Genomic DNA, 53,958 nt, shown 5'->3' on the forward strand with positions numbered 1-53,958 from the left:
ATTGTCCTCGGTCTCGGCTGACCCGCGCCCGAACTGCCGATAGGCGCTCGACAACTGCCCGCACTTCGGACACCATGCGATGCATGAACAACAGGCCAGCGCCGACCGTGCTTGATCGCCTGGCTGCAGCTCGGGCACTCGGGCGCGACGCATTGGGGGTGCTGACTGCGGAGACCAACGAGTGGTCCTCCGCCCTTGAGCGTGTGCGTGTCAGTGGCCAGCGGGTCCCCGTCGAGATGGATGAGGCGACCATTGCAGCCGTAGCGAAATGGGCTAGCACCTCAAAGGTGAATGCAGATCGAGCGGAGCGGTGGGCGTGGCAGGTTGGGGAGGTCATTGGCGAGTGGAGCGGCGATGACGAGGACGACGACCGCTTGGACCTCCTCCGAAGCGTTGAAGGCATCTCGGACTACTGGGACGTTGAACATTGACGGCGCGCAACTGCCGCTCTGAGCGTCCAGCGCCGTCAGCTTCATGACCCTCACTTCGCTCGGGTGGGTAGTGGCTCGCCGGTTGGACACATCGTGGATGGCCGCGTGTGAGTTCGGGCACTCGGGTGATCGATGTGCTCGCGGCGACGGGTCAGCACCCCAGTTGATGATGTTGGTGTGGCCTGCGGCAGGAGCTTTCCTCACCACCGCCTGCGCCGTCATCGGAGCGCTCTGCCATCGAGCTGCCAGCGCATAGGGTGCCGCTCTCTGCACTCTGGACAACGCCGCCCGGTTCGAGCATTCTGCTCGGGTGTGCCGGCGGACAGTACTTCTGAGCGTGGTTCTCCTGCTCGCACTGCCGGTGGGTTGCAGCGACTCAGCAGAAGACGAGTCAGTTCGTTGCGACCTACCTCAACCGGTTGCATCCATGACGCCACCCGAGTACCTCGCGCTCAGTCCGACGATGGACTTGGCGATGGTTCTCCGGTTCCCGGGACGCGACGTGATGCTTGCGTTCCAGGAGGAGTACCAACGGCGACTGTTCGAGGACGGCGACTTCCGTGCGGCTGCGATGAATGTGCTGATGGCGCCGCAATACAACGGGTCAACGCTCGTTCTGGACTTTGATACCAACCACGCGGCAGCCGAGCAGGTGTGCTCGCTGTACGAGGTGATCAGCGCCGACCTCACTGGTGTCGAGGTCACGTTCGTCCGTTCGTGATTACGCATCGCTGCCGATACGCATGGCTGAACACGGCCGTCGGTAGCCGGGTGACTGCGCCGATCACGGCGGGCGTCGCGCGACGCGGCAGTAGCCTGCGACGCGTGATCGCCCGAGTTCGCCTCGTCGTCTTCGCGGCCATCGGGGGCGCGCTCACCGGGCTCATCTCCTATGCGTTCCTCGAGTCACTCGACTGGGCCACGCGCACACGGATCGCCCACGGGTGGCTCGTCTGGCTGCTGCCCGCGGTCGGCCTCGCGGTCGGTGCCGTGTACCACTACCTGGGCGGACGTGCGAAGGGCGGCACGCCGGCCGTGATCGAACAGGGTCACCTGTTCACGCACGGAGTGCCGGCGCGGATGGCGCCACTCATCTTCGGCGGCTCGATCGCCGGCCACCTCGCAGGTGCCTCGGTGGGCCGCGAAGGCGCGGCCCTGCAGATGGCCGGCTCGGTCACCGACACCGCAGCACGCTTCGCTCGACTGCCCGCAGCGGACCGTCGCACGCTCATCGCCTCATCGCTCGCCGGCGGTTGGGGCGCGGTCTTCGGCGTGCCCATCACCGGGGTCGTGTTCATGCTGCACGTCACTCGCCGCCACTCGTTGCAGGCACTGCTGCCGGCTGTCGTGGCAGCGTTCACCGGCCAGTTCGTGGTCGACTCGTTCGGCTACCACTTCGGCGACCGACCGCAACTGCCCGCACCCGACTGGACCATCGGCCTGCCGTTCAAGCTGATCCTCGCCGGCGCGGTGTTCGGGCTCGTCGGCCGCACGTTCGTGTGGGCCCTCCACGTCACGCGGTCCCGCGTCGCGCACGTCGTCAAGTGGCCACCGGCGCGGCCGATCGTCGGCGCCGTGGCGACCCTCGCACTGATGCTGCTCGTCGGTCGCGACTACCTCGGTCTGTCGCTCGGGCTGCTCGACCCCGTCTACGCCGGCGGACACGTCGACTGGTGGGTGCCGCTGCTCAAGATGCTGTTCACCGTCATCGCGCTCGGCACCGGGTTCGTCGGCGGCGAAGTGCTGCCCCTGTTCGTGATGGGCGGCACGATGGGCGGCGCGCTCGCGCCCGGCCTGCACGTGCCCACCCCGATGCTCGCGGCCACCGGCGCCTCGGCCGCGTTCTCGTCGGCCGCGGGCGTCATGTTCACCGGCGTCGTCCTCACCGTCGAGCAGTTCGGGTGGCACACACTGCTCCCTGCACTCATCGTGTGCATCGCCGCCCGGGTCGCTGCCGGCAAGCCCGGCCTCTACGTCACTCACCACTGACGAAGCGCCGGTGACGCGAGGGCGTCGGTGGGTAGGGTCGACCCCGATGGTGACCGCATGAACGTGATGTCCGCGAGCGACAAAGAGCGACGCGCGGCGATGCAACGGATGAAGCGGCTCGCGCTGGGCCTGCTCGTGTTCGTGGCGATCGTGTTCGTCATCGCGCGTTCGTTCGAGGACGACCACTCGTGGGTCGGCTACGTGCGCGCGTTCTCGGAAGCGGCGATGGTCGGCGCGCTCGCCGACTGGTTCGCGGTCACCGCGCTGTTCCGCCACCCGCTCGGCATCCCCATCCCCCACACTGCGATCATCCCGCACCGCAAGGACCAGATCGGCGAGTCGCTCGGCCAGTTCGTGCAGGAGAACTTCCTCACTCGCGACGTGCTGCAGGAACGCCTCGCCCACGCCGATGTGGGTCAACGCCTCGGCGTCTGGCTGAGCGAACCCGTGAACGCGCAGAAGGCCGGCGCCGCAGTCGCCGATGCACTCAAGGGCAGTCTCGAGGTCATCGACGACCGCGACGTGGGCAGCGCGCTCGAAGGGATGATCGAGCGCAAGGTGCGCAGCACGCCGGTGGCCCCACTGCTCGGTCGCGCGATCGACCTCGCCATGGAAGGCGGCCACCACCAACGGTTGCTCGACGCCATCCTCACCGGCATGGCCGGGTTCCTCGACGACAACCGCGACGGCTTCCGTGCGCGGCTCGAGGAGGAGTCGCCGTGGTGGATCCCGCAGCCCGTCGACAATCGCATCTTCGAGAAGATCTACTCCGCGGTCCACCGCTTCCTCGACGACGTCGGCGGCAACAGCGAGCACGAGATGCGCCGGTCGATCGACGCACGCGTGCAGTCGTTCGCGGCCCGCCTCCGCGAGGATCCCGTCCTGATGGCCAAGGGCGAGGAGCTGAAGAACGAACTGCTCGAGCATCGCGACGTGCGTGCCTGGCTCGAGTCGCTGTGGGGCGAGGTGAAGCGCACCACGCTCACCGCCACCGACGACCCGAACAGTGAGCTGCGCCAGCGGCTCGACCTCGCGCTCGTCCGCCTCGGCGCGCGTCTACGCGACGAGCCTGAACTGCAGCAGAAGATCGACGACTGGGTGCAGCGTGCGCTCGGCTACGTGGTCGACCACTACCGCGGCGAGGTCGCCGAGATCATCAGCTCCACCGTCGAGAAGTGGGACGGCAAGGCCACCGCTGAACGCCTCGAACTGCAAGTCGGACGCGACCTGCAGTTCATCCGCATCAACGGCACCCTGGTCGGCGGTCTGGTGGGCATCGTCATCCACACCGTCAGCCAGATGCTCGGCTAGCGGCCGCCGGCCGCCACCAGTGCGTCGACCGCGTCGTCGGCCACCACGTCGACCACCACCGCCACCGGCTTCGTCGGTCCGGTGACCGCCTTCAGCGCACCGCCCCCGGAGGCCGTGGCCGGCAGCGGCCCCGTCACGAGCACACCGAACCGCGCATCGGGATCGGCAGCCGCCACCACGGCACCCTTCGCGATCGCCCGCCACAACAGCTCGATGCGCTGCGCGCCCGGACGGTTCGACGTGCGTCCGCCGACCACCTCGAACCACCACCGTCGGCCTGTCGCGTCGACCGCGGCGAGTGTCGGCTGCACGCCGGCCATCAGCTTGCGATCGTCGGCAACGTCGGTGAAACCGGCGGCGGCGAGCAGCGACTTGGCAAGATCCTTCGCCGCCCATCCGCCCACGAGCGGGTCGGTGACACGACCGTCGGTGGCCGCCAGACGCACCTGCGGGACCGCCTGCTCGCGCTGCACGCGCTCGGTGGCCGCCGCCGCATAGCCGGCGTCGGTGTCGTACCCGATGAAGTGACGACCGGTGCGCACCGCCGCGACCGCAGTGGTGCCCGAACCCATGAACGGGTCGAGCACCAACTCACCTTCGTAGGTGTTCATGTGGATGAGCCGCTCCGGCAGCGCCACCGGGAACGGCGCCGGATGCCCGACACGAGCGGCGCTCTCCGGCGGGATCTCCCACACGTCGACCGTGGCCTCCATGAACTCGTCGCGACTCATCGTGCTGGTGGACGGCAGACCCCGCTTGGCGCGCTCCTTCACGTCGACCGACCGGTCGAAGCGACCCTTCGACGCGATGATCACGCGTTCACTCAAGTCGCGCAGCACCGGGTTGGCAGGCCGCTGGAAGCTTCCCCACGCACAGTTGCCCGCGGCGCCACGCTGCTTCACCCACACGATCTCGCCACGCAGCAGCAACCGCAGTTCGTCCTGCAGGATGGTGGTGACGTCGGCCGCCAGCGAGCGGTATGGGCGGCGGCCGAGGTTGGCCACGTTCACCGCGATGCGACCACCGGGTTGCAGCACCCGCGCGCACTCCGCGAACACGTCGCGCAGCATCACCAGGTACTCCACGTAGGTGGCCGGGATGTGGCCTTCACCGAGCGCTTCCTCGTAGGCCTTGCCGGCGAAGTACGGCGGCGATGTGACCACCAGCGCCACCGAGTTGGACGCCACGTCGCGCATGTCGCGCGCATCGCCGACGATGATGCGATCGACCGTCGTCGGTTCGGCGATGGTGTCGTCGGTGGACACCTCGGGCGCATGGAACCGCTCGTAGAACGGCGACGAGTCGTGGCCCTCCCGCTTCCCCACGCCGAACGCCGACGTTCGCGTGCCGCCCTTTCGCCGCGCGGGCGGCTCAGCCTTCGTCACGCAGGGTTCTCCTGCGCGGCAGCGCGCTGCATCCGCTCGACGGGCGCCTGGCGCGCCTCGGGGTGGGTGAGGATCCAGAACCGGTCGCCCTTCACCGCGTCGACCACCTGCGCGGCGATGCCATCGGGGTCGACACCGTTCTCGACCCCCTCGGCCAGCATGGTCTCGATCATCTGACCGATGGGGCTGCTGGTGGCCGGCGGCGGCGGACCGAGGCGGTCCTGCCACTGCTGACCGGCCATCAGGTTGGTCTTCACGAACGCTGGGCAGAGCACGCTGACGCTCACGGGTGAACCGCTGCCCTTCAGCTCCAGGAACAGCCCCTCGCTGATGGCCACGACCGCGGATTTGGTGGCGTTGTACGCCGCTGCACCGGGCAACGCGATGAGGCCCGCCATCGAGGCGGTGTTGACGATGTGGCCCTCACCCTGGTCCTGCATGATCGGCAGGAACGCGCGAATGCCGTGCACCACGCCGTACAGGTTGATGCCGACCACCCAGTCCCACGCCGACATCGGCCCGGTCCATGGGTCGCCGTTGCCGGCCACCCCGGCGTTGTTGCACAGCACGTGCGCGGCGCCGAAGCGTTCCAGCGTCGCCTGCGCGAGCTCCTGCACGCTGGGTTCCAGCGACGTGTCGCACACGACCGGCAGCACCTCGGTACCGCCTTCGGCCAGCTCCGCTTCCACCGCGCGCATGCGAACTTCGTCGCGGTCGGCGAGCACCACCCTCATGCCCTGCGCGGCGAACGCGTGCGCGAGCGAACGCCCGATGCCGCTCGCTCCGCCGGTGATGACCGCAACCTTGCCGCTCAGATTCTCCACGCGGACACGTTACGCGAGGGCCGCGCGTCGCCGCGCGATACGCGTCACTCGGGGCGAGCGTCCACCTCGGCCAGCACCTGTCCGATGATCTTCGTCGCCTGGTGCGGCGCCAACTCGTCGCCACCCTCGGCTTCGGCCACTTCGTGGGCGAACGCCTTCACCGACGGTGTGCCACCGACGAGCACGTGGCGCAACGCCTCGGCGCCGGCCGCGGGGTCGTCGAGCGAGTCGACGGCCTCCGCGACGTGTGTCGGGTCTTCCGCCACCGCGTGCACGACCGCCATCGCCTCGTCGCGACCGGACGCGGTCGACACGGCCTCACCCCGGTCGGGGTTCTGCTGCGCGTCCCACTCGGCCAACGCGTCGATGTAGCCGCCCTCGCCGGGCCGGATGGTCATCGACGTCTCGCCCACCGCAGGCGTGACCACACCGTCGTCATCGGTCACCTCGGGCAGTGCTGCCACTGGAATGGTGAGCGAACCGTCGTCGTGCCGAATGATCTCCATGACCCGGCTGTACCCGGCCACGGCCGATCTCAGCCATCAGGTCGCCGCGGCGCTACATGCCCTTGCCGAAGTCGCAGGTGCGCCACTTCTCGGGAGTGAGGCGCACCAGCACCGTGTTCTCGGTGCTCGGGTTGTTGTCGGCGTACCACTGGCCGAGCTCGGGGCCGAGGTAGCGCGTGGCCATCGCAAGGTTGTCGCGCGACTCGGCGGCCACCGACACCGGGCCTTCCACGCTCACGTACTTGTAGGGCGCAGCTTCGGTCTGCACGGTCATCGTGGCCCGGCCGGCAGCACGCAGCAGGCGAGCCTTGAGCGACGTGCCGTCCATACCGATGACCACCTGGCCGTCTTCCCACTGGTACCAGATGGGCAGCGCGAGCGGCCCGTGACCGGGGTGGTCGATCGCCAGCACACCCACTCGCACATCGGCGAGGAACTGGTCGCGTTCCGCTTCGGTCATGTTCATGTCAGCCATCCGCACAGTGTGTCACCACCCGCGACGGCATCCGTGCGGACTGAGCCGGGCGCGCTACCGGCACCTAGATTGATGCCATGTCGTACCGGTACCTGTGGACTCCCCTGCAGCTGGGGCCGGTCAGCACGCGCAATCGCATCGTGTTCAGCGCGCACCTCACCAACTACGCGCGCGACGGCAAGCCCACCGAGCAGCACGCGGCCTATTACGGCGCACGGGCGGCCGGCGGTGCGGGGCTCATCATCACCGAAGAGCACAGCACGCACCCCACCGACTGGCCCTACGAGAAGCTCATCCACGGCTTCCACCGCGACGTCATCCCCGGCTACAAGGCCATCACCGACGCGGTCCACCGCCATCGCGTGCCGGTGTTCGCGCAGATCAACCACAACGGCGGGCAGGCGTCGTCGATGTACTCGCGCCTGCCGGTGTGGGCTCCTTCGGCCGTCGCCGATCCGCTGTTCCGCGAGGTGCCCAAGGCCGTCTCCCACGCCGAGATCGGCGAGATCGTCGCCGGCTACGCGCTCGTGGCCGAACACTGCGCAGAAGGCGGCTTCGACGGCATCGAGCTCCAGTGCTCGCACAGCTCCATCGTGCGCGGCTTCCTCAGCCAGGCCACCAACACGCGCACCGACGAGTACGGCGGCAGCGTCGAGAACCGCGCCCGACTGCTCACCGAGATCGTGGCCGCGGTGCGCAAGGTCATCGGCAACCGCCTCGCGCTCGGCGTCCGGCTGTGCGGCGACGAGCTCATCGAAGGTGGCACCACCATCGACGACGCGGTGCAGTTCGCGCAGATCGCGGAGGCCACCGGCCAGGTCGACTACATCAACACCTCCATCGGTGTGGCCACCGCCAGTCTGTTCATGATCGAAGCGAGCATGCACGTGCCGCCCGGCTACGCACTGTTCATCCCGTCGGCGTTCCGCAAGGCGGTCGACCTGCCCGTGGTCGGCGTCGGCCGCTTCAAGGACCCGCTGCAGGCCGAGCGCGCCATCGCCGAGGGCCACTGCGACCTGGTGGGCATCGTGCGCGGACAGATCGCCGACGCCGACTTCGCCGCCAAGGCCCGCGCCGGCGCCACCGACGACATCCGACTCTGCCTCAGCTGCAACCAGGAATGCGTCGGACGGATGGGCCTCAACCGCTGGCTCGGCTGCATCGAGAACCCGCGCACCGGACGCGAATCGGAAGGCGTCGGCGGTGTGCGCATCACCGGCAAGCCGCAGTCGGTGCTGGTGGTCGGTGCCGGCCCGGCCGGGCTGCAGGCGGCCATCGCCGCGGCACGCAACGGGCACCGGGTCACCGTCTGCGAGAAGGACACCCAGGCCGGCGGGCAGGTGCGCCTCGCGGCCAGCGTGCCCAACCGCGCCGAGTTCGGCGACCTCATCCGCAACCAGCTCACCGAGTGCCATCGGCTCGGCGTCACCATCGAGTACGGCGTCGGCGTGTGGCCGGGCCTCATCGAGGAACGAAAGCCCGACCACGTGATCGTGGCCACCGGTGCCGAACCCAACCGCCCGTGGTGGGTCGCCGGCGACGCGGTGCAGGTGGCCGACGTGCGAGAAGTGCTCGACGGCTCCGCGGAGCCGTTCGGCGACGTCGTCGTGGTCGACGAGATCGGGTTCCACCACGCCACCTCGGTTGCCGAGCTGCTCGCCGATCGCGGCTGTCAGGTCGAGATCGTCACGCCCGGCATGGTGGTCGGCCAGGACCTCGGCATCACGCTCGACATGGAGAACTGGTGGATGCGCGCCCACGCGAAGGGCATCGTGCAGACCACCGACCTGGTGCCGATGGGCTTCGCCGGCGGCGAGCTCACCCTGCTGCACCACCCCACCGGGGTGAACGAGACCCGCCGCCCCGACTGGGTGGTGCTGGCAGTGCCGCCCAACCCGGTCGAGTGGCTCTACAACGACCTCAAGGCCGCGGGTGTCAGCGTGCAGCGCGTCGGCGATTGCGTCGCCCCGCGTCGCGCGCACGCGGCCGTCGTCGACGGCGAACGCGCCGGCGCCTCGATCTGAGCGGGATCGGGCAGACTGGAGTGGTGAGCAGCCCCCTCGTCGCCGTCGTGATGGGCTCGGCCAGTGACTGGTCGACCATGAGCAAGTCCGTCGAGGTGCTCACCGAGTTCGGTGTCGCGCACGAGATGCAGGTGCTGTCCGCGCACCGCATGCCCGACGAGATGTTCGCGTACGCCGAGGCGGCGCGCAGTCGCGGGCTGCGCGCCATCATCGCCGGCGCCGGCGGCGCCGCCCATCTGCCCGGCATGGCCGCCTCCATGACCGAGCTGCCAGTGCTGGGCGTGCCGGTGGAATCAAAGGCGCTCAAGGGTCTCGACAGCCTGCTGTCCATTGTCCAGATGCCCGGCGGCGTCCCGGTCGCGACGCTCGCTGTCGGTGAAGCGGGGGCCAAGAACGCCGGCATCCTCGCCGCCCAGATCCTGGCCCTTTCAGACCCGGTTCTGGCCGGGCGGGTGACCGCCTTCCGCGAGGCCCAGACCGAGGCTGTCCACGAAACGGTCGAGGACTGAGTGGCCGACCCCGCGCCCGCGCAGCCCCTGCCCCCCGGTTCGACGCTCGGCATCCTCGGCGGCGGCCAGCTGGGGCGGATGCTGAGCCAGGCCGCCTCGCGCCTCGGGTTCAACGTCGTCATCCTTGATCCGGAAGAGAACAGCCCGGCCGGCAGAGTCTCCCAGGGCCAGATCGTCGCCGCCTATGACAATCCGACGGCTCTCACGGTGCTGGGGCAGACCTGTCAGGCCGTCACATTCGAATTCGAGAACGTGCCCGCCGGCTCGGTCGAACGGCTGGTCGGAGGCGGCGCCGTCGTCGCGCCCGGCCCCAAGGCGCTGGCCGTGGCCCAGGACCGCGTGGACGAAAAAACCTTCCTCAACAGCGTCGGCGCCACGACCGTGGCCTTCGCCGCCATCGACACCCTTGAGGCGCTCCGTCACGCCGTCGACCGGCTGGGGACACCGGTTCTGCTGAAGACGCGGCGCGACGGCTACGACGGCAAGGGACAGGTCTGGATCAAGTCGCCCGCGGACACCCTCAGGGCCTGGACCGTGATCGGCGAACGCCCGGCGATCCTCGAGGCCCGGGCTTCGTTCCAGCGTGAACTGTCGGTGATCTGCGCCCGCGGCCGCGACGGCGCCGTCGCGGTCTATCCGCTGGGCGAGAACATCCACAAGGGCGGCGTCCTCAAGACCACCCTTGCCCCCGCAAAAGTCGATGCCAAGACGGAAGCGCGCGCCCACGCCGTCGCCGGCGCCATTCTCGAGGGGCTCGACTATGTCGGCGTCATGGGGATCGAACTGTTCGACCTCGGCGGCGGCCTGCTGCTGGTCAACGAGATCGCGCCACGCGTCCACAACACCGGCCACTGGACGCAGGACGGCTGCGTCTGCGACCAGTTCGAACAGCACATCCGCGCCCTCGCCGGTTGGCCGCTCGGCCCGACCACCGCCCACGCCCGGGTCGAGATGACCAATCTGCTGGGCGAGGACATCAAGAAGTGGGCGGCCCTGTCCGCCAAACCCGATGCCCGCCTGCACCTCTACGGCAAGGCCGAGGCCCGCAAGGGCCGCAAGATGGGCCATGTGAACCGGGTGAAACCGCTTTAGCGTCCCCGCCCATTGCTATCGTCATTCCAGGCGGAGCGAAGCGAAGACCCGGAACCCAGCGGCGCGCGTGAGCGCGAAGCTGTCGGGAGCGCCGGCGTTCCATAGAGGCAGTCGATGGTGTTTCGCCGCCGTCGCGGCACCGCTGGGTTCCGGGTCTCCGAGGCTGCGCCTCTCCGCCCGGAATGACGAAAGCTATTGGGGAATCTTAGCCCCGTACCGGATCCGGCTCAGCACATCCGCCACCTTCTTCAGCGGCGCGTCGAAATCCTTGCCCGCCTTCCATTTCTCGAAGGCCATGACGTTTTCGATCCGCGCGGCGACAAAGGCCTCGGCAGCCTCGCGTCCGTCGAACCAACGCAGGGTCAGGGCCGGGATCAGTATCCCCGACAGGATCGCCCGCTTGGAATAGTGGTTCCAGTCCGTGGCCGTGTCCCCGGCCCAGGTCCACAGCTGGTCGGCGCTCTCCCAGGCCAGCTTCAGCCCCAGATCGGCGTTCGGCGGCAGGGCGAGGAAGGCGGCGCAGCGGCGCGTGGCTTCGAGATCGGCGGCCCCGGCCTCCATGCGGGCCGAGACGGCCTTCGCGATTCGCTCGCGCATCTTCAGCGACTTCGCGTCGATCCCGCCCAACTCGGCCAGCGCCCGGTTGTCGTGTCGGCGCGACAGCAGGGTGGCAAGGTCCCGCGCGCCATTGGGCAGCAACAGTTCCTCATCACCCAGCGACAGGCCGCAGGCCTCGCAGGCCGCCCGGACCATCCGGCTGTTCCAGCCCAGCCGAGGCGCGAGGCCCAGGGCGGCGTCCAGCACGGTCTGCTCCATGCGGTCGCCCCAGTCTCCTTGAGACGGGTCGTTCGACAGGTGTGGCGTATCGGTCATGGCGACAGCATATCCCCGTCCGGCGGGCGTTTCGAGGCTTGAGATAGCCGCGCGACGATCTGGACACGGCGGGGCCGCTCGTGTATCAGCCCGCCTTCATCCGCAGACCCTGTCTGTCGGACCGAGATTTTATTTGTCTGCCCGTCTCCCTTTCGAGGTGCGCGGCGGGCGGCCAAAGGAGAGTTCAACCTGGTACAGATTTTCGTTCGCGATAATAACGTCGATCAAGCGCTCAAGGCCCTCAAGAAGAAAATGCAGCGCGAAGGCAGCTTCCGCGAGATGAAGCGCCACGTGCACTACGAGAAGCCCTCGGAGAAGCGCGCCCGCCAGAAGGCCGAGGCCGTGCGCCGCGCCCGCAAACTGGCCCGCAAGCGCATGCAGCGCGAAGGCCTGCTGCCGCCGCCGAAGCCCCGGGTTCCGGGCGTGGGCGGTCCGGGTGGCGGCAACCGCTCGTAAGCGAACGACAGACCAAACAGATCAAGGGCCGCCCCGGGAAACCGGAGCGGCCCTTTTTCTTGTCTCCTCCCCACAACGTGGGGAGGGGGACCACGCGAAGCGTGGTGGAGGGGCGCCGCGCCGCCGTCCTACCCCTCCGTCACGGCGCGAAGACGCGCCGTGCCACCTCCCCATCGCAAGCGACGGGGAGGAGACTCTGACGACTACTTCCCCCCACCCCGGATCGCGCCGGCGAAGCTCTTCCAGCTCAGCTTGACGTCGGACAGCGCCCCTGCCCGGAAGGCCCGGCCGGCGATCCAGACCATCAGCAGGGCGAAGCCGAACATGCCCGCCATGGTGCCGACGACCTCGAACATCGGCGGCTCTGACGGCGCCCGGGCGGTCATCAGGAACGGGGTGAAGAACGGCACCCAGGACAGGATTTGCACCGCGGGGGCGTCGGGCGTCCGCAGCGCCATCTGCATGACGATCAAGGGAACGACCAGGATCATCATGATCGGCCCCATCAGGGTCTGGGCGTCGCGCGGGGTCTCGCAGAAGGCCCCGATGGCCGCGAACAGCACGGCGTACATCAGATAGCCGCCGATGGCGTAAGCCGCGAAATAGCCGAGCATCCCACCTTCCAGCAGCACCTCGCCGATCATGCCGGCGTACTGCGGCAGGCCCGAGATGAGGCCGATCGCCCCGATCCCGCCCCACACCAGCAGGACGGTTGTGGTCAGCATGGCCACGCCCAGAACCTTGCCGGTCAGGATCTCGGTCGCCGAGGCCGAGGAGAGCAGCACCTCGAGGATCTTGTTGGCCTTCTCCTCCATCACGCTGTTCAGCAGGATGGAGGCGCCGGTGATGATCAGCGACCAAAGCAGGAAGCCCGAGGCCAGGCCGACGATGCCGGGCAGCCGGTCGCGGAACGACACCTCGCCTCCCGTGGCCGATTTCGGCGACAGGGCGGTCACCGCCGGGCGGAACCGCTCGGCTTCCTCGACCACGACCGGGTTGATCCCGACCTGTTCAAAGACTTCCCGTCGGTTGGCGCCCTTCAGGGCGTCGCGGACGAAGTCCTCGACCGTGTCGTCAGTGGCCCGACGGGTCCAGACCCGCGCCGTGGGCTTGCCGTCGACGCGGTTCAGCAGCACCACGGAATCCAGTTGCTCAGCCTCCGAGACCTCATCTCCGAGATAGCGGCGTGCCAGCGCCTCTCGCGGCTCGCCCGGCGCGGCGGCGGCGAGGTCCGCCGGCGCCGCCACGATCCTCAGGCGCAATCCGCCCAGCCGGTTCAGGGCTTCTCCGGCCGCCGAGGCGCCCGCCTTGCCGCCCTGCTTCTCGGCCATCGCGGCGGCTTCCTGCTGCCGCACCTCGCGTCGTTCGCGGTCCCGCCGCACGGCGTCCTGGACGGCCGCGGCCAGCCCTTGGGCTTGCGGGCCCTCTTCCAGCACCACAACCTCGCGGACGGGTTCCGAAGACATCATCAGGGCCGGCAGGACGCCGCCAAGCACGCCGAAGATGGGCAGGGCCAGCAGCGACAGCCAGAAGCCCACGGTCTTGGCGTAGGCGGCGTACTCACGCCGCGCGATCAGCAGGATGCGTTTCATCGGGCGGCCTCCGCGCCGGCCTTCACCGACTGGTCGATATCGGGATTGTCGCCGGTCAGACTGATGAAGGCGTCGTGCAGGGTCGGCTCGCGCAGTTCAAACCGCCGCACGTCAAGTCCGCCGAGGAAGGCGGCCTTCAGCGCCTCCTGACCCCGGCCGCCCTGTCCCAGGGCCGCCTTCAGCACCCGTACCCCGTCGCGCTCAGACACCACCTCGACGCCGCTGACGCCCGGCAGGGCCGCGGCCTGGGCCGCCTCAATGGCGCCCTCCAGCTCGAGGAAACGGCGCGTGGTCGCCTGCGCCTCAGCCACCGTACCCTCAAACGCCTTTTGGCCCCGGGCCAGCAGCACGACCTTGTCGCACAGCCGTTCGGCGTGCTGCATCACATGGGTCGAGAAGAGCACCGTCGCCCCGTCCGCCGCCAGCTGCCGGATCACCGCCTCCAGCCCCTGCTGGTTGACCGGATCGAGGCCCGAGAACGGCTCGTCCAGGATCACGAACTCCGGCCGGTGCACCACCGAGGCGATCAGCTGGACCTTCTGGGCCATCCCCTTGGACAGCTCCTTCATTTTCTTCCGCTTCGAGGCGCCGAGGCCCTGGGCGTCCAGCATCTCGCGCGCGCGCCTGCGGCCTTCGCCGGTCGGCAGGCCCTTGAGGGCGCCGAAGAAGGCGATGGCGTCCACCGGCGTCATCTTCTTGTAGAGACCGCGCTCCTCCGGAAGAAAGCCGATCCGGTCACGCACCTTGCGGCCGTCATCGGCCCCGAGAATCCCGATCCGACCCGAGGTCACGCCCTGCAGGCCCAGGATCATGCGGATGGTCGAGGTCTTGCCCGCTCCGTTCGGACCGAGGAAGCCGCATATGGTCCCCTTCTCGACCTGGAAGCTCAGATCGCGCACGGCTTGGAAGTCGCCGTACCGTTTGCTCACCCCTTCGAGCGTCAGCGCCGCCGCCATGATCTTCCCCTGCCCGTGTCTGTATCTTTTCAGGGATAGGTGTGTAAAGGACGTTTGACAAGCCGGACTCGCGCCGCCGACGCCCCTCTGTCATGAATTCCGTGTCATGTTCGCCAACACGAGTCGCGCGTCCGATGAAAGCGTGAATGCCCTACGAAGTCTCTTCCTCTCCCGTGGCGCCCCAGGCCGGATCACGCCTGTGGTCCGGCGCCAGCACCGGGATCGCCATTGCGGTGCTCGTGGGCCTGGCCGTCTATCAACCGGCCCTGGCCCCGTATCTGCTCGGCGGAGCCGCCCTGGTCGGCCTCGCGGCCTGGGCCCTGAACCGTCGCCCCGCCGCACCGGTCCAGCCGACCGATGAGCAGGATAGCTCCCCGTCCGAGCCGTCGCTGGAAACCGAAGCAACCTTGCTGGAGATCGTTTTTGAAGCCTTGGCCGACCCTGTCCTGGTGGTGTCGGGCGGGGAGGCCGACGACATCGCCGGCCGGCGCATCTTGCTGGCCAACGCCGCCGCGCGCGACCTGTTGCGCATCCAGCGCGAGGGCGGGCTGCTGGTCCCGGTGCTGCGTGATCCGGCGGTGCTGGAAGCGGTGGACGAGGCCCTGTTCGGCGGCCTGACCCGCACCACCGACTACGCCGGCGTGGGCGCCCAGACCCGGCATTGGCGGGCGGTGACCCAGCCCCTGGCGCAGGCGCAGTCGGGGCCGCTGGCCCTCGTCGTCCTGCGTGACGAGACCGACGTGCGCCGCATGGAGCTGATGCGTGTCGACTTCCTGGCCAACGCCAGCCACGAGCTGAAGACGCCGCTCGCCTCCCTGTCAGGCTTTATCGAGACGCTGAAGGGCCACGCCCGCGACGACCCCAAGGCGCGGGACCGCTTCCTCGACATCATGGCCACCCAGGCCGACCGGATGAGCCGACTGGTCTCGGACCTGCTATCGCTCAGCCGTATCGAGCTGAACGAACACATTCCGCCCGCCGGTCGGGTCGATCTCGCCCGCGCGGCCGCCGATGTGGTCGACGCGGTCAGCGTGCTGTCCGCCGAACGCAACGTCGCCGTGCGGCTGGAGGAGCGCGAGGTCAGCGCCCCGGTCCACGGCGACCGCGACGAAATCCTGCAGGTGGTCCAGAACCTGGTCGACAACGCCATCAAATATTCCCCCGTCGGCGGGACAGTTGAGATCGTCATCCGCCCCGACATGGCCCGGGACGAGGCCGCCGCCCCCTGGTCGGGGGGGAATCGCGGCGACGGGGCGACCCGGTTGCCGCTGGTCACCCCGGACCGCGAGACCGGCCAGCGCTACGCCGCCGTCACTGTGCGCGACCGTGGGCCGGGCATGGCGCGCGAGCACCTGCCGCGCCTCACCGAACGCTTCTATCGCGTCGAGGGCCAGAAGAGCGGCGAACGGCAAGGCACAGGCCTGGGCCTCGCCATCGTCAAACACATCGTCAACCGGCATCGCGGCGGGTTGACCGTCGAGAGCGCGCCGGGACAGGGCGCGGCCTTCACGGCCTACTTCCCCGTCGCCCCGCGCCGGGACGCCGTGACAGCTTCGTGACACGGGGCTCGCACGGGCCCCCACAGCGTAACAGAACTGTCATGCCGCCGTCGTAATCCGCTGACCATTCCGGGGCAGTTATCGGCGCGGGGCGGACCGGGCGACCGGGTGGCCCGATTCTGCTTTTCCCGGACGTCCATGACCTGGCTTTTCCTGCCGATCCTGATCGCCGCAGCCGTCGCCGCCTATGTCGGCGGCCGGGCCTTGGCGCGTCGGCGCGGCCGGTCCCTGCCGGCCGGAGAACGCCCCCACTCCCGCCCAGGCCAGCACGGCGCCTACGCCCTGATCTGGACCGCGGTTCCGGCCTTGGTCGTGCTGATGGCGGCTTCAGTTTTCTCGCCCAGTATTGAGCAGCAACTGACCGCTTCCGGCGCGCCCGAAGCGGTGCAACAGCTCGAACCCTTCCGCCGCGAGGCCTTTTTCGCCGATGCCCGCGCGGTCGGCGACGGTCGCCCCGCCGTTCAGATCTGGCCGGCTCCCTATGCCGAGCTCCTGCCCACCGAGGGCCGGCGGGCCGCGCGGATTGGCCAGATGCTTGATCTCGGCGGCATCGCCGGCGCGGCCTTGGCGGCGCTGGCGGGCGCCCTGTTCGTCTTCAGCCAGATCCGCCCCGGCATGAGGGCGCGCAACCGGGTCGAGGGCTGGATCGTCGGCCTGCTGTTTGCCTGTTCGGCCGTCGCCATCCTGACCACCGTCGGCATCATCGCTTCCCTGATCTACGATTCGATACGCTTCTTCTCCTCGGTGCCGATCACCGAATTCCTGTTCGGAACGCAGTGGAGCCCCCAGACCGCGATCCGTGCCGACCAGGTCGGTTCGACCGGAGCCTTCGGCGCCCTGCCCCTGTTCGTGGGCACCTTCCTGATCATGCTGATCGCCATGGCCGTGGCCGCGCCAGTCGGTCTGTTCTCGGCCATCTACCTTTCTGAGTACGCCGGACCGATCTTCCGCGCGACGGTCAAGCCGGTCCTGGAAATCCTCGCCGGTGTGCCCACCGTGGTCTACGGCTTCTTCGCGGCCCTCACCGTCGGGCCGGCGTTCCGCGAATTCTTCAACGGCCTGGGCGCCCTGATGGTCGGCGGCCCGCTGGACGGCCTCGGCCAGTATCTGATGCTGGTGCAGAACCAGATGGCCCTGGTCGCCGGAGCTGTCATGGGCATCATGCTGATCCCCTTCGTCAGCTCCCTGTCGGACGACATCATCAACGCCGTGCCGCAGAGCCTGCGCGACGGCTCCTACGCCATGGGGGCCACCCGGTCCGAGACGGTCAAGCGCGTGTTGCTGCCCGCCGCCCTGCCCGGCGTCGCGGGCGCCATGCTGCTGGCCATGTCGCGAGCCATCGGCGAGACCATGATCGTCACCATGGCCGCCGGCCTGGCCGCCCGCCTGACGCTGAACCCGCTGGACACCGTCACCACCGTGACCGTGCAGATCGTCACCCTGCTGACCGGCGACCAGGAATTCAACAGCCCCAAGACCCTGTCCGCCTTCGGCCTCGGCCTGACCCTGTTCCTCGTCACCCTGATGCTGAACATCGTCGCCCAGCGCATCGTCCAGACCTACCGGCAGCAGTATGACTGAGACGCCCGTCACGTCCGAAATGCGCGCCGACCGCCTGCGCGCAGGGCTCAAGCGCCGCTACGCCCGCGAGGGCCGGTTCAGGCTTTACGGTCTGCTGGCCATCGGCGTGGCCGTCGGCTTCCTGCTGCTGCTGCTCGGCCGGATCATCGAACAGGGCCACACGGCCTTCTACACCCACACCGTCACCGTGCCGGTTTATATGGATCCCGCCCGGGTCAACCGAGCCTATCCGCAAGGCACGAATTTCGAACTGTTGGTCGCCGAGCAGCAACTGGCGCGCATGGGCATCGCCGACGATGCCGAGGGAACAAAGGCCGCCGCCATGCGCAGCCTGTTCTCATCCGAACTCAAGTTCGCCGCCGCCGCCCGCATCCAGAACAGTCCTGGCCTGATCGGCCAGACCGTGCCGATCGCAGCGCCGCTGTCCGACGACGCCGACCTGTATTTCAAGCACGAGATTTCGCGCGACACCCCCGCCGACCAGCGCCGCCTCAGCGACGAACAGATCGGCTGGCTGGACCGGATGAAGGCCTCGGGCCAGGTCGCCGCCCATTTCAACAGCGGCCTGTTCACCAAGGGCGACTCCACGGAACCGGAACTGGCCGGGGTGCTCGGCGCCGTGGTCGGCTCGGCCCTGATGCTGCTGGTCACCGCCTTCATCGCCATTCCGCTGGGCGTCGGCGCGGCCCTCTATCTGGAAGAATTTGCGCCTCGCGGCCGGATCACCGACCTGATTGAGGTCAATATCAACAACCTCGCCGCCGTGCCCTCGATCATCTACGGCCTGCTGGGGCTCGCCCTGTTCATCAACTGGATGCACCTGCCGCGCGCCAGCCCGCTGGTTGGCGGTCTGGTCCTGGCCCTGATGGCCCTGCCGACCATCATCATCGCCACCCGCTCTTCGCTGAAGGCGGTGCCGCCCTCGATCCGCGAGGCCGCTCTGGCCATGGGCGCGTCCAAGACCCAGACGGTGTTTCAGCACACCCTGCCGCTGGCCATGCCCGGCGTCATGACCGGCGCCATCATTTCCATGGCGCATGCGCTGGGCGAGACGGCGCCGCTGCTGCTGATCGGCATGGTCAGCTTCATCCCCGGCATCCCCGCCTCGTTCGGCGAGCCGACCGGCGCCCTGCCCTCGCTGGTCTACATCTGGGAGAACGCCTCCGAGCGGGCCTTCCACGAACGGACGGCCGCGGCCATCCTCGTCCTCCTCGCCTTCATGATCGTCATGAATGCCGCCGCCATCTTCATGCGCCGGCGTTTCGAACGCCGGTGGTAAGCTGAAATGAAGTTCAATCTCTTTCGTGCCGCGGACGGAACCGAAGGCGGCGGCTCACCTGCAGGTCCGCCCGTGATCGCCGCCCCGCCTGTCGTGCACAGTTCCGCGCCTATGGGACCAACCAAGATCGCGGCGCGCGACGTCTCGGTTTTCTACAGCGGCAAACAGGCGCTGTATGACGTCACCCTCGACATCCCGGACAAGACCGTCATCGCCCTGATCGGCCCTTCAGGCTGCGGCAAGTCGACCTTCCTGCGGACCATGAACCGCATGAACGACACCATTCCGGGCTGCAAGGTCACGGGCCGCATCGAGATGGACGGCGAGGACATCAACGCCAGGTCCGTCGATCCTGTCCTGCTGCGCGCCCGTGTCGGCATGGTGTTCCAGAAGCCCAACCCCTTCCCCAAAACGATCTTCGAGAACGTCGCCTACGGGCCGCGTATCCATGGCCTGGCCGCCTCGAAATCCGAACTGGAAGGCGTGGTCGAGGCCTCGCTGAAGCGCGCCGGCCTGTGGGAAGAGGTCGCCGACCGCCTCCACTCGCCCGGCACAGGCCTGTCCGGCGGCCAGCAGCAGCGGCTGGTCATCGCCCGCGCCATCGCCGTCGAGCCCGAAGTCATCCTGATGGATGAACCCTGCTCGGCCCTGGACCCCATTGCGACGGCCCGGATCGAGGAACTGATCGACGAACTGCGGGAACGCTACTGCATCGTCATCGTCACCCATTCCATGGCCCAGGCCGCCCGGGTCAGCCAGCGCACCGCCTTCTTCCACATGGGGCGGCTGGTCGAGACCGGCGACACCGAAGACATCTTCACCAATCCTCGCGAGCGGCGCACGCTCGACTACATCACCGGCCGTTTCGGCTAGGACCGCCCGCATGCCCCAACACACCGTCAAGGCCTATGGCGACGAACTCAACCAGCTGACGGCCGAGGTCGCCCGAATGGGCGGTCTGGCCGAGGCCCAGGTCGCCGACGCCGTGGATTCCGTGGCCCGCCGCGACGTCGCCCTGGCTCGCGCCGTGGTTGACCGCGACGCCCGGCTTGACGCCATGCACCGCGACATTGAGCGCAAGGCCATTCGCCTGATCGCCCTGCGCCAGCCGGTCGCCTCCGACCTGCGCCGCACCCTGGCCTCGATGAAGCTGGCGGTCGATCTGGAGCGCACGGGCGACCTGGCCAAGAACATCGCCAAGCGCGGCCTGATCCTCGCCGAGGGTGAGCCCATGCAGCCTCTGACCCGCTCGATCGAGCGGATGGGCAAGCTGGTTTCCATGCGGCTGCGCGACGTGCTGGACGCCTACGCCGCCGCCGAGATCGACCGGGCCATCGCCGTCTGGAACACCGACGACGAGGTCGATGAGCACTACAACGCCCTGTTCCGCGAATTGCTGACCTACATGATGGGCGATCCGCGCACGATCACCGCCGGCACCCATCTTCTGTTCATGGCCAAGAACCTCGAGCGGATCGGCGACCACGCCACCAATATCGCCGAAACCATCTACTACGAGATCACCGGCCAGGAGTTCGCGGGCGAGCGCCCGCGCTGGAACCCCGACGCCGCCGAAGCCGCCCCCGAACCGCTGTCGCCCGCCTGAAACCGGAGAATACGCCCGTGCAGCCCTATGTTCTGGTTATGGAAGACGAGGACGCCCTGGCGACCCTCCTGTCCTACAACCTCGAAAAGGAAGGCTATCGCGTCGTCGTCGCCGCCGACGGCGAGGAGGGCATGCTGCAGATCGAGGAGCGTCTGCCCGATCTGGTGCTGCTCGACTGGATGCTGCCCAAACTGTCGGGGATCGAGGTCTGCCGCCGCATCCGCGGCAAGGCCGAGACCCGCAACATGCCGATCATCATGCTGACCGCGCGGGGCGAGGAAAGCGATCGCATCCGCGGCCTGGACACCGGCGCCGACGACTATCTGACCAAGCCTTTCTCGATGTCGGAGCTGATCGCCCGCATCCGCGCCGTGCTGCGCCGTATCCGGCCCGGTCTGGCCGACGACCGGCTCAACCACGGCGACATCGTCATCGACCGCGTCGCCCACCGCGTCCGCCGCTCGGGCCAGGAGATCCACCTCGGCCCCACCGAATTCCGCCTGCTGGACCATCTGATGCAGCACCCCGGCCGGGTCTTCAGCCGCGAACAACTGCTCGACGCCGTCTGGGGCAGCGACGTCTATGTCGAGGCCCGCACCGTCGACGTCCACGTCGGCCGCCTGCGCAAGGCCCTGAACGTCGAGGGCACGGTGAATCCGATCCGCACGGTAAGGTCGGCGGGGTATTCGCTGGACTTGGGGGGGTAACCCCCCTGCTATCGTCATCCCGGCGAAGGCCGGGACCCAGCGGCGCCGCGACGGCGGCGAAACACCGTCATACGGTCCAAGGCTCGCTGTCCTGATCGCCTGCGCTTCCGACAGTGTCGCGCTCCCGCGCGCCGCTACGTCCCGGGGTTCGCTAGGCGCGCCCGGGATGACGATAGCGGTGGGGACATGACTTTCCTTCGCGCGTGAGCCCGCTACGGTCGCATTGATGCTGACCGATCCAGATAAGTCCGTCGAAATGGTGCTCAGAGGCAGGGGCGCGTCCCTGCGTCTCTCCATTGTGCGCTATCAATTTCCGCAGATCACCACCGACGAATATGACGCTAACTGGCTGATTATTCAGGGTCATGCCTCCATCAACGATCGGTCGTGGACGTTTCGCGACCCGTCACTCACGACGTTCGAAGTCCGGCAACTGGCGAACTGGCTCGAAAGGTTGGAACGGGGAGAAAGTGCGGAGCCGCACTGCGATTTCATCGAACCGAACCTGCAGTTCGAGCGGACTTCCGATAAGGCTATCCGCGTCTCCTTTGCTCTGGAGAGCGCGCCGCCGTGGGCCAAGCCCGGCGAGTCATGGAGCGAGCATGGCTTCGAGGTGCTGATCGACAAGCACCTCAAGAACGCCGCCGGCCAGTTGCGTAGCCAACTCCAGGCGTTTCCGGAGCGTGGTGACCATAGTCCCGGCTAGCCACCCTTCCCTCTTTCCCCGATCCCGCTAGGGTCCCCACCTCAGTTCGAGGAGCCGTCCCATGCGCCGTCGCACCTTCCTTTCGACCCTGCCCGCAGGTGCCCTGCTGGTCGGAACGACCGCCGCAACCGCCGCGCCCCCCCCGTCTCCGACCGCGCCTCGCCTCCGCCAGACCCCGCCCGCCGACCCTTACGCCGGCATCGGCCCCGGCAATCGCAACAGCGGCGTCCAGTTCGTCGGCCGCTCGACCGTCTGGGGCCAGCACGGCGCCGCCGCCACGGCCCATCCGCGCGCCACCCTGATCGGCATCGACACCCTGAGGCGCGGCGGCTCAGCCATCGACGCGGCTATCGCCATCAACGCCGCCCTCGGCTTCCTCGAGCCCACCGCCAACGGCATCGGCGGCGACGCCTTCTGCATGATGTGGGACCCGGCCCAGCGAAAGGTCGTGGGCTTCAACGGCTCCGGGAACAGCCCCCGCGGCCTGTCGCTGGAGACGGCGCGGTCGAAGGCGGGCGCCGACGGCTACCTGCCGAAATACGGCGCCGTCACCGTCAACGTCCCTGGCACGGTCGACGCCTGGTGGAGCGCCCACCAGCGCTACGGCAAGCTGCCCTGGAAGGACGTGCTGCTGCCGGTCGCCGAGCTGTGCGAGGAGGGCGTGCCCATCCCCCAGCTGATCGCCTGGTATCTGCAGCGCAACATGGCCGGCTTCGACGCCTCGGCGGCGATCATCGAGGAGAACGACAACCGCAGGCGCGTCTACGCCCCCGGCGGCCGCACCCCCGCCGTCGGCGAGGTCTTCGCCAATCCGGACCTGGGCCGCACCTATCGCCTGATCGCCGAGGGCGGTCGCGACGCCTTTTATGAGGGGCCAATCGCCGACCACATCGAACGCTATTTCCGCCGCATCGGCGGCTGGATGACCAGGGCCGATCTGACCCCCCATCGCACCGAATGGGTCGAGCCGATCCGCACCGACTATCGCGGGATCGACGTCTATGGCCTGGGCCCCAACACCCAGGGCCTGTCCACAAACCAGATCCTCAACATCTGCGAAAACTTCGATCTCAAGGGCATGGGCTTCCAGTCCGCGGCCTCGATCCACCATCAGGCCGAGGCCAAGCGGCTGGCCTTCGAGGACCGGGCGAAATGGTTCGCCGACGACCGCTTCAGCCGCACTCCGGTCGAATGGCTGAACTCCAAGGCCTACGCCGCCGAACGCGCCGCTCTCATCCGCCCCGACCGGGTCATGGACCGCGCCTTCCCCGGCGACGCGCCGACGCAGGGCGACACCACCTATTTCAGCGTCGCCGACAAGGACGGTATGATGGTCAGCTGGATCCAGTCCAACTATCGCGGCATGGGCTCGGGCCTCGTCCCCGACGACGGCGAGCGGCCGCTGGGTTTCATGTTCCAGGACCGCGGCGAACTGTTCGCCCTGACCGACGGCCACCCCAACGTCTACGCCCCCGGCAAACGGCCCTTCCACACCATCATCCCCGGCTTCGCCTGCAAGGGCGGCGACCCCTGGATGGCCTTCGGCGTCATGGGCGGCGGCATGCAGCCGCAGGGCCAGGCCCAGATCATTATCAACATGATCGACTATGGCCTCGATCCGCAGGAGGCCGGGGACAGCCCCCGCTGGCAGCACGAGGGCTCGTCCGAACCCACCGGACAGCCGTCCGAAGGCGTCGGCGTGCTGTATCTGGAAACCGGGGTGCCGGCCGCGTCGAAGGCGCAACTCGCGGCCATGGGTTGGGTTCTCGGCGGCCCCAACGGCGGCTTCGGCGGCTATCAGAATGTGGTGCGACAGTCCAACGCGCGAGGTCCGTGGACCTACGGCGCAGCGACCGAGATGCGGAAAGACGGGATCGCGCTGGCCTATTGAGCCTCAGTCCGCCGTGATCTCTTCCGGCGCCAGCTCATAGACCGTCGCGCAATATTCGCAGGTCACCCGGATCTTCCCGTCCGCCTCAACCATCTCGGCCCGCTCTGCGGCGTCGAACGAAGTCAGCACCCCCGCGATCCGCTCGCGCGAACAGCGGCATTGCGCGACCAGCGCCCGGGCGTCCTCCAGCCGCACCCCGTCTTCGTGGAACAGGCGGAACAGCAGGGTCTCGGGCGTGATGGTCAGGTCCAGCAATTCGTCGTCGGCCAGGGTCTGGAACAGGGCCCGCGACCGGTCCCACGCCTCCTCGGTCGAACCGCGCGCGTCATCGCCCGCGATCAGCTGGATCAGGGCCCCACCCGCGCGCCAGCCGACGCCGCGGTCGCCCACCACCGCGCCGACCGCCAGCCGCACCCTCGTCGGGATCTGCTCGGACTGCTGGAAATAGTGTTCGGCGGCCAGCGACAGGCTCTCGCCCTCAATCGGGGTGATGCCCTGCGTACGTTCGAAATCCGGCCCGCGGTCCAGCGTCATGACGAACACCCCCTCGCCCAGCAGCGAGCGGGCGCCCGGTCGGGCGAAGCCCTGCGACGCAGCCGCAACGGCCTCTTCGTCGAACCGGCAGTAGCCGCGCATATGGCCGTCGGTGTCGTAGTCGGCGACAACATAGCGCACCGGCCCGTCGCCCTGGGCCTGAACGATCAGCCGCCCCTCGAACTTCAGGCTGGAGCCGACCAGGGCCGCCAGCGCGCAGGCTTCGCCCAGCAAGGCCGCCACCGGCTCGGGATAGGCGTGGGCCGACAGGATGGCGTCGATGGTCTCTCCCAGCCGCACGATCCGGCCGCGCACGGGCCAGCCCTCGATCTGGAAGGCGGCGGCCAGATCATCGGCGGGTGCGGCGGCGGCGTCATGCGCGTGATCGGTCACGGGCGATCCTCGGAAAGCGGCGAAACATCGGAAGCGCCGTCAGATAGGCGCACCGGTCGCGAATGGTAAGGCCTGCGTGCTACAGCAGGAACCGGCGGGGCCAAGGCCCCGTTCCAGCAGCCCGATCCGAACACACCGACCCGGCGGTTTCATGACCAAAGCGACGCTCAAACCCCTGAACGAACAGGCCATCGTCATCACCGGCGCCACTTCGGGCATCGGCCTGGCGACGGCGCGCCGGGCGGCGCGGGCTGGAGCCTGCGTCTTCCTGATTGCGCGCGGTGAGAACGATCTCAAGGCCCTGACGGAGGAACTGCAGGCCACGGGCGCCCGCGCGGCCTGGGCGGTCGCCGACGTGGCCGACCACGCGGCGTTGTCCGAGGCGGCGGAAAAATGCGTGCGCCTGTTCGGCGGCTTCGACACCTGGGTCAATAACGCCGGCGTCTCCATCTACGGCGCTATCAGCGTGACCTCGCTCGACGACCAGCGGCGGCTGTTCGAGACCAACTACTGGGGGGTGGTCAACGGCTCGCTGGTGGCGGCGGCGCATCTGCGCAAACGCTATGGCGGCGGGGCCATCATCAATGTCGGCTCGATCCTGTCCGACGCGCCCTTGCCGATCCAGGGCGTCTATTCGGCCTCCAAGCATGCGGTGAAGGGCTTCACCAATGCGCTGCGCATGGAGTTGATGCGCGAACAGGCCCCGATCACTGTCAGTCTGGTCAAGCCGGCGGCCGTCGACAGCCCCTACAGCAAGCACGCGCGCAATCTGACCGGCTACGCGACCCAGAACCCCCAGCCGGTCTATGCGACCCATGTCGTGGCCGACACCATCCTGTACTGCGCCAGCCATCCGATCCGCGAGATCACCGTCGGCGGCGGCGGTCGTCTGATCGCCAGCTTCTATTCCGTCCTGCCCGGTGTGGCGGAACCACTTTTCGCCCGGTTCGCTCCTTCCCTGATGCGGGACAGGGGTTCCGCCTATGAGCCGTACGAAGACGGGCTGTACGACCCGACCGAAGACGGCCTCACCGAAGAGGTTCACTATCCTATGGTCCGCCAGTTCTCCGCCCTCGCCGAAGTCCGCAAACATCCCGGGATCACCAGCGGCGTCCTCGCCGTGCTCGCCGGGGTGGGCATCGCCGCCCTGCTCCTGAACCAGCGTAGCGGCCCGACACGGTACGAGCGCCTGCGCAGCCGCATCGACCCGCGCGGCTGGATCGACACCGGCGCCCTGCGGGACCGGTTCGGCGACCTCGCCGAGACGGTCCGCCATGGCCTGAGCGAGGCCGGCGAACGCGCCTCGGACCTGGGCGGCGACGCCCGTCATCGGGGCGAACAGATCCTGCACGGCGCACGCCATTCCTCTCGCAAGGCCTTGAAGAAACACGGCAAGACGGCGAGACGCTACGCCCATGACGCGGGCGGCTATGCCCGGGAGCATGCGAAGGAAGGCGGCGCCCTGCTGGCCCTCGCCACCATCGCCGCCGCCATCGGCGCCGCCGCCCTGGATGTCCAACGCCCCGACAGCCGGATCCGCAGCTTGGGCAAATTCTAACGCCTGCCTCCGATTCAGACATAGCGCCCTGCCAATGTAGTGGCCGGTCGTCCTTCGCAGGGCGGCCGGCGATTTCGTCTGGACGGAGTGAACGCAGTGAACAGAGCGGGCGCAGTGGACGCGAACCCTCCCTCCCCATTGCTGCAACTGCGAAGGTGAGCCAAGGTCCGGGCATGGCTGAGCCGACCACCTACGTCTTCGACTTCGACTCCACTCTCGTGCGCATTGAGACCTTGGAGGCCCTCGCCGAGATCGCCCTGGCCGGAGCGCCCGACGCCGCAGCGGTCCGCGCCGAGATCTCGGCCCTGACCGACGCCGCCATGGCCGGCGACCTGCCCTTCGGCGAGGCCCTGCGCCGTCGCCTCGCCCTGCTGCCCCTGACCCGCGCCCATGTCGCCGAACTGGCGGCCCGCATCCTCGACGAGGGCACGCCCTCGGTGCGCCGCAACATGCGCTTCTTCCGCGAACACGCCGACCGCATCGTGATCCTGTCCGGCGGCTTCCGCGAGATCATCGCCCCCCTCGCCGCCCATCTGCACGTCCCGGCCGAGCGGGTCCTGTGCAACGACCTGACCTGGGATGCCGAGGGTCGCGTGACCGGCGTGGATCCGGCCAATCCCCTGTCGCAGGCGGGCGGCAAAGCGATCGCCCTGCGCGCCCTCGGCCTGCCCGGCCCGGTGGTCATGGTCGGCGACGGCTGGACCGACGCAGAGGTCAAACTGGCCGGGGCCTCCGACCGCTTCCACGCCTTCACCGAGATCGTCCGCCGCCCGCGCGTCGTCGCAGCCGCCGACTCGGAGGCCCCGTCCATGGACGAGTTTCTCCACGCCGAGGGTCTGGCCGGCCGCTGGTCCTATCCCCGCGGCCGCATCCGCATCCTGCTGTTGGAGAACATCCACCCCGCCGCCGTCGAACGGCTGGAGGAAGCGGGCTACACCGTCGAAACACTCAAAGGCGCGCTGGACGAGGACGCCCTGATCGAGGCCCTCAAGGGCGTCCATGTGCTCGGCGTCCGCTCCAAGACCCAGGTCAGCGCCCGCGTGTTGGAGGCCGCCGACCGGCTGATAACGGTGGCCGCCTTCTGCATCGGCACCAACCAGATCGACCTCGAGGCCGCCGCCGACCGCGGCGTAGCGGTGTTCAACGCCCCCTATTCCAACACCCGCTCGGTGGTCGAGCTGGCGGTGGGCCTGACCATCGCCCTGCTGCGCGACGTGGCCGACAAGTCCGCCGCCATGCACCGCGGCGAGTGGAACAAGTCCGCGACCGGCTCGCGCGAGCTGCGCGGCAAGACCCTCGGCATCGTCGGCTACGGCGCTATCGGCTCGCAGCTGTCGGTGCTGGCGGAAGGCCTCGGCATGCGGGTCATCTTCCATGACCTGACCGAACGGCTGGCGCTCGGCAACGCCCGCCGCATGGCCTCGCTGGACGCCCTGCTGGGCGAGAGCGACGTGGTCAGCCTGCATGTCGACGGCCGCACCGACAACACCGCCCTGATCGACGCCGCCCGGCTGTCGCGCATGAAACCCGGGGCCCTGCTCCTCAACCTGTCGCGCGGCCATGTCGTCGATGTCGGAGCCCTGGCCCAGGCTTTGGGCTCCGGCCGAATCGGCGGCGCGGCCGTGGACGTATTTCCCGAGGAGCCCGCCACCAACGCCGATCCTTTCGACAGCCCCCTGCGCGGCCTGAAGAATGTGATCCTGACCCCTCACATCGGCGGCTCGACCGAGGAGGCCCAGGAGGCTATCGGCGCCTTCGCGGCTGAGCGCATGCTGGCCTATCTGAACCGGGGCGACACCACCTTCTGCGTCAACCTGCCCAATGTGCAGCTGGCCGAGGTTTCGGGCGCCCACCGCATCCTGCACATCCACCGCAACCAGCCGGGCGTTCTGGCCGAGCTGAACCGCGCCCTCGCCACCGCCGGTCTGAACATCCTGGGCCAGCATCTGAAGACCGACGAACGCACCGGCTACGTCATCACGGACGTCGACCGCGACTACGATCCGGACGCCCTTCAGACCCTGCGCAGTGTGGCCGGAACGCTGCGGTTCCGAATGTTGCACTAGAAGCTTCCCCAGCGGCATCTTGCGCGCCCGCGAAACGGGCGCACACTGTCACGCAACGGTCGCATGATGACGGCCGAGGGAGGATCATCGATGTCTCGTTTCCTGCGCAATGCGGCGCTCGCCGCACTGACTGTGGCCGCCGCCGGCGCTTTTGCGTCGGCCGCCAGCGCCCAGACCTACAACCGCCTTGTCGTGTTCGGCGACAGCCTCAGCGACAACGGCAACCTCTACGCCGTGACCGGCAACACCACCCCGACCTCGCCGCCCTATTTCAATGGCCGATTCTCCAACGGCCCGGTGTTCACCGAACTGCTCGGCTTCAACGCCGGCCGCTTCACCGCCGGCGCGCCGGTGACCGGCAGCGTCAACTACGCTTTCGGCGGCGCCCGGACCGACAACGCCGCCTCGCCGCCCGGCATGCGCCGCCAGCTACTGGCCTATACGGGCGGCGGCGGAACCTTCGGCGCCAATGACCTGGTCAGCATCCTTGGCGGCGCCAACAACATCTTCCAGGCCGTTCCGGCCGCGGCGGTCTCGCCGAACCCGGCCAGCGCCATCCAGCCGGTCGCCTTGGCTGCGGCCGCGGACATCAACTTCATCGTCAACAGCGTCGCCGGCGCCGGTGCCGGGACCATTCTGGTCAGCAACCTGCCCAACCTGGCCCTGACGCCCCAGTTCAACCAGGGTCCGGGCGCGCCCGCCGCTCCGCTGGCCGACTACGCCGGCACTACATTCAACAGCGCGCTCCTCGCGGGGCTTATGACCACGGCCGCCGCACGGCCGGGGACCAACATCATCATGATGGACCTTTACAAGATCGGTCCGGCGCTGGTGGCCAGGCCCGGAGCCTTCGGCCTGACGAACGTACGGGATGCCTGCTTCAACGGCGTCACGGTCTGCGCCACGCCGGACACCTATCTCTACTGGGACAGCGTCCACCCGACCGCCGCCGGCCACCGCCTGCTCGCGGCCCTGGCCAATGACTACCTCTACTATGGCGACATCGGCGCCCAATCGACGGTCCAGGCCGAGACCGGATTCCGCCAGCGTGAGGATCTGCTGGACCTCGCCAGCGAGGGCCTGTCCGGCCGCGCCGACTGGCGGGCGGGCACCAACCTGACCTTCGGCGCCATCGCCGACAGCGTCGAGACCGATGCGCGCGGCTCCGTGGCCGCCGCCGACGCAACCGGCTGGGGCGGCCGGGTCGGGCTGGATCACGTCATGTCGCCCAATGCGCGCTTCGGCTTCGCCGGGACCTTCCGCACCGCCGAGGTCGAGGCGGGCCGCATGGCCTTCGACGTCGAGACCTATGCCTTCGACATCTACGGCGGCTGGCGCTCGGGCGGCCATTTCGTCAACGCGACCGTCGGCGGCTCGATCGACCACTATGACGATATCACCCGCGTCACCTCCCTGGCGCCGATCATCCATACCGGCGAAACGACCGGAGGCAGCATCGGCGGCCGCATCCAGGGCGGTTTCTGGATGGACATGGGCGGCATCGGACTGTCGCCTCGCGTCGCGGTCAACTACGTCTCGACCGACGTTAACGGCTACGTCGAACAGGGGCCGGCGGCCCAGTACAGCTACCAGGACCGCACGGTCCAGGCCGCCAGCGGCGAGTTCACGCTGCGGGCCGAGGGCGGCGGCGAAGGCATGAGCTTCTTCGTCGAGGGCGGCTATCGCGAGGGTTTCGCGGACAGCAGCGATGCGGTTCGGACCGGCATTGCGGGCAACCCGGCCCAGATCCTCGATCGCGAGATTGAAGATCCGTTCGGCGGCTCGTTGATCGCCTCGGCCGGCGTCGAGGCCGAGATGGGACCGGTGAAGATGACCTTGGGCTACCGCGGTCGCTTCGGCGACACCGCAAACAGCCATATGGGCGCCCTCACCTTCAGCCTGCCGCTGCAATAGGGGCTCACTCCCGCTCACGAAACAGGGCGCGTGGCTTTCGGGTCGCGCGCCTTTTTTGTTCCGGGCCTGCGACGACCTGCCGCCCCTGCCCGCCCCAAAGTCGCCCCACCGAGCCTTAGAACGGCGCTTTCCGGTCGCTGGCCGCAGTGTGTCGCTCGTTGCGGCCGCCGGCGCCCCTCCCGCTCGTTGAGCCGAAGACGGAGCCGACGCCGCCATGCGACGCCTGTTGCCGACCGCCCGGTCGTTCCTCATCCATTCTGGCCAGACCGCCGCCCTGGCCGGCGTCGCCGTGCTGGCCATGGCCGCCGCCCCCCTTGCCGTCTCCCCTCACTCCGCCCCGATCGAAGTTCTCGCCGTGCCCGAGGCGCCGCCGACAACCGCCGTCGCCGAACCGGCCGGGCCGCTGACTCGGCTGATCGCCTTCGAGGCGCCCGTTCGGGACTATGGGATCAACTCGCCATTCGGCCTGCGCCGCCTGCCGGGGCAGGCCGTCCGCAATCACGAAGGGGTCGATATCGCCGCCCCGCGCGGCACCGGCGTCTATGTCGCCGCCGAAGGCTCGGTCCTGCGCACCGGCTATGATCCGGCGGGGTACGGTCGTTTCGTCGAAATCCGCCATCCGAACGGCATGACCACCCTGTATGGCCACCTCAGCCGTCTGGACGTAGCCTCCGGCGACCTCGTCGACGCGGGCGCGCGTATCGGTCTGGTCGGTTCGACGGGCCGTTCGACCGGTCCTCACCTGCATTTTGAGGTGCGGCGCGGAGAACGCCAGGTAAACCCGGTCAAGGTCATGGGCCGCGCCTTCGAGGTCGTCGTCGCCGCCTGACCGCAAGCTCGGCCGGCGCCCACGGTTTCTTCACCCCTTTGGTCCATGGTCCTCGCCCGAGGGAGGCGTCTTGGACCACATCCTGTACTCCATCACGACCGAGCATGATGCCCGCTGGCTTCTGGCGGCGATGGTGGTGTGCGTACTTGGCATCGCGATCTCTTTGAACCTGCTGGCCGCCGCCCGCCTGCGGATCGGCGCGAAACGACGGAATATCATCATCGGGGCGTCGCTGATCTCCGGGCTGGCGGTCTTCACAACCCATTACGTCGGCTTGCAAGGCTATCACCCGGGAGCGGAGATCCGCTACGCGGTTCTGCCGACAGTCGGGTCATTCGCCCTGGCCCTGGGCAGTTTCGCCGCCGCCTGTGGTATTGTCCTGGCGCGGCCGACCCGCCGCCATCGCATCCTGGCGGGCGCGATCGCGCTGGCCGGGGTCGCCGGCATGCATTTCGTTGGCATATCCGGCCTCCGGTTTGCCGGGGAAGTCAGCTGGCAGCCCGCGCTGATTGTATTTTCGATTGTCGGCGGCCTTGTCCTTGCCTTCATCAGCAGCGGCATCATCTTCGGTCCCAGCCTGCTGCGCCGACTCGGCACGGCCGTGGGCTGCACCTTGTCGGTGACCTTCCTGCATTTGACGGCCATGGGTGCGATGACCATCGTTCCCGGCACAGCGATCGAAACCGGTTGGACGGTCTCCGGCGCGGTCATGACCGGCGTCATCCTGGCCATGGTCCTGGCAATCGCCGCCGCTGCCGCCGCGATCGGTTGGATGACCTGGATCGCGCAGTCGAGTTCGCTGGCTCGCATTCGCGAAGCGCTCGACGCCATGCCGGACGGTTTGGCCTTCTATGACGCCGAGGATCGTCTGGTGCTGTGGAACCACCGCTATACCGAAATGAATCCCGAACTGTCGTCGACGCTCAGGGTCGGAATGACGTTCCGCGAGATCATCGGGATCGGCCTGGCGGAGGACCTCTACATCGACGCCCGCGGACGACAGGCTGAATGGGTGCGGGAACGACTCGACGCCCGCCAGGCCCTGACCGCCACGATGGAACAGCGGATTGCCGGCGATCGCTGGTTGCGGGTCTCCGATCGCCGCACCGCGGCCGGCGGCATCGTCACCGTCTCCACCGACATCACCGACCTGAAGAACGACGCCCGCGCCCTGGTCGAGGCGCGCGACGTCGCCCAGTCCGCCAACAGCGCCAAGAGCCAGTTCCTCGCCAATATGAGCCACGAAATCCGAACGCCCCTGAACGGCGTGATCGGGATAGCCCAGGCACTGGCCAAAACCTCCCTGTCACCCCAACAGGAAGAGATGCTGGAGCTGATCCAGTCCTCCGGCCACACGCTGCAGGTTTTGCTCAGCGACATTCTCGACCTCGCCCGGGTGGAATCCGGACGCCTGGAACTGGCCAATGACGCCTTCCATCTCGGCCGCGCCGTCCGCGAGGCGGCGCAGCTCTACGAGACCTCGGCGGAGGCCAAGGGGCTACAGTTCTTTGTCGAGATCGCCCCTGAAGCGGACAGCTGGATCCTCGGCGACGTGGTCCGCATCAAGCAGATTCTGACCAACCTTGTGTCCAACGCGGTCAAATTCACCGGAACCGGTTTCGTCAGCCTGACCGCCGCTTCCGGACCAGACCGGAACGGCGCGCCCACGCTGCGCTTCTCGATCGAGGACACCGGCATTGGCTTCGATTGCGAAACCCGCGATCGTCTGTTCAGCCGTTTCGAACAGGCCGACGGCGCCATCACGCGCCGTTTCGGAGGGTCAGGCCTCGGGCTGGCCATTTCGCGCCAGCTGGCCAAAATGATGGGCGGCGATCTGGACTGCGAGAGCGAGCCGGGAGGCGGATCGGCCTTCATCCTGACCATTCCGTTCCACGCCGCCGATGCGCCGGTCTCCGCGCCCGACATCGTCGCCGAACCGGCGGACGGCGAACGGGCCGTGGTTCGCGTGCTGCTGGCCGACGACCATCCGGTGAACCGAAAGGTCGTCGAGATGATCCTGGCCCAGGCGAACGTCGAACTGACCTCGGTCGAGAACGGCGCGGAGGCGGTTCAGGCCTGTCGGGAAGGCGATTTCGACATCGTACTGATGGATATGCAGATGCCGGTCATGGACGGCCTGACCGCGACCCGGGAAATCCGGCTGAACGAGGCGGCGATGGGCCTGACGCGCACGCCCATCGTCATGCTCACCGCCAACGCCCTGGCCGAGCATATCGCCTCGGCCGAAGCCGCCGGCGCCGATCACCACCTGGCCAAGCCGTTCGACGCCGCCGAGCTTCTGCAACTGGTCGCGACCCTGCCGCATGCCGCAGCGGCCGCCCTGGCGGCCTGATCTGAAGCGCTATTCGTAGCCGTGCGCGGCCTCGTTGATGACCTGTGAGGGCATGGACGAGAAATCGACGCTGACCGGCTGGGCCGCCTTGGCGCGGAAGGTCTTGATGACGTGCTCCAGACGGCGGCGCACCTCGCGCTCGGCCTCGGTGCCCGTGTCCAGATTGAGCGGGGCGAGGCAGAAATCGATGATGGCGGTGGGGCTGTTCAGGGGTTCCATAGTGTCTCTCCTGCTTATTCGGCGGCCACGAACTGGGCGGTCTCAGTGGAATCCTTCAAGGCGGTGGTCGATGACTGGCCGTTCGAGATGACGGTGGCGACCTGGTCGAAATAGCCGGTGCCGACCTCACGCTGGTGGCGGGTGGCGGTGTAGCCGGCCGCCTCGTTGTCGAACTCGCGCTGTTGCAGCTCGGAATAGGCCGCCATGCCCCGGTCGCGGTAGCCGTCGGCCAGTTCGAACATCGCGTTGTTCAAGCTGTGGAAGCCGGCCAGGGTGACGAACTGGAATTTGTAGCCCATGGCTCCCAGCTCGCGCTGGAATTTGGCGATGGTGGCGTCGTCGAGTTTGGCTTTCCAGTTGAAGCTGGGCGAGCAGTTGTAGGCCAGCAGCTTGCCGGGATGTTCCTTGTGAACCGCCTCGGCGAAGCGGCGGGCGTCGTCCAGATCGGGATGCGAGGTCTCCCACCACAGGACGTCGGCGTATTTCGCATAGGACAGGCCGCGCGCGATGCAGTGGTCCAGGCCTGTGCCCGCTTTCAGGCGGAAGAAACCCTCCGGCGTGCGGCTGTCGCGGTCGATGAAGGGCTGGTCGCGCTCGTCCACGTCCAAGGTGATCAGTTGGGCGCTCTCGGCGTCGGTGCGGGCCACGATCAGGGTCGGCGCACCCATGACGTCCGCGGCCAGACGCGCGGCGATCAGGTTGCGCTCATGCGCCTGGGTCGGGATCAACACCTTGCCGCCGAGGTGGCCGCATTTCTTCTCCGAGGCCAACTGGTCCTCGAAATGGACGCCCGCGGCCCCCGCCTCGATGAAGGCCTTCATGATCTCGAAGCTGTTCAGCGGCCCGCCGAAACCGGCCTCGGCGTCGGCGATGATAGGGGCGAACCAGTCGCGCTTGGCGCCGCCCTCGGCGTGCTCGATCTGGTCGGCGCGCTGCAGGGTGCGGTTGATGCGGCGGCACAGCTCGGGCGCGGCATTGGCCGGATACAGCGACTGGTCAGGGTACATGGCGCCGGCGGTGTTGGCGTCCGCCGCCACCTGCCAGCCCGACAGATAGATGGCCTTCAGCCCGGCCCGGACCATCTGCATGGCCTGGTTGCCGGTCACGGCGCCGAGCGCGTTCACGAACGGCTCATCGTGCAGCAGTTCCCACAGCCGGTTGGCGCCGCGCTCGGCCAGGGTATGGGTGATCGGCACCGATCCGCGCAGGCGGCGGACGTCTTCCGGCGTATAGGGCCGCTCGATGCCGTCGAAGCGGCCGACGGGCGACGGAACAAGATGGGCGAAGCTGGTCATGACGGTTTCGGCTCGGGAGGGCGGACATCGCCGCGGGTCTCAAGGAGCAGAACACGCGACAGTCACGAATGACACAGCGCCAGCCGCTTTATTCGCGTCATTCAGTCACAACATGACATATACTATTAAGTCATCTTGTGACAAACTGTGGACATGGATGTCGCCGCTGACCGCAAACTGTTCCTCGGAGGCCGCCTCAAGCGGCTGCGTCGCGATCTGGCCCTGACCCAGACGGCCATGGCTGGCGATCTCGGCGTCTCCCCCTCCTACCTGAACCATATCGAGCGCAACCAGCGTCCTGTCTCGGCCCAGCTGCTGCTGCGGCTGGCTGACACCTATGACGTCGACCTCCGCACCCTCGGTCAGTCCGCCGGTCCGGCCTCCGAAGCCGAGCTGGCTGAGGCCTTTGCCGATCCTGTGTTCCAGGGCCTGACCGTACCGCGCCACGAGATTGTCCAGCTGGCCGAGGACCAGCCCGCCGCGGCTGACGCCCTGCTGCGCCTGTATCGCGCCTTCTCCGACCGCCGCGCCCGCGACGGCGCGGAGACCGGCGCCGCCGACGATAGTCCCGCCGACCGGGTGCGCGAATACATCCAGGCGCGCCGCAACCACTTTCCTGAACTCGACGCCCTCGGCGAAACCTTGGCCGATGCCCTCGCCGCCGAGGCGCCCAGCGAGCCGTTCGAGACTCAGGTTCGCACCCGCCTCCAGTCCCGCCATGGCCTCAGCGTCCGCACCCTGCCTGCCGAGGTCATGGTCGAATGGACCCGCCGCTACGACCCGCACCGCAAACGGCTCCTGTTGTCCGAGACCCTGGGCCCCGCCTCCCGCGCCTTCGCCGTCGCCTTCCAACTGGCCCTGTCGGAGCATGACGCCGAACTGATGGCCCTCGCCGAAGCGGCCGCGGCGCCCGACGAGCCCACCCGCCGCCTGCTCAAGGTGTCCCTGACCAACACCCTCGCCGCCGCCATCCTGATGCCCTACGGCCCGTTCCAGCGCACGGCGGAGGACACCGGCTACGACCTTGGGCGTCTGCAGGCGCGGTTTGGCGTCAGCTATGAACAGGCCGCGCACCGCCTGACCACCCTGTCGCGGCCCACGGCGCGGGGGGTGCCCTTCTTCCTCATGCGGGTCGATCAAGCGGGCAACATCTCCAAGCGGTTCGCCTCGGGCGTCTTTCCTTTCTCGCGCTTCGGCGGCGCCTGCCCGCGCTGGCGGTTGCACTCCGCCTTCCGCACGCCGGGCAAGATCATCACCCAGATCATCGAGACACCAGACGGGGGTCGCTGGTTCACCCTGGCCCGCACCGTCGATCGCCAGGGCGCAGGATCGTCCTTTGGCGCCTTCACCGAGGGCCAGGACCTCGCCATCGGCCTGGGCTGCGAACTGAAATACGCCCACCGCCTGACCTACGCTCGTGGCCTCGACCTGACATCACCCGAGGTCACCCCCATCGGCCCCGCCTGCCGCCTGTGCCACCGCCATCCCTGCGCCGAACGCGCCGCCCCGCCCATCGACCGCCCGCTGGTGGTGGACGACTGGGCCAAGTCAGTGAGCCCGTATCCGTTCGCGGGGGGATGAGCGTCGCCCATCTCCGGTTGGTAGATCAGCCATCGCACGTCTGGTAGCCTAGGCCATGGCTGGACGTCCCCTGACAATCGAGCTTGACCCGCCGACCCTGGCGCGACTGGAAGCCGCCGCGACCGCTGCGGGTCTGTCGGTCGAGCACTACGTGGTCGAGATCATCGCGGCCGCCCTGTCCTCGCCGGGGGTCGCTGAAGGCGTCGCGATGTTCGAGGGGCCGCACGACTGGACCGAGGCCAATTGCCGTCTGGAGGAATACGACCGCACAGGCGTTTCGATTCCACTCGAGGATGCGCTGAAGACATTCGATGACGCGCTGGAAGCCGCCCTGGCCCGAAAGCGGTGATCTACCGGGTCGAGCTGGTGCCCCAGGCAGAGCGGGATCTGGTGCGGCTCGTCGATTTTCTGGCCGAGCATAGTGAAACAACGGCGCGCCGCGCGGGCGATGCGATCACGCTCGGGCTTCGATCGTTGGCCCGCATGCCCGCCCGGGCGCGTCGCATATCGGCCGACCTGCACGAGTTCGATATTCGTTTCGGCAAGAGCGGCTACGTCGTGCAATTTCGTGTCAAACATGACGCCGTAATCGTCGCGCGCATATTCCACATGCGCGAGGACCGGCACGGATCAGGCGACTGAACCGTTCGTCCGGGCCAGCGCCCCCAGCGCCGCCTTCAACGCCTCGGCCATCACCATCTTCAGCCGCACCGGCGCGACGATCTCGACCTGGTCGCCCCAGCTGAACAGATGCCAGGCCAGCTCGCGCATCCCGCTTGCCCGGAACCGCACCTCGACCCCGCCGTCCCCGCGATCCTCAACCGTCTGCGTCGGATGCCAGCGCCAAGCCCGGGCCTCGGCCGCGCCGCCCGGCGTCACCCTCAGCACCACATCCTCGATCTCGTCCTGATAGATGCCGAACGACTGGCTGGCGAAGGCCTGCAGGTCGAAGTCCGACGGCGGAGCGGCCACCCCGTCCTCGGCCCGGACCGCGCTCATGCGGTCGAGGCGGAAGGTCTGGATCCGTCCGCTCTCACGGTCGGCGGCGACCAGATAGTTGGCGCGGCCGAACATTACCCCGCACGGGGCCAGGCTGCGCCGCCGCGCCTCCACCCCCGGCCGACTATAGAGGAAGCCCAACGGCCGGCCCGCCAGGATCGCCTGCCGAATCTCGGCCAGCACCGCCTCGTCCGCCGACGGGCGCGGCCCGGCCTGGACCGCGATGGTCTCGGCCCGCACCAGCGCCTCAAGATCGGGCGCCAGCCGATTCAGCGTCGTCGAGCGCATGGCCGACTTCAGCTTGCGCTCCAGCCCCTCCAGCGCAGCCGCCCGGCCGGGTTCGCCCGCCGCCCGCAATCCCTGCGCCGCCTTGCTGAGCTCGACCAGTTCGGTCGTCGTCGGGGCCTGTTCAAAGGCCGACAGGCCGCCGCGGATGCGCCAACGCTTGGTCGGGGGGTCTGACACCTCCTCGGCGGCGGGATAGAGGGCCAGGACCGCATCCCGCATCCGCTCGGCGGTGCGACGGCCGACGCCGCTTTCCTGCGCCATCTCGTCCAGGGTCAGGCCTTCGGCGCTGGCGGCCATCCGCCGCGCCAACTCGATCACCACGGCCGCCTTGTCCTGTCTCATGGAACCAAAGTTCGCATGCGACCGTTTTTGACGCAACGCTGCTTCAAGGTGAATCCCAACAGACGCCCCTTGCCGGAGACATCCCATGGCCCGCTCATTCGCTCCCCACGCCGCCGTCGCCGCCGGCCGCTATCTGATCGTGCCGTGCGAGGCCGACGGTTGCAGCGATCTGGCCGTGATCTGGGACCGGCTGGAAGAACAGGTGATCGACGTCATCGACGCCCGCCTGTCGGCGCGCTACGCCGACGAGGACGCCCTGTGGGACGAGGCCCGCCCGGCCTTCGACCCGGCCGAAGACTTCCGCATGGCGGCCTGATCAGCCCTCGGGGTACAGCTCGCGCATCTGCGCCAGCGACGCGACGGCCATTTCGCGCAGGACGCCCAGGTCGATCTGGTCGAGACGGTTCACGTACATGCACGCCACGCTGGTCTTCACCTTGCCGATGCGCGCGATCATGGCTTCCTGTCCCTCGAACCCGGACATGACGTAGACGACCGTCTGGGCCTTGCGGGGCGAGAAGCCGAGTCGGGGCGCGTCGCCTTCATGCCCGCTGGCGTACTTGTAGTGATACCGCCCGAAGCCGATGATCGACGGTCCCCACATCGTCGGCGGCTCGCCGCTGATCTCCTCGAACAGGGCGCACAGGATCTCCGCGTCCGCGCGGCGCTGCACGTTCTCGACGGCCGCGATGAAATCCGCAACCGAGACCTCGGTCGGTGTGGTCCTGGCTTCATAGGCCATCGTCGGCCTCCCCTCAGGCCGCGCCCCTCAGCTCCGTGGCGTGGGGCGGGTACGGCGCCGACGGTACAGGACTGGGCGGCAGCTTGGCCAGAGTGCTGGCGAAGCCGTGGTTGACGTCGCGATGGTGCGCCTCATCGGCCCGGACCTTGATCACGACGTCGCGCAGCGTCGCATCGGCCGGCAGCTTCCAGTAGTGGATGGCGATGGCCGGGGCCGGGACGTTGGGCGAGCGGCCCTCGTCGATCTCCTTCAGATACAGGCTGTAGCTGATCACCGCCTCCTCCTCGAAATAGCCGACCACCCGATGCGCCGTCCGCGCCGAGATCAGGTAGAGCAGGAAGAAGCCGATGTAGAAGATCGCCTGCGCCAGCTGCACCACCAGCCGCTCGAACCAGGTCGGCCTGGCCACCTCGATGAAGGTCATCAGGTGCATCCGCTCGTTTTCGGCCTCCTCCATCAGGGTCCGGATCCAGCCTTCGTCGTCCTTCATCTCTCGCAGGCAGCGCAGATGGTTCAGCGTCGCCCCGACCATGCCGGGCACGGCGGCGACGGTTTCGAGAACGATGGCCCGGTGGCCGTATTTCTTGGCGAAGAAGGTGTCGGCGGAGAACCGCAGAACCTTGGTGAAGCCGAGGGCGAATTTGTCGGAGAACCCCTTCGGCTCGTGGTGGATGACGGGCTCGGCGTCCTTCTCCTCATCGAGGGCCCGGTCGTCGGGGGCGAGGATTGTGTTGACCATGGAGACAGTCTTTCAGGCGCCTTGGCCGCGATGGGCCGGCGCACGGGATCATAACGCGCGAGGGGGTGCGGAGGGCCGGACGCGATGTCGCAAAGGGCGGACAGGTTGACGCAGCGGGGGTTTTGAGGACGGCGAATACCGCCCTACCCCTCCGCTCATCCCGGCGAACGCCCGGACCCAGTTCTTTGGACGCACCAACCTCGCCGATTTCGACACCACAACCAGTCCGTGATATTCTCCGCCACTGGAGAACACCCATGATCGAGATGGTCGATATCGCCGGTGTCGCCCGGATCGGACCCCACCGTCTGCGCATATGGTTCGCCAACGGTCTGTCCGGAGACTGGGACTTCTCGTGCCTGAAGGAACGGCCTGGACCCGTCGTTCGTCCGTTGCTCAAGTCGGACTATTTCGACCGCGTGATGTTCTCTCCGCGGTTCCTGGCCTGGCCAAACGGGTTCGACTGGTGCGCGGACGCGCTCTATATGGAAATGCGCGATGCAGGCGCGCTTGTGTCCGATGGAGGCGTTGTCGCGTCGGACACAATCGGACGACTGGTTCGGCTGCCGCATCAGGTCGAGGCGATTTATCACGCCGTCTATGCGCTGGAGCAGAAATACCCGGGACGGAAGTTCACGCCCGACGGACACCTTGTCGGCTCCATCGGCGAAGTGATCGCCGCCGAAGCTCTTGGCCTGACACTCTACCCCGCATCCCACCCCGGCCACGACGCCGAGGACGATCTGGGCCGAAAGGTCCAGATCAAGCTGACCGGCGGATCGACGGTGGCCCTGCGCGCGACGTGCGACCGTCTGCTGGTCATGCGCGTGTTTGACTTCGGGTTCTCCGAGATCGTCTACTATGGCGAAGGCGAGCCTGTCTGGCAGGCGTGCGGCGGGCTCCAGGCGGCCAACGGCCAGCGAACGATCAGCCTGTCGAAGTTGCGGACCATCGGGCGAAGCCTACGAAACGAGACATCATCCGCGCCAGTCTGAACCAAACACGACGACCCCGACGTCTCTCGTATTTGCAGCAGACCTCGACGCACCGACATCTTGACGCATCGCGCTCAGAAGAGCCGCTACGAGCGCATGGCTCTCGCCTGAGTTCGTTGTCGCCCCCGAGCGTTCGAACGCGGCCAGCCGTTTCACCACTTCGTCTGAGCCGTATACGCAAATCCGCGTCTTGGCATCCAGCACTGCCGACAGAGTCTCCTTGGTCCGTCCGACTGTCGCTATCGTGGAGAATGCTTTGAAATAGTCAGCGTAGGCCTGACCCTTCTGGGTCTGTATATGCTTACGGGCTTCGAGCGACCGGCCAAAGAAGTACTGGAGGCCAGCACCGATCAGGATACCGACAAGCGGCAGGACGGCGGTCAGGGCAAGAGATGTGCTCATCACCTCAAAGCCCCTTCACGATCCCCTCGACCATCTTCTTCGCATCCGCGAACAGCATCATCGTATTGTCGCGGAAGAACAGCTCATTCTCCACCCCCGCATAGCCCGCCGCCATGCCGCGCTTGATGAACAGCACCGTCCCCGCCTTCTCCACGTCCAGCACCGGCATGCCGTAGATCGGGCTCTGCGGGTCGGTCTTGGCGGCCGGGTTGGTGACGTCATTGGCGCCGATGACGAAGGCGACGTCGCAGCTCGAGAACTCGCTGTTGATGTCCTCCAGTTCAAACACCTCGTCATAGGGCACATTGGCCTCCGCCAGCAGGACGTTCATATGGCCGGGCATACGGCCGGCGACGGGGTGGATGGCGTATTTCACCTCGACCCCCTCGGCCTTCAGCTTGTCGGCCATCTCGCGCAGCGCATGCTGGGCCTGGGCCACGGCCATGCCGTAGCCGGGCACGATGATGACCTTGGAGGCGTTCTTCATGATGAAGGCGGCGTCCTCGGCCGAGCCCTGTTTGACCGGTCGGGTTTCGACCGCGCCGGCCGGGCCCGTCGCCGCATCGCCGCCGAAACCGCCCAGGATCACCGAGATGAAGCTTCGGTTCATGGCCTTGCACATGATGTAGCTCAGGATCGCGCCCGAGCTGCCGACCAGCGCCCCGGTGATGATCAGGGCGATGTTCTCCAGGGTGAAGCCAAGCGCCGCCGCGGCCCAGCCCGAATAGGAGTTGAGCATCGACACCACCACCGGCATGTCGGCCCCGCCGATAGGGATGATCAGGGTGGCGCCGAGGATCAGCGCGATCAGGAACACGCCCCAGAACGCCCAGGTCGCTGTTCCGCCCGAGCCGATCATCACCCCGATCAGCAGCACCAGACCGAGCGCCAGACCGATATTGATCAGGTGCCGCATGGGCAGCAGGATCGGTGCGCCTGACATCCGCCCATCCAGCTTGGCGAAGGCGATGACCGAGCCGGTGAAGGTCACGGCGCCGATGGCGATGCCCAGCGACAGTTCGATGATCGACAGGGTCTTGATGCCGCTGTCCGGGTCGCCGGCGACGTTCAGTATCCCGAAGCTGTCGGGCGCATAGACGGCGCCGATGGCCACCAGACAGGCGGCCATGCCGACCAGCGAGTGGAAGGCCGCGACCAGCTGAGGCATCTGGGTCATCTGCACCTTGCCGGCGATCAGGGCCCCGGCCCCGCCGCCGACGACCACCCCGCCCGCGATCAGGCCCAGGGTCAGGGTGTCCAGCGTGCCGGCGGTCCACAGGGTCAGCAGGGTCACCCCGACGGCCAGCGCCATGCCGATCATGCCGAAGGTATTGCCCTGACGGCTCGTCTCCGGGCTCGACAGCCCGCGCAGGCTGAGGATGAACAGGACGCCGGAGACCAGATAGGCCAGGGCCGCGAAGGATGCGTTCATGCGGTCAATCTTCCCTCATTCTCATCGTCCGGGCGGGGGGCAGGCCGTGCGCGCCAGCCGCCACAGGGCGGCCGCGATGAACAGCGGCGCGACGAAGATCATGGCCCAGTCCCACATGCTCATCGGCCGGTCCTGGGCGACGATGCGCAACAGGATCGAGGCGAACAGCAGCACCACCCCGCAGTCGAGGAATCTCAGCTTGCGGATGGCGTCCTTCTCGCGGAGCCAGCTCCACAGCCACAGCCCCGCCCCGAGTCCCGTGGCGACCCATGACGCGCCGACCGCGAGCTGGAGCGGGTCGAGGGTCACGCCCTGGCCGCCTCCGCAGCCCTGGGCTTTTCCTTCTTGCGGTACATGGCCAGCATTCGTCGGGTGACCATGAAGCCGCCGAAGATATTGACACTGGCCAGGGTCACGGCGGCCACGCCGGCCCCCTTGGCGATCCAGCCGTTTGGGCCTTCGTCACCGCTGAAGGCCGCCGCGGCGATCAGCCCACCGACCACGATCACCGAGGAGATGGCGTTGGTCACCGCCATCAGGGGCGTGTGCAGGGCCGGGGTCACAGACCAGACGACGTAGTAGCCGACGAAGATCGCCAGCACGAAAATGGCCAGGCGGAAGATGGTGGGATCGACATGTTCCATTCAGGTCACCTTTTTCAGGCGGTTGGAGATGGCGTTCCGGATGGAGGAGACCACGCCATCGATGTCGTTCTGGACCTCACGCGTCCAGAACCGAAGCACGGCATAGCCTTGGCTGACGAGCCATGCGTCCCGCTCGAAGTCACGCGCCGCCACGTCCGGGCGCTCATGCACGCCGCCGTCAACCTCGATCACGAGACTGGCGCGATGACAGACAAAATCGACCACAAAGCGCCCCATTGGCGCCTGTCGCCTGAAGCGCACCGACAGCTGGCGCAACCGATCCCACAGTTTGGCCTCGGTCCAGGTCGGCTGCGCCCGCAAGCCTTGCGCCCGACGCACCATCCTGCCCGAAACTTGATCCGTCCGGCCGAACCGCGAAAAGCCCTCCCCCTCGACGGGGGAGGGTTGGGAGGGGGTGTTCGCGCTGGCGTCGGCGATCGGAGCGCGGGAGGCGCCGTCGAAGCCTTTCGCGCCATCCTCGGCGAAACCGGCGCGCGCACCCCCAACCCCGACCCTTCCCCCGTCGAGGGGGAAGGGAGACACGCGGAGGGGATCAAGGTGTTCCATCAGCGCAGACGATCCCACAGCTTCGCCTCAGTCCACGTCGGCATCGCCCGCAAGCCTTGCGCCCGACGCACCAGCTTGCCGGACACCCGATCAGTCCGGGCGAACTGCGAAAAGCCCTCCCCCTCGACGGGGGAGGGTTGGGTGGGGGTGTTCGCGCCGGCGTAGGGGGTCAGGATGCGGGAGGCGCCGTCGAAGCCTTTGTCGCCATCCTCGGCGAAACCGGTGCGCACACCCCCAACCCCGACCCTTCCCCCGTCGAGGGGGAAGGGAGTCGCGCGAAACGGCTCGACGTGTTCCATCAGGAACCTCGATTCTGGATGCGTTGGTCGATGCTCAGAAGGACCAGAAGGACGCCGCCTTGGACAACCGGACTCACGAGCCCGACGACAAGGCTGAACCACGCGCGGCCGACCTCATTGGCAAACGCGAAGTTCTGACTCGTGGCGATCTCGTAGAGGGTGATCAGGGTCAGGAGCGGGCCGAACAGCATCAGCCCCCAAGCAGCAATCGTCAGTCCTTTTCGCAGTCTTGGCCCGATCACCCCCTCACCCCCTCATGCACCACGGCCCCGCCGTGCGTCACCGCCGACGCCTTGAGGATCTCGTCCTCCATATCCAGCGCGAGCGCCCCGTCAACAATCATCAGCCCGACGAAGGCGACCAGGTTCTTGGCGTAGAGCGCCGAGGCGTCCGCCGCGATCCGGCCCGGCAGATTGGTATGGCCGACGATCGACACGCCGTTGGCGGTGGTCACCACCTCGCCGGCCTTGGCCCCTTCAACATTGCCCCCCGCCTCGACCGCCAGGTCGATCAGCACCGAGCCCGGCTTCATCGTCGCCACCTGGGCCGCGCTGACCAGCACCGGCGCCGCGCGGCCGGGGATCAGGGCGGTGGTGATGACGATGTCCTGCTTCCTGATGTGCTCGCCGGTCAGTTCGGCCTGTTTGGCCTGATACTCCGGGCTCATCGGCTTGGCGTAGCCGCCGGCCGTCTGGGCGTTCCTGAACTCCTCATCCTCGACGGCGAGGAATTTGGCGCCCAGTGATTCCACCTGTTCCTTGGTCGCGGGACGGACGTCGGTGGCCGTGACCACCGCCCCCATGCGCCGCGCCGTGGCGATGGCCTGCAAGCCCGCCACGCCCACGCCCATGATGAAGACCTTGGCCGGCGCCACCGTGCCCGCCGCCGTCATCATCATCGGAAAGCCCTTGCCATAGGCCCAGGCCGCCTCGATCACCGCGCGATAGCCGGCGAGGTTCGCCTGAGACGACAGGGCGTCCATCACCTGCGCCCGCGAAATCCGCGGCACGAACTCCATGGCGAAGGCGGTGGCGTTGGCCCCGGCCAGAGCCGTCACCGTCTCCCTGTCGCGCCAGGCGTCCAGCAGGGCCACGACGATCGCGCCCGGCTTCAGCGCGCTGGTCTCCTGCGCCGTCGGCCCGCGCACCTTCAGCACGATGTCGGCGCCCGACAGGACCGCCTTGGTGTCCTTGGCCACGGTCGCGCCCGCAGCGGCGTAGTCGTCATCCGGAATGGAGGAGCCGGCGCCGGTCCCGGCCTCGACCGTCACGGTCGCGCCCATGGCGACGAATTTCTTCACCGTTTCCGGGGTGATGGCGCAGCGCGTCTCGCCGTCTCGGCGTTCGCGGGTCACAGCGATGGCGACAGCCAAGCGAATCCCTCCGTCTCTCGACGGACGACGTTAGGCTTATCCGGGACGGCGCGTCAAAGCGGCTGTGCCCCTAGTGTGAAGGCTTGGACTTCAGCAAGAAATACCCGGCCACCAGCAGCACCACCGCCGCGATCGCGCCGCCGATGAAGCTGCCGCCCGGCTGGAACCACATGGTCAGGAACAGGAGGGTCGCCGAGATGGTCAGCGAGCCCCATTTGGCCAGGCCGACGAAGGCGTCAAACGTCGATTCCTGTTCGCTGATCTCCTGCGAACCGCGGACGTAGTGATCGGAAGCATCATGCGGATCGGCCATGGGTGTTGTCCGGGACTCAGATCAATCGGTGGCCGCTTTATAGCGGGCCTTGGCTCAGGCTCAAGCCGACTTGCGATGGCTGAGCATATAGTCGCGCAACACCCGGTTCACGGCGGTCTGGTATTTCGGTTCGCTGCCCTTGAACCAGGCCACCACATCGGCGTCCAGCCGGATGGTCACAGCCTGCTTCTGGGGGCGGTAGAACACGCCACGTCGCCATCCACTGAAGTCTGTCACTGCTGGGGCATCGCTGTAGTCGATCTGATCGTCCGTCATCGCTTCGATAGCGGCCAATTCAGCTGAGATATCCCTCGTTGCCGGTTTCATATCCCTGGATTTCACGTCTGTTCGCCTTTCGGGCTGTGATCACGCGCACGTAGATTTCGCCATCTTCATCAAGCCATGTGTGGCCGACGAAAAATATGGTGGTGAAGCCGATCCGTCCGACTGTTCTCCACCGCTCTTCACCATCGACGACCCGGTCATGGCCGCTGATTGCTGCCGGATCGTCAAACACCTTGATGGCCACATCGAACGCGACGCCGTGCTTGATCAGATTACTCCGTGCCTTCGCCTCGTCCCAGTCGAACGTCATCGGCCCCCTCATACATACAGATTTGTACTTACAATATCAAGCCACCGCCTCAAACTGATCGATCAACCGCTCCAGCCGCCGGCAGCCGATGCTCCAGAACGCCGGGTCTCGCGGGTTTAGGCCGAACGGGGCCAGGGCCTCGACATAGCCGCGCGATCCGCCGCCCGCGAGCAGCGCCCGGTACAGGGGCGTGAAGCCCTCGGGATCCCTGGCCCGCGTCTCCATCAGCGCGGCCACCAGCAAGTCTCCGAAGGCATAGGCATAGACATAGAAGGGCGAGTGGACGAAGTGGCTGACATAGCTCCACCAGTTTTCGTAGCCGGGGTTCAGCGTCACCGCCGGGCCCAGCGACGCGCCCATTTCCTCCAGGAACAGCTCGCCGATCCGTCCGACCGCGACCTCGCCCGCCGCCCGCTCGTCGTGGAAGCGGGTCTCAAACCGGTGGAAGGCGATCTGACGCACGACGGTGTTGAGCCCGTCCTCGATCCGCCCCGCCAGCAGGCCACGCTGCTCGGCCTTGGGCGCCGTCGTCAAAAGCCGATCGAAGGTCAGACCCTCAGCGAAGATCGAGGCCGTCTCGGCGAGCGTCAGTGGCGTATCCGCAAGCAACGACCCCTGCCCCGCGGCCAGCATCTGGTGCACCCCGTGCCCCAGCTCATGCGCCAACGTCAGCACGTCTCGCCGCTCGCCCATCCAGTTCAGGAACACATAGGGGTGCCGGTCCGAGGTCACCGGGTGGGCATAGGCACCCGACTGTTTGCCCGGCCGCGCCTTGCCGTCGATCCACGGCTTGTCAAAGAATCCGCCGGCCCGGTCCGCGAACTCCGGGCCGAGATCGGCGAAACTTTCCAGCACCAGCGCCTTGCCCGCCGCCCAGTCGTAGCCGCGCGGCGCCGTCGTCTCGATCGGGGCGTTGCGGTCCCACTGGTCCAGTTTCGCCCGGCCCATGGCCCGGGCCTTGAGCGCGTAATAGCGGTGCGACAGTTTCGGATAGGCGGCGGCCACGGCCTGGGTCATGGCGTCGACCGACTCGCCGTCGACCTCATTGGACAGGTGGCGCGCGTCCGCCGGGCGCTTGAAGCCCCGCCATTTGTCTTCCAGCGCCTTGTCGGCCGCGACCGTGTTCATCACCAGCGCCATGGTCTGGGTCCGCGCCGCCAGCGCCTCGTTCAGCCCCTCGGCCGCGCCCTTGCGCCGCGCCGCCTTGGGGTCCGACAGCCGGTTCAGCGCCTCTGACAAAGTCAGTTCGTCCTTGCCCGCCCTGACCTTCATCGCCGCCAGCGTCTCGTCGAACAGCCGCGGCCACTGGGCGCTGATCGGCCCGCGCTCGGCCAGGAAGGTCTCCAGTTCGTTGGACAGCTCGTGCGGCTTCATCGCCCGCACCCGCCGCAGCCAGGGCCGCCAGCGCGCCGCGCCGGGATGCGCCGCCAGCGCCGCCTCGATCTCGACCTCCTCCAGCTGGTTGACCTCCAACGTGACCCAGACGGTCGGCGTGGCGATGGCCGTCAACTTCTCCCGCACAGTCGCCTCGAAGCCCTGGGCCGCCGCATCGCTGCGGTTGGTCGAGGCCGCCAGAAAGGCATAGGCCCCCAACGCGCCCAGCACGTCCGACGCCTGTTCGTACAGGCTCACCGCCCGGTCCAGTCGCTCGCCGAGCACCGCCGGCTCGGCCCGCGCCTCGACCAGCTTGCCCTGCAAGGCGTTCAGCTCATCGACCATGCCGCGCGTACGGTTCAGGTCGGCCTCGATCCGGGCATCCTCGCGCGAGGCGTACAGGTCGGACAGGTCCCACAGGGGGGCGTCCAGCGGATCGGCGGGGGTCTTGAAAGGTGCGTTCATGCCCTTCGTTGTGGGGATGCGGGCGGCCCGGCGCAACATTGCGCGCCCATACTCATGCCGACCGCGCCCTGCTGGCGGCTACTTGCTGCGGACAGCGCTCGAAGGTGCCAAGCCTGCGCCTTCACGCATGCCCTCCAGCATCTCCCGCTGCTCCTCGGGAGAGCAGCCGTAGTGCTGGCACATCCGGGTCGCCATCTTTTCGAGCAGTTGCGGCACCACGCTCATGACCGCGCGATCAGCCTCAGGCATGACCTCGATCGACTTGTCGGCGATCGAACGGCCCAAGGGGGTGTCATAGAAGGCGACCAGGGCGGTCAGTTCTTCTTCGGTGAAGGTGGCGGCATAGACGGGAACCATCTCCGTGATCATCTGCGGCACCATATCGGCGGTCAGTTCGGCGGTCAGGCTCAACAGCATGCGACGGTCCTCGTCCGGCATCGCCTGAATCTCGCTGTCGTTCTCGAACTCCGCGCCGAGCATTTGATGGAGCACGCCCTCGAACTGGTCCGTCATCAACAGGTCCAGATACTGCCGCGTCAGCGCCATCCGGCGTGGAGATGGCGATGTCGCGGCCTGTTCCACCTGCTGCGCGGCGCTGGGCGCGGCCGGAAACGCCACGACCGCGAAAATCGCAGCCAGACAGACAATCATGAAACGCATACTCAGTCCCCCCGTTTGGCCCATGATCACGCGGCACTGCGCCCGGCACAACCCCCGATCATGGTTGGTAGGCGCGGATGATCTCGGCCAGATCCGGCTCGCTGACGCAGGCCGCTGCCTGTTCGGCCGACATCCAGACCCGATCGCGCTCGGCCTGCTCCTGCCAGACGGGGTGCTCGAACCGCACCTCCAGCGCATGGATCGCGACCACGCACCAGCGCGACGCGCGACGCTTCAGCACCTTGAGATAGCGGAAGGTCCCGATCGGCGCTTCGGTGATGCGCCCCTCGATCCCGGCCTCCTCCAGCGCTTCCTGCGCGGCGGACTCGGCGTCGGTCTTGCCGGCCATCCGTCCGCCCTTGGGCGTGACCCAGCGCCGGGTCTCCCGCGAGGTGACCAGCATGAACTCGAGCCCCTCTGCTCCTCGCCGCCACGGCAGAGCGGCGACTTGGCGCCGTTCGGCCGGCGGAGTGCGGATCGTCGGGGTCGTCATCGCCGGAACCGTCCGTCATCGGAGGATTCCTTGCAAACAAAAAGGGCGGCAGACCTGCGGTCGCCGCCCTTTCCGTTGCAGTTCAAGCAGTATCAGGCGTTCAGCGACGCCGGGTCGATCTTGAAGCCCGGTCCCATGGTCGAGGACAGGGTGATGCGTTTGACATAGGTGCCCTTGGCGCCCGAGGGACGGGCGCGTTGCAGGGCGTCGACATAGGCCTTCACGTTGGCTTCGAGGGCTTCCTGGGTGAAGGAGGCCTTGCCGATGCCGCCGTGGGCGATGCCGGCCTTCTCGACGCGGAACTCGACCGCGCCGCCCTTGGCGTCCTTGACCGCTTGCGCGACGTTCGGGGTCACGGTGCCGACCTTGGGGTTGGGCATCAGGCCGCGCGGGCCCAGCACCTTACCCAGACGGCCGACCAGGGCCATCATGTCCGGGGACGCGATGACGCGGTCGAAGTCCATGAAGCCGCCGTTGATCTTCTCGTACAGATCCTCGGCGCCCACGATGTCAGCGCCGGCGGCCAGGGCTTCAGCGGCCTTGGCGTCCTTGGCGAAGACGGCGACGCGGACGTCACGGCCCGTGCCCGAAGGCAGGTTCACCACGCCGCGGACCTGCTGGTCGGCGTGACGCGGATCGACGCCCAGGTTGACGGCGATCTCGATCGACTCGTCGAACTTGGCGGTGGCGTTTTCCTTGACGGCCTTGATGGCGTCGGCGAACGGCATGTTCACCAGCGTATCGCCGGTGCGGGCCTTGGTGCGCTTGGTTTGCTTGGCCATGTGCTTAGCCCTCCACGACGTTGAGGCCCATGGCGCGAGCCGAGCCTTCGATGATCTTGGTCGCGGCGTCCAGGTCGTTCGCGTTCAGATCCTTCATCTTCTTCTCGGCAATCTCACGCAGCTGGCTGCGCTTGATCTTGCCGGCCACTTCGCGGCCCGTCATTTTGGAGCCCGAGGTGATCCCTGCGGCCTGTTTGATGAAGTGGGTCGCGGGCGGGGTCTTGGTGACGAAGGTGAAGCTCTTGTCCTGATAGACGGTGATCACCGTCGGCAGGGGCGTGCCTTTGACTTCCTTCTCGGTGCGGGCGTTGAACTCCTTGACGAAGCCCATGATGTTGACGCCGCGCTGGCCGAGGGCCGGCCCGATCGGGGGGGAAGGCGTGGCGGAACCCGCCGGCACCTGCAGTTTGATATAGCCCAGAATCTTCTTGGCCATTGGTCTCTCCTTACGATGGCCCTGAACTCAATCAGGACCGGTGAGCCGTGGTCTGGCATGGCTGCCTCCCACGGATTTGCGTGATCGCTCACGCCGCCCTGTACAGAGCGAGGCGCGCGTGTAGCAGAAGCGAGGGACTGAAGCAACGCGTTCTCCCTCCCCTTCATGGGGAGGGACGGCGAGGCGGAGCCGAACCCGGGTGGGGAATTGCGAAGCCGGGCGCTGTCCGTGCGGAACTGGCGTTCCCCACCCGGGTCGCTGACCGTTGTCCCTCCCCACTTCGGGGGAGGGAGACGCTTACGAGGCGTTCTTCTCGACCTGATTGTATTCCAGATCGACCGGCGTCGGGCGGCCGAAGATGGACACGGCCACGCGCAGGCGGGCGCTGTCCTCGTCGACGCTTTCGACCTGGCCCTCGAAGCTGGCGAAGGGTCCGTCGATGACCTTGACGGTCTCGCCGATGTCGAAGCGGATGGTGGGCTTGGGACGTTCGACGCCCTCCTCCACCTGGCCGATGATGTTCTGGACTTCCTTCTCGGACACCGGCAGCGGCTTGGTGCCGCCCGCGGCGCCGAGGAAGCCGGTCACCTTCGGCGTATTCTTGACCAGGTGATAGGCGTCATCCGTCATCTCCATCTTCACCAGCACATAGCCCGGGAAGAATTTGCGCTCGGAGTTCACCTTCCGGCCGCGACGGATTTCGACCACGTCCTCGGTCGGGACCAGAATTTCAGAGAAACAGTCCTCAAGACCCTGCTGGCGCGCCTGATCGGTCAGGTGCTGGGCGACCTTCTTCTCGAAGTTCGAATAGGCGTGGACGATGTACCACTTGTGCCGGGGATTGGCGGCGGGCTTGGCAGGGGCTGCGTCGGTCATGAGGGGTCTTTCTTACTGGCCGATCGCGAGCACGAAGCGCGACAGGAAACCCAGGCCGGTGTCGACGACGAAGAAGAAGACCGCGGCGATCAGCACCATGATGAACACCATCACCGAGGTGATCCAGGTCTCCTTGCGGCTCGGCCACACGATCTTGCGCCCTTCGGCGCGAACCTGGCTGGCGAACTGCGGAATCGATGTCCGCTTCTTCGGCGCCACGGCGTCAGTCGCCACGGCCGCGCCGACTATGGCGGGCTGGACGGTCTGTGTACGGCGCCCGGAAGGGCTCTTGGCCTTGGCCATGCTCGGTTCTCGTTTTCAACGCAGTCTGACGATGCAGATGGGGACCCGCACCGTCAGTGAAAAGTGGCAGGAGTGGAGGGACTCGAACCCACGACCCTCGGTTTTGGAGACCGATGCTCTACCAGCTGAGCTACACTCCTGTGTTCCGGACAAAACTCTAACGCGCCGGAGGGTCGCCCCCCAGGCGCGCTCGGCTCCGCCAGACCGCGGCGTATGCCCGACCGCGCGGGGGTTTTCAAGCGGATTGGGCGCTAATCGTCGTACTGTTCGGCCACGGCCCGGGCCTCATCCTCCGGCTTGACCACCTGTTTGAACAACAGTTTGTCGATGCGGCGGTCGTCCATGTCGATGACCTCGACCTCGAACCGGCCCAGCTGCAGGATTTCGCCTTCCGACGGCACCCGCGAAAGCTGGTGCAGCACCAGGCCGGCGACGGTGTGGAAACCGTCGGCCTCGCCGAAATCCTCGCCCAGGGTGTCCGCCAGTTCGTCGATGTCGGTCTGGCCGTCGACCAGCCAGCTGCCGTCCTCGCGCTGGCGCACATTGACCTCGGCGTCGTCGTGACCCTCGTCGAAGTCGCCGGCGATCATTTCCAGCAGGTCGGTCGCCGTCACCACGCCCTCGAAGGCCCCGTACTCGTCGACCAGGAAGGCCATGTGGACCTTGGAGGCCTTCATGATCCCTAGCGCCTTGAGCACCGAGGTCGACTGCGGGATGAAGGCCGGCGTCTGCACCAGACGCTCGACATTGAACTCGCCGTTGTCGAGCAGGCTGTCCAGCAGGTCTTTCTTGTGGATGACGCCCAGCGGATTATCGACGTCGTTCTCACGCGCCACGACGATGCGGGAATAGGGGCAGGTGCGCACCTCCTGCCGCAGCTGTTCCTCGCTGTCGTCCAGCGCGATCCAGAAGACCTCGTGGCGCGGCGTCATGGCCACCCGGATGGGGCGGTCACCGAGGCGCAGGATCTCCTCGATCATCTCCTGCTCTTCCGGCTCGATCAGACCCGACGCCGTGCCCTCGGCGATCATCGTCTCGACCTCTTCCTGGGTCACGTCCGAGCCGTCGCGGTCCTTGACGTTCATCAGCTTCAGGATGGCCGAGGTCGAGGCGGTCAGGACCACCACGAACGGCTTCAGCACAATGGCCACGGTCGAGATCGGCGCCGCCATCTTGGACGCGATCGCTTCCGGGAAGATCAGCGCCAGACGTTTGGGCACCAGTTCGCCGACGATCACCGAGACATAGGTGATGAAGATGATGACCAGGGTGGTCGATATGATCTGCGCCCAATGGCCAAGGAACGGAAAGGCCGCGGTCAGGATGAGATCCAGTTCGCCGGCGATGGCCGCCTGGCCATAGGCGCCCGCGGCGATCCCGATCAGGGTGATGCCGACCTGCACGGCCGACAGGAAATGGGTCGGCTCTTCGGCCAACTTCAGGGCGGCGCGCGCGCCCCTGTCGCCGCGTTCGGCGCGGCTTTGCAGCTTGGATTTGCGGGATGAGACGACCGCCAGTTCGGTCATGGCGAACAGGCCGTTTAGCACCACCAGAAGCAGAACGACGACGATGGCGAAGGCTAACATCCAGGGGGGTCGAAACCGGCGCGGCGCGACAGTCGGCGTCCGCGGGCGGGATGATAGGGGGATTTCGCCCCCGCCGCCATGGATTCCTTCGAGGCCGAAATCGGTCTTGCGGACACAGTCCAGCAAGGCTCAGATTTCGCACAGCAAATCAGATCAGCGCGTGCGACCGACCTCGACGCCGCCATAGGCCCCGCGCGAGCCGTTGTCAGGCAGCGCCGCACAGGCCGACATGCCGATGAAGGTGCCGATGAACAGGCCGATCCGAAGCGCGCGCAGCATGGTTACTGAATCCCTAACGTCCGTAATGCGAACGTAGGGGGGTGTTCAGGGTTCCGCGCAAGCGGATGCACGACGATGGGGCGCCTTAACCCTCCTTCTCCCGCCAGGGGAGAAGGTGGCGCCAAGCAAAAGCCCCCGCCGGCTTGCGCTGGCGGGGGCCCTGTTACGCGGACTTGAGGTCGCCGATTACTCGGTGATCTTGGAGACCACGCCTGCTCCAACCGTGCGGCCGCCTTCGCGGATGGCGAAGCGGAGCTTTTCTTCCATGGCGATCGGGGTGATCAGCTCGACGTTCAGCTCGGCGTTGTCGCCGGGCATGATCATCTCGACACCTTCCTTGAGGTGCACGATGCCGGTCACGTCCGTGGTGCGGAAGTAGAACTGCGGGCGGTAGTTGGTGAAGAACGGGGTGTGACGGCCGCCCTCTTCCTTGGTCAGGATATAGGCCTCGGCCAGGAATTTGGTGTGCGGGGTGATGGTG

The 53,958-nt window shown here is 67.6% G+C and carries 59 protein-coding genes, 1 tRNA gene and 2 pseudogenes; 27 read left to right on the forward strand and 35 right to left on the reverse strand.

Features of this window, described 5'->3' with window-relative positions:
* Positions 1–107: 107 nt before the first annotated feature.
* From Q8K49_RS03850 to Q8K49_RS03865, 4 genes are all read left to right on the forward strand, one after another.
* Positions 108–431: a hypothetical protein gene (locus Q8K49_RS03850; RefSeq protein ID WP_305304206.1), complete on the forward strand. Its 324-nt coding sequence runs from the start codon at positions 108–110 to the stop codon at positions 429–431.
* Between the two features lie 427 nt (positions 432–858).
* The gene (locus tag Q8K49_RS03855) at positions 859–1,152 is read left to right on the forward strand and encodes a hypothetical protein (protein ID WP_305304207.1); all 294 of its coding nucleotides are present in this window, start codon (positions 859–861) and stop codon (positions 1,150–1,152) included.
* A 50-nt stretch (positions 1,153–1,202) separates the two neighbouring features.
* Complete coding sequence (locus tag Q8K49_RS03860) at positions 1,203–2,420, forward strand: chloride channel protein (protein ID WP_305304208.1); 1,218 nt, start codon at positions 1,203–1,205, stop codon at positions 2,418–2,420.
* Between the two features lie 57 nt (positions 2,421–2,477).
* The gene (locus tag Q8K49_RS03865; protein ID WP_305304209.1) at positions 2,478–3,731 is read left to right on the forward strand and encodes a DUF445 domain-containing protein; all 1,254 of its coding nucleotides are present in this window, start codon (positions 2,478–2,480) and stop codon (positions 3,729–3,731) included.
* Here Q8K49_RS03865 and Q8K49_RS03870 read toward each other — a convergent pair.
* Genes Q8K49_RS03870 through Q8K49_RS03885 form a run of 4 tightly spaced genes read right to left on the reverse strand, consistent with a single transcriptional unit; the run spans position 3,728 to position 6,912 of the window.
* On the reverse strand, positions 3,728–5,116 hold the full coding sequence (locus tag Q8K49_RS03870) for a site-specific DNA-methyltransferase (protein ID WP_305304211.1): 1,389 nt from the start codon (positions 5,114–5,116) through the stop codon (positions 3,728–3,730). The genes Q8K49_RS03865 and Q8K49_RS03870 overlap by 4 nt on opposite strands.
* The gene (locus Q8K49_RS03875) at positions 5,113–5,940 is read right to left on the reverse strand and encodes an SDR family NAD(P)-dependent oxidoreductase (RefSeq protein ID WP_305304212.1); all 828 of its coding nucleotides are present in this window, start codon (positions 5,938–5,940) and stop codon (positions 5,113–5,115) included. Before Q8K49_RS03875 ends, Q8K49_RS03870 begins: the two co-directional genes overlap by 4 nt.
* A 44-nt stretch (positions 5,941–5,984) precedes the next feature.
* Positions 5,985–6,467 carry a hypothetical protein gene (locus Q8K49_RS03880; RefSeq protein WP_305304214.1) on the reverse strand — a complete coding sequence of 161 codons (483 nt, stop codon included), beginning with the start codon at positions 6,465–6,467 and terminating at the stop codon, positions 5,985–5,987.
* A gap of 31 nt (positions 6,468–6,498) precedes the next feature.
* On the reverse strand, positions 6,499–6,912 hold the full coding sequence (locus tag Q8K49_RS03885) for a pyridoxamine 5'-phosphate oxidase family protein (protein ID WP_305304215.1): 414 nt from the start codon (positions 6,910–6,912) through the stop codon (positions 6,499–6,501).
* Between the two features lie 86 nt (positions 6,913–6,998).
* Here Q8K49_RS03885 and Q8K49_RS03890 point away from each other — a divergent pair, with 86 nt between their 5' ends.
* Genes Q8K49_RS03890 through Q8K49_RS03900 form a run of 3 tightly spaced genes read left to right on the forward strand, consistent with a single transcriptional unit; the run spans position 6,999 to position 10,546 of the window.
* Entirely contained in the window at positions 6,999–8,945 is a 1,947-nt protein-coding gene (locus Q8K49_RS03890) for a mycofactocin system FadH/OYE family oxidoreductase 2 (protein ID WP_305304217.1), read from the forward strand.
* Between the two features lie 50 nt (positions 8,946–8,995).
* A complete protein-coding gene (gene purE, locus Q8K49_RS03895) occupies positions 8,996–9,454 on the forward strand; it encodes a 5-(carboxyamino)imidazole ribonucleotide mutase (protein ID WP_305304290.1) in 459 nt (152 codons plus the stop codon).
* Positions 9,455–10,546, forward strand: coding sequence for a 5-(carboxyamino)imidazole ribonucleotide synthase (locus tag Q8K49_RS03900; protein WP_305304219.1), 1,092 nt, complete (start codon positions 9,455–9,457; stop codon positions 10,544–10,546). It abuts the gene before it with no gap.
* Between the two features lie 192 nt (positions 10,547–10,738).
* Here Q8K49_RS03900 and Q8K49_RS03905 read toward each other — a convergent pair whose 3' ends face one another.
* The gene (locus Q8K49_RS03905) at positions 10,739–11,419 is read right to left on the reverse strand and encodes a COQ9 family protein (RefSeq protein WP_305304220.1); all 681 of its coding nucleotides are present in this window, start codon (positions 11,417–11,419) and stop codon (positions 10,739–10,741) included.
* A gap of 189 nt (positions 11,420–11,608) precedes the next feature.
* On the opposite strand from Q8K49_RS03905, the gene rpsU reads away from it, so the two are divergent.
* Complete coding sequence (rpsU, locus tag Q8K49_RS03910) at positions 11,609–11,875, forward strand: 30S ribosomal protein S21 (RefSeq protein WP_305304291.1); 267 nt, start codon at positions 11,609–11,611, stop codon at positions 11,873–11,875.
* 203 nt (positions 11,876–12,078) lie between these two features.
* Here rpsU and Q8K49_RS03915 read toward each other — a convergent pair whose 3' ends face one another.
* Entirely contained in the window at positions 12,079–13,467 is a 1,389-nt protein-coding gene (locus tag Q8K49_RS03915; RefSeq protein WP_305304222.1) for an ABC transporter permease, read from the reverse strand.
* Positions 13,464–14,423, reverse strand: coding sequence for an ABC transporter ATP-binding protein (locus tag Q8K49_RS03920; RefSeq protein WP_305304224.1), 960 nt, complete (start codon positions 14,421–14,423; stop codon positions 13,464–13,466). The genes Q8K49_RS03915 and Q8K49_RS03920 overlap by 4 nt, the downstream gene beginning before the upstream one ends.
* Before the next feature lie 146 nt (positions 14,424–14,569).
* On the opposite strand from Q8K49_RS03920, the gene Q8K49_RS03925 reads away from it, so the two are divergent.
* The 8 genes from Q8K49_RS03925 (at position 14,570) to Q8K49_RS03960 (ending at position 23,752) form a co-directional block, all read left to right on the forward strand.
* Positions 14,570–15,982 (forward strand): cell wall metabolism sensor histidine kinase WalK, encoded by a 1,413-nt coding sequence (locus Q8K49_RS03925; protein ID WP_305304226.1) that lies wholly within the window; start codon positions 14,570–14,572, stop codon positions 15,980–15,982.
* 138 nt (positions 15,983–16,120) lie between these two features.
* Positions 16,121–17,563 carry a phosphate ABC transporter permease subunit PstC gene (gene pstC, locus Q8K49_RS03930; protein WP_305304227.1) on the forward strand — a complete coding sequence of 481 codons (1,443 nt, stop codon included), beginning with the start codon at positions 16,121–16,123 and terminating at the stop codon, positions 17,561–17,563.
* Positions 17,556–18,842, forward strand: coding sequence for a phosphate ABC transporter permease PstA (gene pstA / locus Q8K49_RS03935; protein ID WP_305304229.1), 1,287 nt, complete (start codon positions 17,556–17,558; stop codon positions 18,840–18,842). Before pstC ends, pstA begins: the two co-directional genes overlap by 8 nt.
* 6 nt (positions 18,843–18,848) lie before the next feature.
* On the forward strand, positions 18,849–19,715 hold the full coding sequence (gene pstB, locus Q8K49_RS03940) for a phosphate ABC transporter ATP-binding protein PstB (protein ID WP_305304231.1): 867 nt from the start codon (positions 18,849–18,851) through the stop codon (positions 19,713–19,715).
* A gap of 10 nt (positions 19,716–19,725) precedes the next feature.
* Entirely contained in the window at positions 19,726–20,448 is a 723-nt protein-coding gene (gene phoU / locus Q8K49_RS03945; protein ID WP_305304234.1) for a phosphate signaling complex protein PhoU, read from the forward strand.
* Between the two features lie 17 nt (positions 20,449–20,465).
* Positions 20,466–21,155, forward strand: a complete 690-nt coding sequence (gene phoB, locus Q8K49_RS03950) for a phosphate regulon transcriptional regulator PhoB (protein ID WP_305304236.1) — start codon at positions 20,466–20,468, stop codon at positions 21,153–21,155.
* A gap of 226 nt (positions 21,156–21,381) precedes the next feature.
* Entirely contained in the window at positions 21,382–21,861 is a 480-nt protein-coding gene (locus Q8K49_RS03955; RefSeq protein WP_305304238.1) for a hypothetical protein, read from the forward strand.
* 61 nt (positions 21,862–21,922) lie between these two features.
* Positions 21,923–23,752: a gamma-glutamyltransferase family protein gene (locus tag Q8K49_RS03960; RefSeq protein WP_305304239.1), complete on the forward strand. Its 1,830-nt coding sequence runs from the start codon at positions 21,923–21,925 to the stop codon at positions 23,750–23,752.
* Between the two features lie 3 nt (positions 23,753–23,755).
* Here the strand turns inward: Q8K49_RS03960 and Q8K49_RS03965 are convergent, their stop codons facing one another.
* Positions 23,756–24,679, reverse strand: a complete 924-nt coding sequence (locus Q8K49_RS03965) for an Hsp33 family molecular chaperone (protein WP_305304240.1) — start codon at positions 24,677–24,679, stop codon at positions 23,756–23,758.
* Positions 24,680–24,830: 151 nt separating this feature from the next.
* Between Q8K49_RS03965 and Q8K49_RS03970 the strand changes: the two genes are divergently transcribed.
* From Q8K49_RS03970 to Q8K49_RS03990, 6 genes and pseudogenes are all read left to right on the forward strand, one after another.
* Positions 24,831–26,237, forward strand: a complete 1,407-nt coding sequence (locus Q8K49_RS03970) for an SDR family oxidoreductase (protein ID WP_305304242.1) — start codon at positions 24,831–24,833, stop codon at positions 26,235–26,237.
* A gap of 173 nt (positions 26,238–26,410) precedes the next feature.
* Positions 26,411–26,938 (forward strand): annotated as a pseudogene (locus Q8K49_RS14820) (HAD-IB family phosphatase); the annotation flags it as partial.
* A gap of 108 nt (positions 26,939–27,046) precedes the next feature.
* Entirely contained in the window at positions 27,047–28,303 is a 1,257-nt protein-coding gene (serA, locus tag Q8K49_RS03975) for a phosphoglycerate dehydrogenase (RefSeq protein ID WP_370867726.1), read from the forward strand.
* Positions 28,304–28,393: 90 nt separating this feature from the next.
* Positions 28,394–30,217 (forward strand): autotransporter domain-containing protein, encoded by a 1,824-nt coding sequence (locus tag Q8K49_RS03980; RefSeq protein WP_305304245.1) that lies wholly within the window; start codon positions 28,394–28,396, stop codon positions 30,215–30,217.
* Between the two features lie 214 nt (positions 30,218–30,431).
* Entirely contained in the window at positions 30,432–31,046 is a 615-nt protein-coding gene (locus tag Q8K49_RS03985) for a M23 family metallopeptidase (protein WP_305304247.1), read from the forward strand.
* 70 nt (positions 31,047–31,116) lie between these two features.
* Complete coding sequence (locus Q8K49_RS03990; protein WP_305304249.1) at positions 31,117–33,399, forward strand: ATP-binding protein; 2,283 nt, start codon at positions 31,117–31,119, stop codon at positions 33,397–33,399.
* A 9-nt stretch (positions 33,400–33,408) separates the two neighbouring features.
* On the opposite strand, the gene Q8K49_RS03995 is transcribed toward Q8K49_RS03990, so the two are convergent.
* Together Q8K49_RS03995 and aceA are read right to left on the reverse strand one after the other, a co-directional pair.
* Entirely contained in the window at positions 33,409–33,618 is a 210-nt protein-coding gene (locus Q8K49_RS03995) for a hypothetical protein (RefSeq protein ID WP_305304250.1), read from the reverse strand.
* A 14-nt stretch (positions 33,619–33,632) separates the two neighbouring features.
* A complete protein-coding gene (gene aceA, locus Q8K49_RS04000; protein WP_305304251.1) occupies positions 33,633–34,913 on the reverse strand; it encodes an isocitrate lyase in 1,281 nt (426 codons plus the stop codon).
* A 153-nt stretch (positions 34,914–35,066) separates the two neighbouring features.
* Between aceA and Q8K49_RS04005 the strand changes: the two genes are divergently transcribed.
* The 3 genes from Q8K49_RS04005 to Q8K49_RS04015 are packed head-to-tail and all read left to right on the forward strand — an operon-like array spanning position 35,067 to position 37,136.
* Positions 35,067–36,494, forward strand: a complete 1,428-nt coding sequence (locus tag Q8K49_RS04005; RefSeq protein ID WP_305304252.1) for a short-chain fatty acyl-CoA regulator family protein — start codon at positions 35,067–35,069, stop codon at positions 36,492–36,494.
* Between the two features lie 55 nt (positions 36,495–36,549).
* Positions 36,550–36,843, forward strand: coding sequence for a hypothetical protein (locus Q8K49_RS04010; RefSeq protein WP_305304253.1), 294 nt, complete (start codon positions 36,550–36,552; stop codon positions 36,841–36,843).
* Positions 36,840–37,136 carry a type II toxin-antitoxin system RelE/ParE family toxin gene (locus tag Q8K49_RS04015; RefSeq protein ID WP_305304254.1) on the forward strand — a complete coding sequence of 99 codons (297 nt, stop codon included), beginning with the start codon at positions 36,840–36,842 and terminating at the stop codon, positions 37,134–37,136. Before Q8K49_RS04010 ends, Q8K49_RS04015 begins: the two co-directional genes overlap by 4 nt.
* Here the strand turns inward: Q8K49_RS04015 and Q8K49_RS04020 are convergent.
* Positions 37,125–38,123: a YafY family protein gene (locus tag Q8K49_RS04020; RefSeq protein WP_305304255.1), complete on the reverse strand. Its 999-nt coding sequence runs from the start codon at positions 38,121–38,123 to the stop codon at positions 37,125–37,127. The two genes, Q8K49_RS04015 and Q8K49_RS04020, sit on opposite strands and share 12 nt — an antisense overlap.
* Before the next feature lie 85 nt (positions 38,124–38,208).
* Here Q8K49_RS04020 and Q8K49_RS04025 point away from each other — a divergent pair, with 85 nt between their 5' ends.
* Complete coding sequence (locus Q8K49_RS04025) at positions 38,209–38,439, forward strand: hypothetical protein (RefSeq protein WP_305304256.1); 231 nt, start codon at positions 38,209–38,211, stop codon at positions 38,437–38,439.
* On the opposite strand, the gene Q8K49_RS04030 is transcribed toward Q8K49_RS04025, so the two are convergent.
* Both Q8K49_RS04030 and Q8K49_RS04035 read right to left on the reverse strand, forming a co-directional pair.
* On the reverse strand, positions 38,440–38,865 hold the full coding sequence (locus Q8K49_RS04030; RefSeq protein WP_305304258.1) for a DUF1801 domain-containing protein: 426 nt from the start codon (positions 38,863–38,865) through the stop codon (positions 38,440–38,442). It lies immediately after the preceding gene.
* A gap of 13 nt (positions 38,866–38,878) precedes the next feature.
* The gene (locus Q8K49_RS04035; protein WP_305304259.1) at positions 38,879–39,604 is read right to left on the reverse strand and encodes an alternative oxidase; all 726 of its coding nucleotides are present in this window, start codon (positions 39,602–39,604) and stop codon (positions 38,879–38,881) included.
* A 257-nt stretch (positions 39,605–39,861) separates the two neighbouring features.
* Here Q8K49_RS04035 and Q8K49_RS04040 point away from each other — a divergent pair, with 257 nt between their 5' ends.
* Entirely contained in the window at positions 39,862–40,599 is a 738-nt protein-coding gene (locus Q8K49_RS04040; RefSeq protein WP_305304260.1) for a DUF2442 domain-containing protein, read from the forward strand.
* Here the strand turns inward: Q8K49_RS04040 and Q8K49_RS04045 are convergent.
* From Q8K49_RS04045 to tuf, 22 genes and pseudogenes are all read right to left on the reverse strand, one after another.
* Positions 40,582–41,001 (reverse strand): hypothetical protein, encoded by a 420-nt coding sequence (locus Q8K49_RS04045; protein ID WP_305304261.1) that lies wholly within the window; start codon positions 40,999–41,001, stop codon positions 40,582–40,584. The two genes, Q8K49_RS04040 and Q8K49_RS04045, sit on opposite strands and share 18 nt — an antisense overlap.
* Positions 41,002–41,005: 4 nt before the next feature.
* Positions 41,006–42,433 carry an NAD(P)(+) transhydrogenase (Re/Si-specific) subunit beta gene (locus Q8K49_RS04050; protein ID WP_305304262.1) on the reverse strand — a complete coding sequence of 476 codons (1,428 nt, stop codon included), beginning with the start codon at positions 42,431–42,433 and terminating at the stop codon, positions 41,006–41,008.
* 21 nt (positions 42,434–42,454) lie between these two features.
* Positions 42,455–42,742 (reverse strand): hypothetical protein, encoded by a 288-nt coding sequence (locus Q8K49_RS04055; protein ID WP_305304264.1) that lies wholly within the window; start codon positions 42,740–42,742, stop codon positions 42,455–42,457.
* Positions 42,739–43,077: an NAD(P) transhydrogenase subunit alpha gene (locus Q8K49_RS04060; protein ID WP_305304265.1), complete on the reverse strand. Its 339-nt coding sequence runs from the start codon at positions 43,075–43,077 to the stop codon at positions 42,739–42,741. Before Q8K49_RS04060 ends, Q8K49_RS04055 begins: the two co-directional genes overlap by 4 nt.
* Positions 43,078–43,620: an endonuclease domain-containing protein gene (locus Q8K49_RS04065; RefSeq protein ID WP_305304267.1), complete on the reverse strand. Its 543-nt coding sequence runs from the start codon at positions 43,618–43,620 to the stop codon at positions 43,078–43,080.
* Positions 43,621–43,643: 23 nt separating this feature from the next.
* Positions 43,644–43,943 carry a hypothetical protein gene (locus tag Q8K49_RS04070; RefSeq protein WP_305304269.1) on the reverse strand — a complete coding sequence of 100 codons (300 nt, stop codon included), beginning with the start codon at positions 43,941–43,943 and terminating at the stop codon, positions 43,644–43,646.
* Positions 43,943–44,134 carry a hypothetical protein gene (locus Q8K49_RS04075; protein ID WP_305304270.1) on the reverse strand — a complete coding sequence of 64 codons (192 nt, stop codon included), beginning with the start codon at positions 44,132–44,134 and terminating at the stop codon, positions 43,943–43,945. The genes Q8K49_RS04070 and Q8K49_RS04075 overlap by 1 nt, the downstream gene beginning before the upstream one ends.
* A 47-nt stretch (positions 44,135–44,181) precedes the next feature.
* Positions 44,182–45,315 (reverse strand): Re/Si-specific NAD(P)(+) transhydrogenase subunit alpha, encoded by a 1,134-nt coding sequence (locus Q8K49_RS04080; protein WP_305304271.1) that lies wholly within the window; start codon positions 45,313–45,315, stop codon positions 44,182–44,184.
* Between the two features lie 70 nt (positions 45,316–45,385).
* Entirely contained in the window at positions 45,386–45,628 is a 243-nt protein-coding gene (locus tag Q8K49_RS04085) for an aa3-type cytochrome c oxidase subunit IV (protein WP_305304273.1), read from the reverse strand.
* A 60-nt stretch (positions 45,629–45,688) separates the two neighbouring features.
* Positions 45,689–45,955: a BrnA antitoxin family protein gene (locus tag Q8K49_RS04090; RefSeq protein WP_370867725.1), complete on the reverse strand. Its 267-nt coding sequence runs from the start codon at positions 45,953–45,955 to the stop codon at positions 45,689–45,691.
* On the reverse strand, positions 45,924–46,223 hold the full coding sequence (locus Q8K49_RS04095; RefSeq protein ID WP_305304275.1) for a BrnT family toxin: 300 nt from the start codon (positions 46,221–46,223) through the stop codon (positions 45,924–45,926). Before Q8K49_RS04095 ends, Q8K49_RS04090 begins: the two co-directional genes overlap by 32 nt.
* A gap of 36 nt (positions 46,224–46,259) precedes the next feature.
* Positions 46,260–48,062, reverse strand: a complete 1,803-nt coding sequence (locus Q8K49_RS04100; protein WP_305304277.1) for a M3 family oligoendopeptidase — start codon at positions 48,060–48,062, stop codon at positions 46,260–46,262.
* Positions 48,063–48,140: 78 nt separating this feature from the next.
* Entirely contained in the window at positions 48,141–48,722 is a 582-nt protein-coding gene (locus tag Q8K49_RS04105) for a DUF2059 domain-containing protein (RefSeq protein ID WP_305304278.1), read from the reverse strand.
* A gap of 58 nt (positions 48,723–48,780) precedes the next feature.
* Positions 48,781–49,215 carry an NUDIX hydrolase gene (locus tag Q8K49_RS04110; RefSeq protein ID WP_305304280.1) on the reverse strand — a complete coding sequence of 145 codons (435 nt, stop codon included), beginning with the start codon at positions 49,213–49,215 and terminating at the stop codon, positions 48,781–48,783.
* A gap of 92 nt (positions 49,216–49,307) precedes the next feature.
* Complete coding sequence (rplA, locus tag Q8K49_RS04115) at positions 49,308–49,997, reverse strand: 50S ribosomal protein L1 (RefSeq protein WP_305304281.1); 690 nt, start codon at positions 49,995–49,997, stop codon at positions 49,308–49,310.
* A 4-nt stretch (positions 49,998–50,001) separates the two neighbouring features.
* The gene (rplK, locus tag Q8K49_RS04120; protein ID WP_292124760.1) at positions 50,002–50,433 is read right to left on the reverse strand and encodes a 50S ribosomal protein L11; all 432 of its coding nucleotides are present in this window, start codon (positions 50,431–50,433) and stop codon (positions 50,002–50,004) included.
* A 297-nt stretch (positions 50,434–50,730) separates the two neighbouring features.
* Positions 50,731–51,309 (reverse strand): transcription termination/antitermination protein NusG, encoded by a 579-nt coding sequence (nusG, locus tag Q8K49_RS04125; RefSeq protein ID WP_305304283.1) that lies wholly within the window; start codon positions 51,307–51,309, stop codon positions 50,731–50,733.
* A gap of 12 nt (positions 51,310–51,321) precedes the next feature.
* The gene (gene secE, locus Q8K49_RS04130; RefSeq protein WP_305304285.1) at positions 51,322–51,612 is read right to left on the reverse strand and encodes a preprotein translocase subunit SecE; all 291 of its coding nucleotides are present in this window, start codon (positions 51,610–51,612) and stop codon (positions 51,322–51,324) included.
* Between the two features lie 64 nt (positions 51,613–51,676).
* A tRNA-Trp gene (locus Q8K49_RS04135) sits at positions 51,677–51,752 on the reverse strand.
* Between the two features lie 111 nt (positions 51,753–51,863).
* Complete coding sequence (locus tag Q8K49_RS04140) at positions 51,864–53,198, reverse strand: hemolysin family protein (RefSeq protein ID WP_305304286.1); 1,335 nt, start codon at positions 53,196–53,198, stop codon at positions 51,864–51,866.
* 153 nt (positions 53,199–53,351) lie between these two features.
* Positions 53,352–53,477, reverse strand: coding sequence for a hypothetical protein (locus Q8K49_RS04145; protein WP_305304288.1), 126 nt, complete (start codon positions 53,475–53,477; stop codon positions 53,352–53,354).
* A 186-nt stretch (positions 53,478–53,663) separates the two neighbouring features.
* A pseudogene (gene tuf, locus Q8K49_RS04150) lies at positions 53,664–53,958 on the reverse strand (elongation factor Tu); the annotation flags it as partial.

Origin of the sequence: Brevundimonas sp., from assembly GCF_030682035.1 — a bacterium.
Taxonomy (GTDB): Bacteria; Pseudomonadota; Alphaproteobacteria; order Caulobacterales; family Caulobacteraceae; genus Brevundimonas.

Coding starts and splice junctions, on each gene's coding strand:
- Q8K49_RS04110 (WP_305304280.1), bottom strand. CDS start 49,215: ATGACGACCCCGACGATCCGCACTCCGCCGGCCGAACGGCGCCAAGTC.
- rplK (WP_292124760.1), bottom strand. CDS start 50,433: ATGGCCAAGAAGATTCTGGGCTATATCAAACTGCAGGTGCCGGCGGGT.
- Q8K49_RS04040 (WP_305304260.1), top strand. CDS start 39,862: ATGATCGAGATGGTCGATATCGCCGGTGTCGCCCGGATCGGACCCCAC.
- Q8K49_RS03970 (WP_305304242.1), top strand. CDS start 24,831: ATGACCAAAGCGACGCTCAAACCCCTGAACGAACAGGCCATCGTCATC.
- Q8K49_RS03995 (WP_305304250.1), bottom strand. CDS start 33,618: ATGGAACCCCTGAACAGCCCCACCGCCATCATCGATTTCTGCCTCGCC.
- Q8K49_RS04070 (WP_305304269.1), bottom strand. CDS start 43,943: ATGGAACACGTCGAGCCGTTTCGCGCGACTCCCTTCCCCCTCGACGGG.
- Q8K49_RS03855 (WP_305304207.1), top strand. CDS start 859: ATGACGCCACCCGAGTACCTCGCGCTCAGTCCGACGATGGACTTGGCG.
- Q8K49_RS03985 (WP_305304247.1), top strand. CDS start 30,432: ATGCGACGCCTGTTGCCGACCGCCCGGTCGTTCCTCATCCATTCTGGC.
- Q8K49_RS04100 (WP_305304277.1), bottom strand. CDS start 48,062: ATGAACGCACCTTTCAAGACCCCCGCCGATCCGCTGGACGCCCCCCTG.
- Q8K49_RS04105 (WP_305304278.1), bottom strand. CDS start 48,722: ATGCGTTTCATGATTGTCTGTCTGGCTGCGATTTTCGCGGTCGTGGCG.
- pstC (WP_305304227.1), top strand. CDS start 16,121: ATGACCTGGCTTTTCCTGCCGATCCTGATCGCCGCAGCCGTCGCCGCC.
- Q8K49_RS04060 (WP_305304265.1), bottom strand. CDS start 43,077: ATGGAACATGTCGATCCCACCATCTTCCGCCTGGCCATTTTCGTGCTG.
- purE (WP_305304290.1), top strand. CDS start 8,996: ATGGGCTCGGCCAGTGACTGGTCGACCATGAGCAAGTCCGTCGAGGTG.
- Q8K49_RS03890 (WP_305304217.1), top strand. CDS start 6,999: ATGTCGTACCGGTACCTGTGGACTCCCCTGCAGCTGGGGCCGGTCAGC.
- nusG (WP_305304283.1), bottom strand. CDS start 51,309: ATGACCGACGCAGCCCCTGCCAAGCCCGCCGCCAATCCCCGGCACAAG.
- Q8K49_RS04020 (WP_305304255.1), bottom strand. CDS start 38,123: ATGAGACAGGACAAGGCGGCCGTGGTGATCGAGTTGGCGCGGCGGATG.
- Q8K49_RS04085 (WP_305304273.1), bottom strand. CDS start 45,628: ATGGCCGATCCGCATGATGCTTCCGATCACTACGTCCGCGGTTCGCAG.
- Q8K49_RS04010 (WP_305304253.1), top strand. CDS start 36,550: ATGGCTGGACGTCCCCTGACAATCGAGCTTGACCCGCCGACCCTGGCG.
- Q8K49_RS04030 (WP_305304258.1), bottom strand. CDS start 38,865: ATGGCCTATGAAGCCAGGACCACACCGACCGAGGTCTCGGTTGCGGAT.
- Q8K49_RS03915 (WP_305304222.1), bottom strand. CDS start 13,467: ATGAAACGCATCCTGCTGATCGCGCGGCGTGAGTACGCCGCCTACGCC.
- Q8K49_RS03905 (WP_305304220.1), bottom strand. CDS start 11,419: ATGACCGATACGCCACACCTGTCGAACGACCCGTCTCAAGGAGACTGG.
- Q8K49_RS04005 (WP_305304252.1), top strand. CDS start 35,067: ATGGATGTCGCCGCTGACCGCAAACTGTTCCTCGGAGGCCGCCTCAAG.
- pstB (WP_305304231.1), top strand. CDS start 18,849: ATGAAGTTCAATCTCTTTCGTGCCGCGGACGGAACCGAAGGCGGCGGC.
- Q8K49_RS04075 (WP_305304270.1), bottom strand. CDS start 44,134: ATGCTGTTCGGCCCGCTCCTGACCCTGATCACCCTCTACGAGATCGCC.
- Q8K49_RS04140 (WP_305304286.1), bottom strand. CDS start 53,198: ATGTTAGCCTTCGCCATCGTCGTCGTTCTGCTTCTGGTGGTGCTAAAC.
- Q8K49_RS04095 (WP_305304275.1), bottom strand. CDS start 46,223: ATGACGTTCGACTGGGACGAGGCGAAGGCACGGAGTAATCTGATCAAG.
- Q8K49_RS03925 (WP_305304226.1), top strand. CDS start 14,570: ATGCCCTACGAAGTCTCTTCCTCTCCCGTGGCGCCCCAGGCCGGATCA.
- Q8K49_RS04090 (WP_370867725.1), bottom strand. CDS start 45,955: ATGAAACCGGCAACGAGGGATATCTCAGCTGAATTGGCCGCTATCGAA.
- rplA (WP_305304281.1), bottom strand. CDS start 49,997: ATGGCCAAGCAAACCAAGCGCACCAAGGCCCGCACCGGCGATACGCTG.
- Q8K49_RS04050 (WP_305304262.1), bottom strand. CDS start 42,433: ATGAACGCATCCTTCGCGGCCCTGGCCTATCTGGTCTCCGGCGTCCTG.
- pstA (WP_305304229.1), top strand. CDS start 17,556: ATGACTGAGACGCCCGTCACGTCCGAAATGCGCGCCGACCGCCTGCGC.
- Q8K49_RS04045 (WP_305304261.1), bottom strand. CDS start 41,001: ATGAGCACATCTCTTGCCCTGACCGCCGTCCTGCCGCTTGTCGGTATC.
- Q8K49_RS03980 (WP_305304245.1), top strand. CDS start 28,394: ATGTCTCGTTTCCTGCGCAATGCGGCGCTCGCCGCACTGACTGTGGCC.
- serA (WP_370867726.1), top strand. CDS start 27,047: ATGGACGAGTTTCTCCACGCCGAGGGTCTGGCCGGCCGCTGGTCCTAT.
- phoU (WP_305304234.1), top strand. CDS start 19,726: ATGCCCCAACACACCGTCAAGGCCTATGGCGACGAACTCAACCAGCTG.
- Q8K49_RS03865 (WP_305304209.1), top strand. CDS start 2,478: ATGAACGTGATGTCCGCGAGCGACAAAGAGCGACGCGCGGCGATGCAA.
- Q8K49_RS03955 (WP_305304238.1), top strand. CDS start 21,382: ATGCTGACCGATCCAGATAAGTCCGTCGAAATGGTGCTCAGAGGCAGG.
- Q8K49_RS03920 (WP_305304224.1), bottom strand. CDS start 14,423: ATGGCGGCGGCGCTGACGCTCGAAGGGGTGAGCAAACGGTACGGCGAC.
- secE (WP_305304285.1), bottom strand. CDS start 51,612: ATGGCCAAGGCCAAGAGCCCTTCCGGGCGCCGTACACAGACCGTCCAG.
- Q8K49_RS03885 (WP_305304215.1), bottom strand. CDS start 6,912: ATGAACATGACCGAAGCGGAACGCGACCAGTTCCTCGCCGATGTGCGA.
- Q8K49_RS03960 (WP_305304239.1), top strand. CDS start 21,923: ATGCGCCGTCGCACCTTCCTTTCGACCCTGCCCGCAGGTGCCCTGCTG.
- Q8K49_RS04025 (WP_305304256.1), top strand. CDS start 38,209: ATGGCCCGCTCATTCGCTCCCCACGCCGCCGTCGCCGCCGGCCGCTAT.
- aceA (WP_305304251.1), bottom strand. CDS start 34,913: ATGACCAGCTTCGCCCATCTTGTTCCGTCGCCCGTCGGCCGCTTCGAC.
- Q8K49_RS04145 (WP_305304288.1), bottom strand. CDS start 53,477: ATGCTGCGCGCGCTTCGGATCGGCCTGTTCATCGGCACCTTCATCGGC.
- Q8K49_RS04035 (WP_305304259.1), bottom strand. CDS start 39,604: ATGGTCAACACAATCCTCGCCCCCGACGACCGGGCCCTCGATGAGGAG.